General features: G+C 70.4%; 51 protein-coding genes, 1 tRNA gene, 1 pseudogene and 1 riboswitch (1 of these 54 running past the window's edge). Of the genes and pseudogenes, 33 read left to right on the top strand and 20 right to left on the bottom strand.

The features are described from left to right. Positions 1-211 precede the first annotated feature (211 nt). The 4 genes from galT to OG623_RS20645 all read left to right on the top strand — a co-directional run bounded on the left by galT (position 212) and on the right by OG623_RS20645 (position 4538). Positions 212-1255, top strand: a complete 1044-nt coding sequence (gene galT / locus OG623_RS20630; RefSeq protein ID WP_406148297.1) for a galactose-1-phosphate uridylyltransferase — start codon at positions 212-214, stop codon at positions 1253-1255. Next, positions 1252-2232: a UDP-glucose 4-epimerase GalE gene (gene galE / locus OG623_RS20635; protein ID WP_406148299.1), complete on the top strand. Its 981-nt coding sequence runs from the start codon at positions 1252-1254 to the stop codon at positions 2230-2232. Before galT ends, galE begins: the two co-directional genes overlap by 4 nt. After that, positions 2229-3404: a galactokinase gene (gene galK / locus OG623_RS20640; RefSeq protein WP_406148301.1), complete on the top strand. Its 1176-nt coding sequence runs from the start codon at positions 2229-2231 to the stop codon at positions 3402-3404. The genes galE and galK overlap by 4 nt, the downstream gene beginning before the upstream one ends. Before the next feature lie 327 nt (positions 3405-3731). After that, the gene (locus OG623_RS20645; RefSeq protein ID WP_406148303.1) at positions 3732-4538 is read left to right on the top strand and encodes a LuxR C-terminal-related transcriptional regulator; all 807 of its coding nucleotides are present in this window, start codon (positions 3732-3734) and stop codon (positions 4536-4538) included. Here OG623_RS20645 and OG623_RS20650 read toward each other — a convergent pair. Continuing rightward, the gene (locus tag OG623_RS20650) at positions 4497-4994 is read right to left on the bottom strand and encodes a MarR family winged helix-turn-helix transcriptional regulator (RefSeq protein WP_406148304.1); all 498 of its coding nucleotides are present in this window, start codon (positions 4992-4994) and stop codon (positions 4497-4499) included. The genes OG623_RS20645 and OG623_RS20650 overlap by 42 nt on opposite strands. Positions 4995-5082: 88 nt before the next feature. Here OG623_RS20650 and OG623_RS20655 point away from each other — a divergent pair, with 88 nt between their 5' ends. Together OG623_RS20655 and OG623_RS20660 are read left to right on the top strand one after the other, a co-directional pair. Beyond that, positions 5083-5889: a trans-aconitate 2-methyltransferase gene (locus tag OG623_RS20655; RefSeq protein WP_406148305.1), complete on the top strand. Its 807-nt coding sequence runs from the start codon at positions 5083-5085 to the stop codon at positions 5887-5889. Further along, positions 5886-6251 (top strand): VOC family protein, encoded by a 366-nt coding sequence (locus tag OG623_RS20660; RefSeq protein ID WP_406148307.1) that lies wholly within the window; start codon positions 5886-5888, stop codon positions 6249-6251. The genes OG623_RS20655 and OG623_RS20660 overlap by 4 nt, the downstream gene beginning before the upstream one ends. A 3-nt stretch (positions 6252-6254) precedes the next feature. Here OG623_RS20660 and OG623_RS20665 read toward each other — a convergent pair whose 3' ends face one another. The 3 genes from OG623_RS20665 to OG623_RS20675 form a co-directional block, all read right to left on the bottom strand. After that, positions 6255-6857, bottom strand: a complete 603-nt coding sequence (locus tag OG623_RS20665; RefSeq protein WP_406148309.1) for a Uma2 family endonuclease — start codon at positions 6855-6857, stop codon at positions 6255-6257. Positions 6858-6947: 90 nt separating this feature from the next. Then, complete coding sequence (locus OG623_RS20670) at positions 6948-7637, bottom strand: TetR family transcriptional regulator (protein ID WP_406148310.1); 690 nt, start codon at positions 7635-7637, stop codon at positions 6948-6950. Then, on the bottom strand, positions 7634-8620 hold the full coding sequence (locus OG623_RS20675) for an acyl-CoA desaturase (RefSeq protein ID WP_406148312.1): 987 nt from the start codon (positions 8618-8620) through the stop codon (positions 7634-7636). Before OG623_RS20675 ends, OG623_RS20670 begins: the two co-directional genes overlap by 4 nt. 340 nt (positions 8621-8960) lie before the next feature. Between OG623_RS20675 and ppc the strand changes: the two genes are divergently transcribed. Beyond that, positions 8961-11690, top strand: a complete 2730-nt coding sequence (gene ppc / locus OG623_RS20680; protein WP_406148313.1) for a phosphoenolpyruvate carboxylase — start codon at positions 8961-8963, stop codon at positions 11688-11690. Between the two features lie 38 nt (positions 11691-11728). Here the strand turns inward: ppc and OG623_RS20685 are convergent, their stop codons facing one another. From OG623_RS20685 to OG623_RS20715, 7 genes are all read right to left on the bottom strand, one after another. Next, positions 11729-12199 (bottom strand): hypothetical protein, encoded by a 471-nt coding sequence (locus OG623_RS20685; protein WP_406148315.1) that lies wholly within the window; start codon positions 12197-12199, stop codon positions 11729-11731. 75 nt (positions 12200-12274) lie between these two features. Continuing rightward, positions 12275-12868, bottom strand: a complete 594-nt coding sequence (pth, locus tag OG623_RS20690) for an aminoacyl-tRNA hydrolase (protein ID WP_362889786.1) — start codon at positions 12866-12868, stop codon at positions 12275-12277. A gap of 156 nt (positions 12869-13024) precedes the next feature. Next, positions 13025-13603, bottom strand: a complete 579-nt coding sequence (locus tag OG623_RS20695; RefSeq protein ID WP_406148317.1) for a 50S ribosomal protein L25/general stress protein Ctc — start codon at positions 13601-13603, stop codon at positions 13025-13027. A 222-nt stretch (positions 13604-13825) separates the two neighbouring features. Further along, complete coding sequence (locus OG623_RS20700; protein WP_266805904.1) at positions 13826-14803, bottom strand: ribose-phosphate diphosphokinase; 978 nt, start codon at positions 14801-14803, stop codon at positions 13826-13828. A 120-nt stretch (positions 14804-14923) separates the two neighbouring features. Continuing rightward, on the bottom strand, positions 14924-16372 hold the full coding sequence (gene glmU / locus OG623_RS20705; RefSeq protein WP_406148318.1) for a bifunctional UDP-N-acetylglucosamine diphosphorylase/glucosamine-1-phosphate N-acetyltransferase GlmU: 1449 nt from the start codon (positions 16370-16372) through the stop codon (positions 14924-14926). 107 nt (positions 16373-16479) lie between these two features. Continuing rightward, a tRNA-Gln gene (locus tag OG623_RS20710) sits at positions 16480-16551 on the bottom strand. Positions 16552-16566: 15 nt separating this feature from the next. Continuing rightward, on the bottom strand, positions 16567-17430 hold the full coding sequence (locus OG623_RS20715; RefSeq protein WP_406148320.1) for a hypothetical protein: 864 nt from the start codon (positions 17428-17430) through the stop codon (positions 16567-16569). A 154-nt stretch (positions 17431-17584) separates the two neighbouring features. Between OG623_RS20715 and OG623_RS20720 the strand changes: the two genes are divergently transcribed. Continuing rightward, entirely contained in the window at positions 17585-18901 is a 1317-nt protein-coding gene (locus OG623_RS20720) for a sensor histidine kinase (RefSeq protein WP_406148321.1), read from the top strand. 47 nt (positions 18902-18948) lie between these two features. On the opposite strand, the gene OG623_RS20725 is transcribed toward OG623_RS20720, so the two are convergent. Next, positions 18949-19467 (bottom strand): SUKH-3 domain-containing protein, encoded by a 519-nt coding sequence (locus OG623_RS20725; RefSeq protein ID WP_406148323.1) that lies wholly within the window; start codon positions 19465-19467, stop codon positions 18949-18951. Between the two features lie 10 nt (positions 19468-19477). Then, positions 19478-19999, bottom strand: a complete 522-nt coding sequence (locus tag OG623_RS20730) for a YwqJ-related putative deaminase (RefSeq protein ID WP_406148325.1) — start codon at positions 19997-19999, stop codon at positions 19478-19480. A 240-nt stretch (positions 20000-20239) separates the two neighbouring features. Here OG623_RS20730 and OG623_RS20735 point away from each other — a divergent pair, with 240 nt between their 5' ends. From OG623_RS20735 to OG623_RS20745, 3 genes are all read left to right on the top strand, one after another. Beyond that, complete coding sequence (locus tag OG623_RS20735) at positions 20240-21217, top strand: SMI1/KNR4 family protein (protein ID WP_406151933.1); 978 nt, start codon at positions 20240-20242, stop codon at positions 21215-21217. A 5-nt stretch (positions 21218-21222) separates the two neighbouring features. Beyond that, complete coding sequence (locus OG623_RS20740; protein ID WP_406148327.1) at positions 21223-23796, top strand: SUKH-4 family immunity protein; 2574 nt, start codon at positions 21223-21225, stop codon at positions 23794-23796. A 204-nt stretch (positions 23797-24000) separates the two neighbouring features. Next, positions 24001-24900 (top strand): cellulose-binding protein, encoded by a 900-nt coding sequence (locus tag OG623_RS20745; protein ID WP_406148328.1) that lies wholly within the window; start codon positions 24001-24003, stop codon positions 24898-24900. Between the two features lie 114 nt (positions 24901-25014). Here OG623_RS20745 and OG623_RS20750 read toward each other — a convergent pair whose 3' ends face one another. Next, complete coding sequence (locus OG623_RS20750) at positions 25015-25470, bottom strand: MarR family winged helix-turn-helix transcriptional regulator (RefSeq protein WP_406151934.1); 456 nt, start codon at positions 25468-25470, stop codon at positions 25015-25017. A gap of 169 nt (positions 25471-25639) precedes the next feature. On the opposite strand from OG623_RS20750, the gene OG623_RS20755 reads away from it, so the two are divergent. Continuing rightward, positions 25640-27097 carry an MFS transporter gene (locus tag OG623_RS20755; protein ID WP_406148330.1) on the top strand — a complete coding sequence of 486 codons (1458 nt, stop codon included), beginning with the start codon at positions 25640-25642 and terminating at the stop codon, positions 27095-27097. A gap of 94 nt (positions 27098-27191) precedes the next feature. Here OG623_RS20755 and OG623_RS20760 read toward each other — a convergent pair whose 3' ends face one another. Next, positions 27192-28958, bottom strand: a complete 1767-nt coding sequence (locus OG623_RS20760; RefSeq protein WP_406148331.1) for an MFS transporter — start codon at positions 28956-28958, stop codon at positions 27192-27194. A 338-nt stretch (positions 28959-29296) separates the two neighbouring features. Between OG623_RS20760 and OG623_RS20765 the strand changes: the two genes are divergently transcribed. Both OG623_RS20765 and OG623_RS20770 read left to right on the top strand, forming a co-directional pair. Continuing rightward, entirely contained in the window at positions 29297-30085 is a 789-nt protein-coding gene (locus tag OG623_RS20765; protein ID WP_406148333.1) for an ABC transporter ATP-binding protein, read from the top strand. Next, a complete protein-coding gene (locus tag OG623_RS20770) occupies positions 30082-32661 on the top strand; it encodes an ABC transporter permease (RefSeq protein ID WP_406148334.1) in 2580 nt (859 codons plus the stop codon). The genes OG623_RS20765 and OG623_RS20770 overlap by 4 nt, the downstream gene beginning before the upstream one ends. 95 nt (positions 32662-32756) lie before the next feature. Here the strand turns inward: OG623_RS20770 and OG623_RS20775 are convergent, their stop codons facing one another. Together OG623_RS20775 and OG623_RS20780 are read right to left on the bottom strand one after the other, a co-directional pair. After that, positions 32757-33131 (bottom strand): type II toxin-antitoxin system VapC family toxin, encoded by a 375-nt coding sequence (locus OG623_RS20775; protein ID WP_406148336.1) that lies wholly within the window; start codon positions 33129-33131, stop codon positions 32757-32759. Next, a complete protein-coding gene (locus OG623_RS20780; RefSeq protein ID WP_406148338.1) occupies positions 33128-33373 on the bottom strand; it encodes a type II toxin-antitoxin system Phd/YefM family antitoxin in 246 nt (81 codons plus the stop codon). Before OG623_RS20780 ends, OG623_RS20775 begins: the two co-directional genes overlap by 4 nt. 198 nt (positions 33374-33571) lie before the next feature. On the opposite strand from OG623_RS20780, the gene mfd reads away from it, so the two are divergent. Next, positions 33572-37102: a transcription-repair coupling factor gene (mfd, locus tag OG623_RS20785; RefSeq protein WP_406148340.1), complete on the top strand. Its 3531-nt coding sequence runs from the start codon at positions 33572-33574 to the stop codon at positions 37100-37102. 56 nt (positions 37103-37158) lie between these two features. Here mfd and OG623_RS20790 read toward each other — a convergent pair whose 3' ends face one another. Continuing rightward, positions 37159-37551: an ATP-binding protein gene (locus OG623_RS20790; RefSeq protein WP_406148342.1), complete on the bottom strand. Its 393-nt coding sequence runs from the start codon at positions 37549-37551 to the stop codon at positions 37159-37161. A 146-nt stretch (positions 37552-37697) separates the two neighbouring features. Here OG623_RS20790 and OG623_RS20795 point away from each other — a divergent pair, with 146 nt between their 5' ends. Together OG623_RS20795 and OG623_RS20800 are read left to right on the top strand one after the other, a co-directional pair. Continuing rightward, the gene (locus OG623_RS20795) at positions 37698-38246 is read left to right on the top strand and encodes a UTRA domain-containing protein (RefSeq protein ID WP_406148343.1); all 549 of its coding nucleotides are present in this window, start codon (positions 37698-37700) and stop codon (positions 38244-38246) included. Further along, entirely contained in the window at positions 38243-39028 is a 786-nt protein-coding gene (locus tag OG623_RS20800; protein WP_406148345.1) for a GntR family transcriptional regulator, read from the top strand. The genes OG623_RS20795 and OG623_RS20800 overlap by 4 nt, the downstream gene beginning before the upstream one ends. A 38-nt stretch (positions 39029-39066) precedes the next feature. Here the strand turns inward: OG623_RS20800 and OG623_RS20805 are convergent, their stop codons facing one another. Then, a complete protein-coding gene (locus OG623_RS20805) occupies positions 39067-39657 on the bottom strand; it encodes a TetR/AcrR family transcriptional regulator (protein WP_406148347.1) in 591 nt (196 codons plus the stop codon). A gap of 125 nt (positions 39658-39782) precedes the next feature. Here OG623_RS20805 and OG623_RS20810 point away from each other — a divergent pair, with 125 nt between their 5' ends. The 16 genes and pseudogenes from OG623_RS20810 (at position 39783) to OG623_RS20885 (ending at position 56850) form a co-directional block, all read left to right on the top strand. Then, a complete protein-coding gene (locus OG623_RS20810) occupies positions 39783-40649 on the top strand; it encodes an SCO6745 family protein (RefSeq protein WP_406151936.1) in 867 nt (288 codons plus the stop codon). Positions 40650-40822: 173 nt separating this feature from the next. Further along, positions 40823-41578, top strand: coding sequence for an HNH endonuclease family protein (locus tag OG623_RS20815; RefSeq protein WP_406148349.1), 756 nt, complete (start codon positions 40823-40825; stop codon positions 41576-41578). A 55-nt stretch (positions 41579-41633) separates the two neighbouring features. Beyond that, positions 41634-41844 (top strand): annotated as a pseudogene (locus OG623_RS20820) (type II restriction endonuclease subunit M); the annotation flags it as partial. A gap of 98 nt (positions 41845-41942) precedes the next feature. Beyond that, positions 41943-42632: a hypothetical protein gene (locus OG623_RS20825; protein WP_406148350.1), complete on the top strand. Its 690-nt coding sequence runs from the start codon at positions 41943-41945 to the stop codon at positions 42630-42632. Beyond that, a complete protein-coding gene (locus tag OG623_RS20830; RefSeq protein WP_406148352.1) occupies positions 42629-44290 on the top strand; it encodes a protein kinase domain-containing protein in 1662 nt (553 codons plus the stop codon). The genes OG623_RS20825 and OG623_RS20830 overlap by 4 nt, the downstream gene beginning before the upstream one ends. 174 nt (positions 44291-44464) lie before the next feature. Beyond that, complete coding sequence (locus OG623_RS20835; RefSeq protein ID WP_406148354.1) at positions 44465-45121, top strand: SurA N-terminal domain-containing protein; 657 nt, start codon at positions 44465-44467, stop codon at positions 45119-45121. Positions 45122-45150: 29 nt separating this feature from the next. Then, positions 45151-46146, top strand: coding sequence for a nucleoside triphosphate pyrophosphohydrolase (locus OG623_RS20840; RefSeq protein ID WP_406148355.1), 996 nt, complete (start codon positions 45151-45153; stop codon positions 46144-46146). Beyond that, positions 46143-47456, top strand: a complete 1314-nt coding sequence (locus tag OG623_RS20845; protein ID WP_406148356.1) for a cytochrome P450 — start codon at positions 46143-46145, stop codon at positions 47454-47456. The genes OG623_RS20840 and OG623_RS20845 overlap by 4 nt, the downstream gene beginning before the upstream one ends. Before the next feature lie 105 nt (positions 47457-47561). After that, entirely contained in the window at positions 47562-48527 is a 966-nt protein-coding gene (locus OG623_RS20850) for a transglycosylase family protein (protein WP_406148357.1), read from the top strand. 290 nt (positions 48528-48817) lie between these two features. Then, positions 48818-48987: riboswitch (cyclic di-AMP (ydaO/yuaA leader) on the top strand. Continuing rightward, positions 48988-49683 (top strand): transglycosylase family protein, encoded by a 696-nt coding sequence (locus OG623_RS20855; protein ID WP_406148358.1) that lies wholly within the window; start codon positions 48988-48990, stop codon positions 49681-49683. It begins immediately after the preceding riboswitch. 272 nt (positions 49684-49955) lie between these two features. Then, positions 49956-51242, top strand: coding sequence for a phosphopyruvate hydratase (gene eno, locus OG623_RS20860; RefSeq protein ID WP_406148360.1), 1287 nt, complete (start codon positions 49956-49958; stop codon positions 51240-51242). Between the two features lie 94 nt (positions 51243-51336). After that, positions 51337-51807, top strand: a complete 471-nt coding sequence (locus OG623_RS20865; RefSeq protein WP_406148361.1) for a septum formation initiator family protein — start codon at positions 51337-51339, stop codon at positions 51805-51807. Positions 51808-51877: 70 nt separating this feature from the next. After that, entirely contained in the window at positions 51878-52420 is a 543-nt protein-coding gene (locus tag OG623_RS20870) for a DUF501 domain-containing protein (RefSeq protein ID WP_406151937.1), read from the top strand. Between the two features lie 38 nt (positions 52421-52458). After that, complete coding sequence (locus tag OG623_RS20875) at positions 52459-53400, top strand: exopolyphosphatase (protein WP_406148362.1); 942 nt, start codon at positions 52459-52461, stop codon at positions 53398-53400. A 449-nt stretch (positions 53401-53849) separates the two neighbouring features. After that, on the top strand, positions 53850-55253 hold the full coding sequence (locus OG623_RS20880; protein WP_406148363.1) for an NAD(P)/FAD-dependent oxidoreductase: 1404 nt from the start codon (positions 53850-53852) through the stop codon (positions 55251-55253). Positions 55254-55545: 292 nt separating this feature from the next. After that, positions 55546-56850 (top strand): class I SAM-dependent methyltransferase, encoded by a 1305-nt coding sequence (locus OG623_RS20885; RefSeq protein ID WP_406148364.1) that lies wholly within the window; start codon positions 55546-55548, stop codon positions 56848-56850. Between the two features lie 93 nt (positions 56851-56943). On the opposite strand, the gene OG623_RS20890 is transcribed toward OG623_RS20885, so the two are convergent. Beyond that, positions 56944-57671: the 3' portion of an ABC transporter permease gene (locus OG623_RS20890; RefSeq protein ID WP_406148365.1), read on the bottom strand. Its footprint extends 1804 nt past the window's final position; the window shows 728 of its 2532 coding nt (coding positions 1805-2532); its start codon lies off the right edge, out of view; it ends in the stop codon at positions 56944-56946.

Here is a 57671-nt window from a genome sequence, read left to right on the forward strand (position 1 = left end):
ACTGAACTCGACGGAACCTACGCCTTTGTGTTCAGAAAATGAACAGGTGGGATGGCGTTCTTTGTTTGATCGTGATCGCACGGGGTGGAATGTCCTACTTTGAGGCCCCGCTTCCACAGTTCACGCACAGGAGTCGTCGGCATTGACTGTCGTGTTTACTTGTGATTTGTTATGTGCGGTTATGTTTGAGGGCGTCACATGGAGGAGCCTGGTGAAGAAGACGGTTACGACCCTCGCCGACGGCCGTGAGCTGATCTATTACGACTCCGCGGACGACACCGTCCGCGATGCCGTCGACCCGCGGCCGCTGGATGCCGTCTCGACATCCTCGGAGATCCGTCGCGACGCCCTGCTCGGCGACTCGGTCGCCATCGCCTCCCACCGCCAGGGGCGTACGTACCACCCGCCGGCCGACGAGTGCCCGCTCTGCCCCTCGCGGGACGGCCGCCTGAGCGAGATCCCCGACACCGACTACGACGTCGCCGTCTTCGAGAACCGCTTCCCCTCCCTCGCCGGTGACTCCGGCCGGTGCGAGGTCGTCTGCTTCACCTCCGACCACGACGTGTCCTTCGCCGGCCTCACCGAGGACCAGGCCGCCCTGGTCCTGGAGGCCTGGACCGACCGCACCGCCGACCTCGCGGAGCTCCCCCAGGTCACCCAGGTGTTCTGCTTCGAGAACCGGGGTGCAGAGATCGGCGTCACCCTCGGCCACCCGCACGGCCAGATCTACGGCTACCCGTTCGTCACCCCGCGCACCGAGCTGATGATGCGCTCGGCGGAGAACCACCGGGCGGAGACCGGCCGCAACCTCTTCGACGACGTCGTCGCCCGCGAGCTGGCCGACGGCGACCGTGTGGTCCTGGAGAGCGAGCACTGGGTCGCCTTCGTGCCGTACGCCGCGCACTGGCCCTACGAGGTCCATCTGTACCCGCGCAACCGCGTCCCCGACCTGCGGGAACTCGACGAGGGCGCACGCACGGAATTCCCACAGGTCTATCTGGAACTCTTGAGGCGATTCGACCGGATCTTCGGCCCCGGCGAGCCGCCGACCCCGTACATCTCGGCCTGGCACCAGGCACCCTTCAGGGTTCCTGGGCGTGAGGACTTCGGGCTGCACCTGGAGCTCTTCACCATCAGGCGGACCACCGGAAAGCTGAAGTTCCTCGCGGGCTCCGAGTCCGGCATGAACGTGTTCATCAACGACGTGCCGCCGGAGGCCGCGGCCCAGCGACTGCGAGAGGTAGCGAGCGAATGAGCAACACCGGCAAGAAGTACCTGGTGACGGGCGGCGCGGGATACGTCGGCAGCGTCGTCGCCGCACACCTGCTGGAGGCCGGTCACGCCGTCACCGTCCTCGACGACCTGTCGACCGGCTTCCGCGAAGGTGTCCCCGACGGCGCCGACTTCATCGAGGGCCGTGTCCAGGACGCCGCCAGGTGGCTGGACGCCTCCTACGACGCGGTGCTGCACTTCGCCGCGTGCTCCCAGGTCGGCGAGTCCGTCGTCGACCCCGAGAAGTACTGGGTCAACAACGTCGGCGGCACCACCGCCCTCCTCGCCGCCATGCGTGACGCCGGGGTCCGCACCCTCGTCTTCTCCTCCACGGCGGCCACCTACGGCGAGCCGGTCTCCAGCCCCATCACGGAGTCGGATCCCACCGCACCCACCAACCCGTACGGCGCGTCCAAGCTCGCCGTGGACCACATGATCACCGGCGAGGCCGCCGCACACGGCCTGGCAGCGGTCTCCCTGCGCTACTTCAACGTCGCCGGGGCCTACGGCAGCCACGGCGAACGCCACGACCCCGAGACGCACCTCATCCCGCTGGTCCTCCAGGTCGCCCTTGGACAGCGCGAGACGATCTCCGTCTACGGTGACGACTACCCGACCCCCGACGGCACCTGCGTGCGCGACTACATCCATGTCGCCGACCTCGCCGACGCCCACCTGCTGGCCCTGGACGCGGCCACCGCGGGTGAACACCTCATCTGCAACCTCGGCAACGGCAACGGCTTCTCCGTACGCGAAGTGATCGAGACCGTCCGCCAGGTCACAGGACACCCCGTCCCGGAGACCGCCGCACCCAGGCGCGCCGGCGACCCGGCCGTCCTCGTCGCCTCCGCCGCCACCGCCAGGGAGCGGCTCGGCTGGAAGCCTTCGCGCGCCGACCTGGCCGCCATCGTCGCCGACGCCTGGGCATTCGCCCGCCGAGAGGAGCCCACCGCACCATGACCGACAACGCCGAGCTGACCGCCTCCTTCACCGAGCTCTACGGGACCGCGCCCGAGGGGGTCTGGACCGCACCCGGACGGGTGAACCTGATCGGTGAGTACACCGACTTCAACGACGGCTTCGTCATGCCGCTCGCGCTCCCGCACCACGCCCGCGCCGCCGTGGCCCGCCGCACCGACGGGCAGCTGCGCCTGCACTCCACCGACGTACCCGGCGGCGTCGTGTCCCTGCGCGTCGACGAGCTGGTCCCGCACTCGGGCCACGGCTGGGCCGCCTACCCCGCGGGCGTCGTCTGGGCGCTGCGCGAGGCGGGCCACGCCGTGACCGGCGCGGACATCCAGCTCACCTCCACCGTCCCCGTGGGTGCCGGCCTCTCCTCGTCGGCCGCCCTGGAGGTCGTCACCGGGCTCGCCCTGAACGACCTCTTCGGTCTCGGACTGGGCGCCGCGGAGATCGCCGTGCTCGGCCAGCGCGCCGAGAACGCGTTCGTCGGGGTGCCCTGCGGCGTCATGGACCAGATGGCGTCGGCCTGCTGCACCGAGGGCCACGCGCTGTACCTCGACACCCGCGACCTCACCCAGCGCCAGGTCCCCTTCGACCTGGCCGCCCACGGGCTGCGGCTGCTGGTCGTCGACACCCGCGTCAAGCACGCCCTGGGCGACGGCGCGTACGCGGAGCGCAGGGCCGGCTGCGAGGCGGGCGCCAGGGCGCTGGGCATCGGCACCCTCCGCGACCTGCCGTACGAGGGCCTCGACGCCGCGCTGGAGACCCTGGCTGCGGCCGGCGAGGACGAGTCGGTCGTCCGCTACGTCCGCCATGTGGTGAGCGACAACCACCGGGTGGAGCAGGTCATCGCGCTGCTCGACGCCGGCGATGTGCGCGCGGCGGGCCCGGTGCTCAACGAGGGCCACATCTCGCTCCGCGACGACCTGCGGGTCTCCTGCCCGGAGCTGGACCTCGTGGTCTCCGCGGCGAACGCGGCGGGCGCGCTCGGGGCCAGGATGACCGGGGGCGGCTTCGGCGGCTCGGCGGTCGTGCTGGTGGAGGAGTCGATGGCGGACACCGTCGCCAAGGCCGTGTCGGAGGCCTTCACCGCCGCCGGCCACGCGGCCCCGGGCGTCTTCCCCGCCGTCGCGTCGGCGGGAGCCCGCCGGGTCGCTCCAGCCGCTTGAGCGCCGAATACGACGTTCCTGTGACCTTCTTTGTCCACTTCGGTCACAGGACGCAACAGGAACAACACCCTGAACACCTGGGGTGGTCAGTTCTGCGAATCGGCTTCAGGCGCCCACCGCTCGCCGTAGTCTGAGCGCAGCACCGGTGGGGGCCGGTGTCGTTTCAGGGGACGAGACAGTCGGATACGGCGCCCGGAGCGGGTGGCGGCCGGCACACGGCGGCGGCCGTGCGCCGACGGTCACCGGAGTGCTCCGGGCGTCGTATCCGCCGTGGTCCGTCCTCGTCGGGGCCGGCCATGAAGGGGACGCCCCAGGAGCTCACACAGCATGGGGGTGTCTGTGGCTCGTATCCGGGTTCTGGTGGTCGACGACCATCGCATCTTTGCGGAGTCTCTCGCCGCGGCCCTCGCGGCCGAACCGGACGTCGACGTGTCCGCGGCGGGCAGCGGTCCTGCCGCGCTGCGCTGTCTGGAGCGGGCCGCCGCCGAGGGGCGCCGCTACGACGTGATGCTGGTCGACGCCGAGCTGGGCGTCGACACCACGAGCGGCACCCGTGGCATTCCCGCACCGCGCGGCGTACCGGACGGCGCACCCGGCGGGGGAGCGGGCGGCGTCCAGGTGGACGGCATATCGCTGGTGGCCGGGGTGCGCGCGGGGCAGCCCAGGATCCGTACGGTGGTGCTCGCCGAGAAGGACGACCCGCGCAGGGCGGCGACGGCGCTGCAGGCCGGTGCATCGGGCTGGGTCGCCAAGGACTGCTCGCTGCAACGCCTGCTCGCGGTCATACGGGGCGTGCTGCGCGACGAGACGCATCTGCCGGCCGCGCTGCTGACCGGAGTCCTGCGGGAGCTGACCGCGGCCCGCAAGCACCGCACCGAGAGCGAGCAGCTCGTCGAGTCGCTGACGCCGCGCGAGCGCGAGGTGCTGCGCTGCATGGTGGCGGGCCTGGGCCGCAAGGCGGTCGCGGAGCGGCTCTTCCTGTCCCCGCACACGGTGCGTACGCACATGCAGAACGTGCTGGGGAAGCTCGGCGTCCACTCGACCCTGGCGGCCGTGGCGCTCGCCCGGCGGGCCGGGGTGGGCCCGGTCGCGCTAACCGGGGATGTTGTCGAACGGGGCGGTCAACTGGCGTAGCAGCCCGGCGAGTTCGGAGCGCTGCTGCGGGGAGAGCTCGCCCAGGATGGCCCGCTCCTGGTAGAGCAGCCCGGCCAGCGACTGGTCGGCCTTGTCGCGGCCCCGCTCGGTCAGCCGGACGAGGACGCCGCGGCGGTCGCTCGGGTCGGGCAGCCGCTCCACGAGATTCTTCTTGGTCAGCCGGTCGATGCGGTTCGTCATCGTGCCCGAGGTGACCAGGGTCTGGGTGAGGAGCTGGCCGGGGGAGAGCTGGTACGGGGCGCCGGCGCGGCGCAGCGACGTCAGGACGTCGAACTCCCAGGGCTCCAACTGGTGCTCCGCGAAGGCGATTCTGCGGGCCCGGTCCAGATGCCGGGCCAGGCGGGAGACGCGGCTCAGGACCTCGAGTGGTTCCACGTCGAGGTCGGGGCGCTCACGGCGCCATGCAGCGACCAGTCGGTCGACCTCGTCCTCCATGTCGATCAGTGTAGAGGGTCCCTCGACATGAAGTCTCTTGAATTCAAGTGTCTTGACATCAAGATATCCTGTTGGCGATCCTGATCCCATGACATCACCGACCTGGGACCCGCAGCAGTACCTCCGCCACGCGGACCACCGGACCCGCCCCTTCCACGACCTCCTGGCCCGGATCGGACCCCTCCCGCACGCCGCCGCTCCCCGGATCGCCGACCTCGGCTGCGGAGCCGGCAACGTCACCGCGCTTCTCGCCGACCGCTGGCCCGGCGCCCGTGTCACCGGCTACGACAGCTCACCCCACATGCTGGAGCGCGCCCGCACTCACACGGGACCCCTCCTCGACTTCGCCGAGGCCGACGCAGCCACCTGGGCCCCCACCGAGACGTACGACCTCATCGTCTCCAACGCCCTGCTCCAATGGGTCCCCGGCCACACCGCCCGCTTCCCCCACTGGCTGGACGCACTCACCCCCGGCGGCATCCTCGCCTTCCAGATCCCCGGCAACTTCGACGCCCCCAGCCACACCCTGATGCGTGAACTCGCCGAGTCCCCCCGCTGGCACGACCGCCTCGGCGGCATCCTGCGCCACGCCGACGCCGTACACACCCCCACCGACTACCTGGAACGCCTCACCGCACCCGGCCGCACCGTGGACGTCTGGGAGACCACCTATCTGCACCTGCTCCAGGGCGAGGACCCCGTCCTCGACTGGGTCAAGGGCACCGGCCTGCGCCCCGTACTCGACGCCCTCGCCGACACCCCGGAAGCCCACGACGCCTTCCTCACCGAATACCGCGCCCTGCTGCGCACCGCCTACCCGACGGGCCCGCACGGCACGGTCTTCCCGTTCCGCCGGATCTTCGCCGTCGTCCGCACCCCCGAGGAGCAGCTTTGATCACCGCCGTCGACCATGTCCAGCTGGCCGCTCCGCCCGGATCCGAGGACGCCCTGCGGGCCTTCTACGTGGACGTACTCGGCCTCACCGAGATCGCCAAACCCGAGGCGCTCGCGGCCCGGGGCGGCTGCTGGTTCGGGACCGGCACGGTCCAGCTGCACCTGGGCATCGAAGAGGACTTCCGCGCGGCGCGGAAGGCCCACCCGGGCCTGCGCGTCACGGACATCGACGCCTACGCGGCCCGGCTGGCCGCACACGGCGCCCCCGTGGAGTGGGACGACAACCTCCCGGGCCACCGCCGCTTCCACTCCCAGGACCCGGTGGGCAACCGGCTCGAATTCCTGGAGCCGGTCACCGGGTGAGCGTCAGAGCGCGTCGAGCGCCTCCGTCGAGATGTCGATGTCGATGGGGAAGGGAACACCCGTCTTGAGCCGATCGTGGTGGATTCCGGTCAGCGCGTACGCCTTCGTCACCGGATCCAGCTCGTAGACCCGCACCACCGGGTGCTGATCCGTGCCGGTCATCTCGACCAGCCAGAAGTGCTCGATCCCGGCGGTCGCGTACTTGTGCGGCTTGGTCTCGCGATCGCGGGCCTCCGAGTCGGGGGAGACCACCTCGATGGCGAGGCGGACGTCGGCGGCCTGGAAACGGGTCTGCTCCAGATCGACGGCGGCTGCTGCGCGAACGATGGACACGTCGGGTTCCGGACCGTTTCGACGGTCCAGCACCACGGTCATCTCGCGCTCGACCTTCAGGTCCGCCGGAACGCTGCTGCGCAGGCCGTTCACCAGCAAGTCAATGGCCTTGGAATGAAAACGTCGCTGCGGACTCACGAAGATCAGGCTCCCGTCGAGCAATTCCGTGTGCGGCGGGAGATCGGGCAGCGTGAACAGGTCGTCCACGGTGTATCCGTCCTGCGGGGGCACCGGCCAGCGGCTGTTGTGCCCGGTGATCGGCTCGGCGGTCATGGTTCCTCCCATGGACGGGATCTGTGCCCTGCCGACCACATTACGGCCGGGGATGCGCAGGCGTCATCACAACGGGTGACGTGCCGGGCGTCAGCTCTTCCGGTGGCCTATCAGCCGCGGCTTCGACTCCAGGTTCTCCAGCCCGTGCCAGGCCAGATTCACCAGATGCGCGGCCACCTCCGCCTTCTTCGGCTTCCGGACGTCCAGCCACCACTGACCGGTCAGCGCCACCATCCCGACCAGGGCCTGCGCGTACAGCGGGGCCAGCTTCGCGTCGAAGCCCCGGGCCTTGAACTCCAGGCCCAGGATGTCCTCGACCTGTGTCGCGATGTCACTGATCAGCGACGCGAACGTGCCCGTGGACTGCGCGACCGGTGAGTCACGGACCAGGATCCGGAAACCGTCCGTGTACGTCTCGATGTAGTCGAGCAGCGCGAACGCCGCCTGCTCCAGCAGCTCACGCGGATGCCCCGCCGTGAGCGCGCCCGTCACCAGGTCGAGCAACTGGCGCATCTCACGGTCGACCACCACGGCGTACAGGCCCTCCTTGCCGCCGAAGTGCTCGTACACCACCGGCTTGGAGACCCCGGCGCGCGCCGCGATCTCCTCCACCGACGTGCCCTCGAAGCCCTTGTCCGCGAACAGGGTGCGGCCGATGTCCAGGAGCTGCTCGCGGCGCTCCTTCCCCGTCATCCGGACCCGCCGGGCCCTTCGCGTGGGGGTGGTGGATCTGCTCTTCTCTCCGCTGGTACTTCCGTCGGTGGCCACGTCGTCAATCATGCCGGGTCGGCGCCCACGGGCTTGCGCCGGGAGGCGATACGTGATGCGTCGGGCCACCGCACGTCGTGTGCCCAGCCCAGCTTCTCGAACCAGCGGATCAGCCGGGCACTGGAGTCGATCTGCCCCTTCATCACCCCGTGGCGTGCGCTCGTCGGGTCCGCGTGGTGCAGGTTGTGCCAGGACTCACCGCAGGAGAGCACCGCGAGCCACCACACGTTCCCCGACCGGTCGCGGGACTTGAAGGGCCGCTTCCCGACCGCGTGACAGATCGAGTTGATCGACCACGTCACGTGGTGCAGCAGCGCGACCCGGACCAGCGAACCCCAGAAGAAGGCGGTGAACGCACCCCACCACGACATCGTGACCAGGCCGCCGACCAGCGGCGGGATCGCCAGCGAGAGAATCGTGAAGCTGAGGAAGTGACGCGAGACCGCGCGGATCGCCGGGTCCCTGACCAGGTCGGGGGCGTACTTCTGCTGCGGGGTCTGCTCCTCGTTGAACATCCACCCGATATGGGCCCACCACAGGCCCTTCACCAGTGCCGGCAGATTCTCGCCGAACCGCCACGGCGAATGCGGGTCGCCCTCGGCGTCGGAGAACCGGTGGTGCTTGCGGTGGTCGGCCACCCAGCGCACCAGCGGGCCCTCCACCGCCATCGAGCCCGCCACGGCCAGCGCGAGCCGCAGCGGGCGCTTCGCCTTGAACGAACCGTGCGTGAAGTAGCGGTGGAAACCGATCGTCACACCGTGGCAGCCCCAGTAGTACATGGCGACCAGCAGACCCAGGTCGAGCCAGCTGACACCACGGCCCCAGGCCAGCGGCACCGCCGCGACCAGGGCCGCGAACGGCACCACGATGAACAGCAGCAGCGCGATCTGCTCGACCGAACGCTTCTTGTCGCCACCGAGCGTGGCGGAGGAGTCTGCGGGGTCGCCTGCCGCGGTCGGCAGGCCGTCGTCGATCACATCAGGGCTGATGGGCATTGGGGAGTCCCCCGTGAGGTGAGGAAATATGACGGTATGAGCGGGCTACGCTTCCGTAACCTACGGCAACGTAAGTATGGCAGCGAACAGGCTCACGGCACGAGAGCGCCGCCACCACAACCGGTGTCGCCCGAGATTCCGCGCGCCCCTCCCGCACCGGAACCCGCGCCCGATCCCGCCGGCCCCGCAGGGCAGCGAGCACCCCGGAGCCACGGACACCTATCCTGGGTGCGTCGGACAGCGCGGTCCGCACTCTGCACATCCGGGGTGACCCGTCAGCACCGCGAGCACCCCGGCCCCCCTGACAGACGTGCTCAACCACTGCAAGGAGCCGCACACTGTGAGCAGTGCCGACCAGACCCCCGCCGCAAACACCGAACTGCGGGCCGACATCCGCCGCCTCGGCGACCTGCTGGGCGAGACCCTCGTACGACAGGAGGGCCAGGACCTCCTCGATCTCGTCGAGCGCGTCCGCGCCCTGACCCGGACCGACGGCGAGGCAGCAGCCGAGCTCCTCGGCGACACCGACCTGGAGACCGCCGCACAGCTCGTGCGCGCCTTCTCCACCTACTTCCACCTCGCCAACGTCACCGAGCAGGTCCACCGCGCCCACGAGATGCGCGACCGCCGGTCCGCCGAGGGCGGGCTCCTCGCCCGCACCGCCGACCGCCTCAAGGACGCCGACCCCGAACACCTGCGCGAGACGGTCAAGAACCTCAACGTCCGGCCCGTCTTCACCGCGCACCCCACCGAGGCCGCACGGCGCTCCGTGCTGAACAAGCTCCGCCGCATCGCCGAGCTCCTCGAGACGCCCGTCATCGAGGCCGACCGCCGGCGCCAGGACGTCCGGCTGGCCGAGAACATCGACCTCATCTGGCAGACCGACGAGCTCCGCGTCGTCCGCCCGGAGCCCGCCGACGAGGCCCGCAACGCCATCTACTACCTCGACGAACTCCACGCCGACGCGGTGGGCGACGTCCTGGAGGACCTGGCCGCCGAGCTGGAACGCGTCGGCGTCGAACTGCCCGCCGGCACCCGCCCGCTCACCTTCGGCACCTGGATCGGCGGCGACCGCGACGGCAACCCCAATGTGACGCCCACCGTCACCTGGGACGTGCTGATCCTCCAGCACGAGCACGGCATCACCGACGCCCTCGAACTCGTCGACCAGCTGCGCGGACTGCTCTCCAACTCCATCCGCTACACCGGAGCCACCGACGAGCTCCTCACCTCCCTCCAGACCGACCTGGAGCGGCTCCCGGAGATCAGCCCCCGCTACAAGCGGCTCAACGCCGAGGAGCCCTACCGGCTCAAGGCCACCTGTATCCGCCAGAAGCTGGTCAACACCCGCGAGCGGCTCGCCACCGGCACCCCCCACCGCCCCGGCTGCGACTACCTCGGCACCGCCGAGCTCCTCGCCGACCTCGTACTCATCCAGACCTCCCTGCGCGAGCACCGCGGCGGACTCTTCGCCGACGGCCGCATGGACCGCACCATCCGTACGCTCGCCGCGTTCGGCCTCCAGCTCGCCACCATGGACGTACGCGAGCACGCCGACGCCCACCACCACGCCCTGGGCCAGCTCTTCGACCGCCTCGGCGAGGAGTCCTGGCGCTACACCGACATGCCGCGCGACTACCGGCAGAAGCTCCTCGCCAAGGAACTCCGCTCCCGCCGCCCCCTCGCACCCACCCCGGCCCCGCTGGACGCCGCCGGCGAGAAGACCCTCGGCGTCTTCCACACCATCAGCCAGGCCTTCGAGCGCTTCGGCCCCGAGGTCATCGAGTCCTACATCATCTCGATGTGCCAGGGCGCCGACGACGTCTTCGCCGCCGCCGTCCTCGCCCGCGAGGCCGGCCTCATCGACCTGCACGGCGGCTGGGCCAAGATCGGCATCGTGCCGCTCCTGGAGACGACCGACGAGCTCAAGGCCGCCGACGTCATCCTCGACGCGATGCTCGCCGACCCCTCCTACCGCCGCCTCGTCTCACTGCGCGGCGACGTCCAGGAGGTCATGCTCGGCTACTCCGACTCCTCCAAGTTCGGCGGCATCACCACCTCCCAGTGGGAGATCCACCGCGCCCAGCGCCGGCTCCGCGACGTGGCCCACCGCTACGGCGTACGCCTGCGCCTCTTCCACGGCCGCGGCGGCACCGTAGGCCGCGGTGGCGGCCCCTCGCACGACGCGATCCTCGCGCAGCCCTGGGGCACCCTGGAGGGCGAGATCAAGGTGACCGAGCAGGGCGAGGTCATCTCCGACAAGTACCTCATCCCCGCCCTCGCGCGCGAAAACCTGGAACTGACCGTCGCGGCCACCCTCCAGGCCTCCGCGCTGCACACCGCGCCCCGCCAGTCCGACGAGGCCCTCGCCCGCTGGGACGCGGCCATGGACACCGTCTCCGACGCCGCCCACGACGCCTACCGCAAGCTGGTCGAGGACCCCGACCTGCCCTCGTACTTCCTCGCCTCCACCCCGGTGGACCAGCTCGCCGACCTGCACCTGGGCTCGCGGCCCTCCCGCCGCCCCGGCTCAGGCGTCTCGCTCGACGGCCTGCGGGCCATCCCGTGGGTCTTCGGCTGGACCCAGTCGCGGCAGATCGTCCCCGGCTGGTTCGGCGTCGGCTCCGGCCTCAAGGCACTGCGCGAGGCCGGCGGGGACACCGTCCTGGAAGAGATGCACGAGCAGTGGCACTTCTTCCAGAACTTCCTCTCCAACGTCGAGATGACACTGGCCAAGACCGACCTGCGTATCGCCCAGCACTACGTCGACACCCTCGTCCCCGACGAGCTCAAGCACGTCTTCGACGTCATCCGGGCCGAGCACGAACTCACCGTCCAGGAAGTCCTCAAGGTCACCGGCGGCAAGGAACTTCTCGGCACCAGCCCGGTGCTCCAGCAGACCTTCGCCATCCGCGACGCCTACCTGGACCCCATCTCCTACCTCCAGGTGTCCCTGCTCGCCCGTCAGCGCCAGGCCGTCGAACGCGGCGAGGAAGCCGACCCGCTGCTCGCCAGGGCCCTGCTGCTCACCGTCAACGGTGTCGCCGCGGGCCTGCGCAACACCGGCTGAGACCCATGTGACCGGGTGCGGTCCTGTTCACGTCCTGTTCACAGGGCGATGAACGTCGCCACCAGCAGGACCGCACCCGCGATCCCCGCACCCCACGCCGTACGCGTCAGCCGCATGCCGCCGCCGATCAACAGCGCGGCCAGCACCAACGCACCGCCCAACGGCACCCAGGCATGCAGAAAGCCCGGCAGCCCCGTACGCACGACATCGCCGGTCCCGGGCTTCACCACCACGGGGAAACGATCCCCCTTGTGCACCGCGACGGACCGCTCGACGGCCACGGCGGACCGCTTCTGCGCATCCGCGTCCGGCGAGAACGACCCCGTGCAGGAATCCTCACCGCACGCCGTCACCTTCATCGTCCCGTGCTCACGGCCCTTGGCCAGAACGATGTGCTGCGCGTTGTCCCACGACGCCCAGGCACCCGCCACCAGCAGCAGCGACACGACACAGCCCACGCCGAACATGCGCCCATGGGCCACCAGCCGGTGGGAGGAACTCCGCTTCATGGGGGCCGATCCTTGGGCAGAGCCCTGCCAACGGTCAACCTATGGCCGAAAAACACCCAAGAAGCAGCAGGAATGTCAGGAGTTGTACGCGGACTGAGCCCGCTCCAGCCCCTCGGCCAGCAACGACTCCACCGCGTCGGCCGACCGGTCCACCAGATACGCGAGCTCCTTGCGCTCGGCCGACGAGAAGTCCTTCAGCACGAAGTCCGCGACCTGCATCCGCCCCGGCGGCCTGCCGATACCGAACCGCACCCGGTGATAGTCGGGCCCCATCGCCTTCGTCATCGACTTCAGCCCGTTGTGCCCGTTGTCGCCGCCACCCGACTTGAGCCGCAACATCCCGAAATCGATGTCCAACTCATCATGGATCGCCACGATGTGATCGGTCGGCACCTTGTAGAAATCACGCAACGCCGTCACCGGGCCGCCCGACAGGTTCATGTACGACATCGGCTTCGCCAGCACCACACGACGGCTCGCCGGCCCGGGCGGCCCGATCCGCCCCTCCAGCACCTGAGCCTGCGCCTTCTGCGCCCGCTTGAACTTCCCGCCGATCCGCTCGGCCAGCAGATCGGCCACCATGAACCCGACGTTGTGCCGGTTGGCCGCGTAGTCGGGGCCCGGATTACCGAGGCCGACGATCAGCCAGGGGTCGGTGACGTCGGACATCAGAGCTCGGTCTCCTCGTGTACGGGCCGCTGACGGCGGAGAGCCGGTGACGGCAGGAAAACGGTGACGGCAGAGAAACGGTGACGGCAGAGAAACGGGGCGGTGGAACCCCGGAAGGGAACCACCACCCCGTCAGTCAAGCAGGTGCGGCGAGACTCAGGCCTCGACGGCCGCCTCCTCGGCGGGGGCCTCCTCGACCTGCGCTGCGACGACCTGGAGCACAACGGCCTCAGCGTCATCGGCGAGCACGGAGCCGGCCGGCAGCGGGATGTCCTTGGCGAGGATCGAGGCACCGGCGTCCAGGCCCGCGATCGAGACCGTCACGGACTCCGGGATGTGCGTGGCCTCGGCCTCGACGCGCAGCGTGTTCATCACGTACTCGAGAAGGTTGCCGCCCGGGGCCAGGTCGCCCTCGACCTGCACCGCGATCTCGACCTCGACCTTCTCGCCGCGCTTCACGGTCAGCAGGTCGACGTGCTCGATGTTGCCCTTGATGGCGTTGCGCTGCACGGCCTTCGGGATGACCAGCGCGTCCTTGCCGTCGATCTCGAGACCGATCAGCACGTTGGCGGTACGCAGGGCGAGAAGCAGCGCGTGGCCCGGAAGGTTGACGTGAACCGGCTCAGCACCGTGGCCGTAGACGACTCCGGGAACCAGGTTGGCGCGACGGGTGCGACGGGCAGCGCCCTTGCCGAACTCCGTACGGACCGTTGCGTCGAGCTTGATCTCAGCCATGCTGCACTCCTCGTAGATGAAACGTAAGGTGACGAAAACCGATGGTCACCCGGCCCACGACAGGCCTGCTACGAAGAGCGCGTCGATAACGGAGCGCCGGGACCCATGACCAGGCATGAGAACGGCCTCCCTCGCCGAGCAACTTGTCCAGTCTACCCGGCGGAGAGGCCGCTCCCAAAGTCGATCACCAGGGACCACCCGCGGGCGATCACCCCAGGGTGACTACTCCTGCTCCTCGAAGAGGCTCGTCACCGAACCGTCCTCGAACACCTCACGCACCGCACGCGCGATCGTCGGCGCGATCGACAGCACCGTGATCTTGTCGAGCTCCAGCTCGCCCGGCGTCGGCAGCGTGTCCGTGAAGACGAACTCGCTCACCTTCGAATTCTTCAGACGGTCCGCGGCGGGGCCCGACAGCACACCGTGCGTCGCGGTCACTATGACGTCCTCGGCACCGTGCGCGAACAGGGCGTCAGCGGCCGCACAGATCGTGCCACCCGTGTCGATCATGTCGTCGACCAGGACACACACCCGGCCCTCGACATTGCCCACGACCTCGTGGACGCTGACCTGGTTCGGCACGTCCTTGTCACGCCGCTTGTGCACGATCGCGAGGGGAGCGTCGAGCCGGTCGCACCAGCGGTCGGCGACGCGCACCCGGCCGGCGTCCGGAGAGACGATCGTCAGCTTCGAACGGTCGACCTTCGCGCCCACGTAGTCCGCCAGGATCGGCAGCGCGAACAGGTGGTCGACCGGGCCGTCGAAGAAGCCCTGGATCTGGTCCGTGTGCAGATCCACGGTGAGGATGCGGTCCGCACCCGCCGTCTTCATCAGGTCGGCGATCAGACGCGCCGAGATGGGCTCACGGCCACGGTGCTTCTTGTCCTGACGGGCATAACCGTAGAACGGCACGATCACCGTGATCGACCGGGCCGACGCGCGCTTCAGCGCGTCCAGCATGATCAGCTGCTCCATGATCCACTTGTTGATCGGGGCCGTGTGGCTCTGGATCAGGAAGCAGTCGGCGCCACGAGCGGACTCCTGGAAACGCACGTAGATCTCACCGTTGGCGAAATCGAAGGCCTTCGTCGGCACGAGACCGACACCCAGTTGATGCGCGACCTCCTCGGCCAGCTCGGGGTGGGCGCGGCCGGAGAAGAGCATCAGTTTCTTCTCGCCGGTCGTCTTGATCCCGGTCACAGCACAGTCTCCTCAGACGTGTATCTGGCACCGCGCGCATGTGGTCCCGATGTGCGACGAGCCAGCCGAAATGGGTGAGCATCTATCACGGTACGCCGCCTTTGGCGCACCTGTTTCCGGTCAGCTTTCGCCGTCGGGCTCCTGTGAGGCGGCCTGAGCGGCCTGAGCCGCCGCGCTCCCCGGCCGCTTCCGGGCGACCCAGCCCTCGATATTCCGCTGCTGGCCCCGGGCCACGGCCAGCGAACCCGACGGCACGTCCTTGGTGATGACCGAACCGGCGGCTGTGTAAACGCCGTCCCCGACCGTGACAGGCGCCACAAACATATTGTCCGACCCGGTCCGGCAGTGGGACCCGATCGTGGTGTGGTGCTTGGCCACCCCGTCGTAGTTCACGAACACGCTGGCCGCACCGATGTTCGTGTGATCACCGATCGTCGCGTCCCCGACGTAACTGAGGTGCGGGACCTTGGTGCCCTCACCGATCGTCGCGTTCTTCATCTCGACGTACGTACCCGCCTTGGCCTTGGCACCCAGCCGCGTGCCGGGACGCAGATACGCGAACGGGCCCACCGACGCTCCCGGCCCCACCTCGGCGCCGTCGGAGACCGTGCTGTCCACCCGCGCGCCCGCGTGGACGACGGTGTCCTTCAGACGGGAGTTCGGGCCCACCTCGGCGTCCTCGGCGAGATGCGTGGCCCCCAGCAGCTGGGTCCCCGGGTGCACGACGGCGTCACGCTCGAACGTCACCGTCACATCGATCAGCGTCGACGCCGGATCCACGACCGTCACACCGGCCAGCATCGCCCGCTCCAGGAGCCGCTCGTTGAGCAGACGCCTGGCCTCGGCCAGCTGGAGCCGGTTGTTGATCCCCAGGATCTCCCGGTGATCGCCCGCCACCGAGGCCCCCACCCGGTGGCCGTCCTCCCGCAGGATCGACAGCACATCGGTGAGGTACTCCTCGCCCTGGCTGTTGTCCGTACGCACCTTGCCGAGCGCCTCGCCGAGCAGCCGGCCGTCGAACGCGAAGACCCCGGAGTTGATCTCCCGGATCGCGCGCTGCGCGTCGGTGGCGTCCTTGTGCTCGACGATCTCGGTGACCGCACCGGTGGCCGCGTCGCGGACGATCCGGCCGTAGCCGGTGGAGTCGGGGACCTCGGCGGTCAGGACGGTCACGGCGTTCGCGTCGGCGGAGTGCGTGGCGGCGAGCGCGGACAGGGTCTCGCCGGAGAGCAGCGGGGTGTCCCCGCACACGACGATCACGGTCCCGTCGACGGCCCCGCCGAGCTCCTCCAGGCCCATCCGCACCGCGTGACCGGTGCCGTTCTGCTCAGCCTGGTAGGCGGTGCGTACGGGGGTGTCCCCGGCGGAGAGATGAGCCGTGAGCTGCTCGCCGGCGTGGCCGACGACCACGACGAGGTGCTGGGGGTCGAGCTCGCGGGAGGCGGCGACGACATGTCCGACGAGCGAGCGCCCGGCGATCTCGTGCAGGACCTTGGGCGTCTTCGACTTCATGCGGGTGCCCTCACCCGCTGCGAGGACGACGACGGCGGCCGGGGTGATGGCGCTCACGGATGTGCCCTTCGGCTTCGGGTGGTGGACATCCGCAGGATACCGGGGGCTTTTGTGCACGAAACGAGCGCGGGCCCCGACCGTGTGGTCGGGGCCCGATGCGTGGGCTCCGCCGGCTGGATTCGAACCAGCGTCTCAAGGCTCCAAAGGCCTGCGGGATGCCGCTACCCCACGGCGGATCACTGCGTCAGACCCTACCTGAGGCGGAGTTGGGCCTGATCCACGATTCCGTGCCACCAGCCCTCAACTCGACGATACAACTCGGCACCCTGCGCGACGCGGATCACTAGGCACCCGCGATAGGCCTCGTCGGTGTTCTTCCGTGATGTCTTGGGGTTGTGCTTCTTCAGCGTTGTCTTGCGGAGCGCGGAGACGTCGACGCCCACGACATCCGCCCAGTAGTGTTCGGCGGCCCCGACGTCTGCTGTCTCGTGGATCATGACCCGGAAGTAGATGCGGTCGGGTGTGACTCCCACCGCAGCCAGCCATGCCAGATAGGTTTCGATCATGCCCGGGTCACTATTGACGAACGTCAGGCTCTCCCGACGGTCGTACGGTTTGTCCTTCGTCCCCTCGGACCAGTAGAGGCCCACGCCGATGAGGAGAAGCTCCCGGTCTGTGAGGTCGCCGATCTCCGCCTTCGCAATGGCCTTCGTCTGCTGCCGCTTGTCGTCGCGCACTGCCAGTTCGTGATCCCAGCGCCTGCGCCCGGCGAGCCGGGCCTGCTCGACGGCGCTCCGGCTGGGAACGGGTTTCGGCAGGTCCCGTACCCACAGCGAGATCGAGCCCTTCGAGCACCCCAGCTCTACCTGGATCTGGTCGTAGGTCATGCCCTGGAGCCGCAGCTTTCGGGCTTTCTCCCTCAGGTCGTCCTTCGCGTTGGGGCGCTTCGTCCACTCCGGGGCCGGCTCGCCCTCCAGGAGCCGGTTCAGGATGTCGTTGTTGTCGACGTGCAGCCGGTCGCGGATCTGGCGTCGGCTCAAGCCCTCTCGTCGTAACGCGATCACCTTCTCGCGCAGTCCTTCGAAGTCCGCGTACTTGCCATTGGCATGTGTCATGCGATCAGCGTCGTCCGGAATGCGGACGTCCGGGTCGAAAGGGTGCTCGGTTCACCGGATCGTGCGATTACCTGCGTTTATGGCGTGACCAGTCACTTTCTGTGCTGATGGAGTCTCCCGAAAAACAGATGCGTCCGCCCGTACGCTGGATGCCATGACCGCAACGGGGGAAGACCGGGAAGCGGCGGGCCCGACCACCCGCGGCTACTGGTGGTGGGAGCGGCGGCGCAGTGTCGCCCTGGACGTGGGGCTGGCGCTGGTTTCGGCGCTGGAGTGTGTGCTGGAGGGGGTGGAGTTCGCCGGGGACACCGGGTTGCCGGTGCCCCTCGGGGTGCTCTTCGGGCTGTTCGCGGGGTCGGTGCTGGTGTTGCGCCGGCGGTGGCCGATCGCCGTGGTGCTGGTGTCGATAGCGACGACGCCGGCCGAGATGGGTTTCCTGATGGCGATCGTCGGGCTGTACACGCTGGCGGCGTCGGAGGTACCGCGCAGGATCACGGTGGTGCTGACGGGGATGATGCTCGTCGGCACGTTCATCGTGTCGTACGTACGGCTGCGGCAGAGCGTGAGTGCTCACGCGGATTTCGGGCCGGGCGTCTGGTACGTCCCGGTGGTGTCCGTGTTCATGTCGCTGGGGCTCACGGCGCCCTCGGTGCTCTTCGGTCTGTACATCGGGGCCAGGCGCAGGCTGATGGAGAGCTTGCGTGAGCGCGCGGATTCGCTGGAGCGGGAGTTGTCGCTGCTCGCGGACCGGGCGGAGGAGCGGGCCGAGTGGGCGCGTACGGAGGAGCGGACCCGGATCGCGCGGGAGATGCATGACGTGGTGGCGCACCGGGTGAGTCTGATGGTGGTGCACGCGGCGGCGTTGCAGGCGGTGGCCCCGAAGGATCCGGCGAAGGCGGTGCGTAACGCGGCGCTGGTGGGTGACATGGGCCGGCAGGCGTTGACGGAGCTGCGGGAGATGCTCGGGGTGCTGCGGAGCGGGGACGCTCTGGTGGCTCCGGAGGCCGGGCGGGTGCCGTTGGCTTCGGTGGGGCCGGTGGCCTCGGCTGTCGTGCCCGATGCGGTGGAGGACGGGCCCCGGTTGCATGAGGTGGAGGCGCTGGTCGCGCAGTCCCGTGAGGCGGGGATGACGGTGGAGCTGTCGGTGGACGGGGAGCCGCGTCCGTATGCGCCGGAGGTGGAGCAGACGGCGTACCGGGTGGTGCAGGAGGCGTTGACGAACGTGCACAAGCATGCGGCGGGTGCGAAGACGTGGGTGCGCCTGGCTCATCGGGGGGCGGAGGTGGCGATGCAGGTGGAGAACGGTCCGACGGACGGTGCGACGGCGGACGCGGGACTGCCGAGCGGTGGTAACGGCCTGGTGGGGATGCGGGAGCGGGTGCTGGCGCTGGGTGGTGTGTTCGTGTCGGGGGCGACCGACGCGGGGGGTTTCCGGGTGTCGGCGGTTCTGCCGGACGGTGGCGCGGCGTGAGGGGGCCGGGGAGGGCTGCGGGGCGCGGCGCCGGTGCCGGGGTTCGCTCAGCCTGAGGTGAGGCGTGCGGGTTGTACGCCGGTCATGAGGGTTTCGAGGGCGCGGTCGATGTCGGAGCCGAGGTACCAGTCGCCGGTGTGGTCGATGGAGTAGACGCGTCCCTCGCTGTCGATGGCGAGGATGGCCTGTCCTTCGCCTTCTTCTCCGAGGGGTGCGACCTCGGTCTCCAGTGCGCGTCCGAGGTCGCCGAGCGTGCGTGCCAGGTGGAGTCCGCTGAGTGGGTCGATGTGCACGGTGGTGGTGGCGATCTGGCGGCCGGGTGCGGACGCGGTGATGTGGAGTCCGCCGAATTCCGCCCAGGCTTCGACCGCGGCGGGGAAGACGGCGTGCTGGTGTCCGGCGGGGGAGGCGTGGGAGCGCAGGGCGTCGGCCCATTCCTCGGCCTGGCGGATGTTCCAGCGGCCCGGTTGCCATCCGGCGTCGTGGAGGGCGGCGTCGACGGCGACGGGGAAGCGGGTGGTGGAGGCGCGGTTCTGCTGTCCGGGTACGTCGGTGTGGTGCTGCATGGTGGTGGGCTCAGCCCTTCTCGGCGGTGGTCGCGGCACCCGTGGTGAGGTCGACGGGGCGTACGCCGAAGTGGGCGAGCATGACGGTGCAGGAGCGGCAGGGGGGTGCGTAGCTGCCGTGGAGCGGGTCGCCGTCCTCGCGGATGTGCCGTGCGGTGAGGCGCGCGTGTTTGAGGGCGCGGCGGGCCTCGCCGTTGGTGAGGGGCTTTCGCTGGGCGCGTTTGGAGCGGCTGTCGTCGGCTGCGGTCAGCTGGCGTGACAGGAGTATGGCTTCGGGGCAGCGTCCGGTGAAGCGCTCGCGCTGACTGCTTGTGAGGGTGTCGAGGAAGTCCTGTACGAGTGGGTGCAGGGTGGGTGGCTGGTCGCCTTTGCCCGCGGTGCAGGTGAGTGTCTCTCCGCGTACGGACAGGGCTGCGGCCACGGCGGGCAGGATGCCGTCGCGGCGGTGGTGGAGCTGGGGCGCGCGGTTCGGTTCGGCGGTGCTCCAGCTGAGTCGCGGGTCTCCGGATGTGACTGTTTGTGCTGTGTGCATGGTGCTGGTGTCCCTCCCTGCAATCCCCCGAGTTGCGGGGGACAGCCTGCCAAATATGCAGGGTGGTGGGGAAGCTGGGTGGGTGAAACGTGTCTTCGTGTCGCGGGTGGGTGGTGTGGTTGTCGCGTGTCCGTCACTCGGTGGTGACGGACGGTGAGCGGTCTGCCCTGGGGGCGGGTGGCCTTGTTGCGTCACCGCATAGGCTGTGCGGAACACCGGAAGCAGCAGGGGGCAACCGCCATGACGACAGGTCGGCTCGGGCAGCAAGCCGCGCCACCGAATGCGGCCTACGCCGGGCAGGTCGTGCATTTCCCGGATCCTGTCCGGGCGTCCCGCCACCCGAGGGGTGTGCGTGTGGACGGTAACGGCCATCCGGTGTTTTCGCCGTACGCGCGTGCGGCCGCGGAGATCGCGGATCCTCCTGAGGGGTTCGGTGTCGATGAGCTGCGGTTGACGGACTATGTGTCGGCGAACGCGGCGTTGGCGGCGAGCGGTCATGAGCTGTGGGACACGATTCCCGCGGTGGCGACCCCGCACGGCTGGACGTGGCATCACGTGGCGGGTGGCCGGCGGATGGAGCTGGTGCCGGTCGAGGTGAAGGCGTTGTTGCGTCATCACGGTGGTCTGGCGACGGCCGGGGTGGATCAGGACCGTCGGGGCACGCGGCCGTTGCAGGAGACGCGGCCGGCTCACTTCCGGCTGCCCAAGGGTTCTGTCGCGGTGGGTGAGCAGCAGGTCCTGGGTGTCGAGGAGGATCTGGGGTATCGCCTTCCCGGTGCGTACCGGTCGTTCCTGAAGGCCGCGGGTGGTTCGGCGCCGGTCGGTGCGGCGCTGGACGCGGAGCTGGGGTTGCTGGTGGACCAGCCGTTCTTCACGGTGCGTGAGGAGGCGGCTGTGAATGATCTGGTCTATGTGAACAAGTGTCTGCGTGATCACTTCACGAAGGATTTCCTGGGCGTGGGTTTCGTCCAGGGCGGGATCCTCGCGGTGAAGGTGCGTGGTGACGGCGTGGGGTCTGTGTGGTTCTGCGCGTACGACGATGCGCGGGATCAGGACGGCTGGGGTGTGCAGGAGCGGGTGGACCGGCTTCTGCTGCCGTGCGGCGAGGACTTCGATGCTTTCCTCCAGCGTCTTGCGGGCAATCCGCCGGAGCTGGAGACGGTGGCGAACCTGATGGTGGACGGTGGCTTCGCGCGGGCCGTCCCGGTGGAGGGGTGAGCGCGGTGGTGACGTTCGCGCAGGCGCAGGAGCGGGCGGATGAGTGGGTCAACGGTGACGTGCCCGCGTATCAGCACCGTGAGGTCCGGGTCCGTGAGTTCGAGCTGGGTTTCGTGGTGTGGGCGGAGGACCGCGCGGAGGGTCCTGTTTCGGACGGGGGCCGTCAGCGGCTGGTGATCGCCCGGGACAGTGGCGAGGCGACCTTGTGGCCGGGGCTGCCGGTGGGCGAGGTGATCCGGCGGTACGAGGAGGACTACGGGGCGTCCGCGGAGGCGGAGGCCGCTCCGGAGCCGCCGCAGCGTATCGATCTGAATCAGACGTCGTTCCTGTTGTCGCCGCCCGAGTGGCTTCAGGAGGCGGCGGACAAGCTGGGGATCCCGGACCGTCGTGCGGGGGCGGAGGAGCCGCCTTCGGGCGCCGCCGATTCGGGGTCGGCGTGGCCGGCCGCGGGTGGGCAGCAGGATCATGAGCCGACGGCGAACGACGGGGTGCCGGCCGGGGGGACTCCCTGGGCGGGTACGGACACGAACGCGGGGGCTGACGAGGGCGGGGTACCGCTGCCCGCGACGGTGTTCGCGCCGCCGCTTTCCGGTTCGGACGATGACGGGACTCCGCCGCCGGTGGTTCCGGCGGAGGCGCCCACGGCGTTGATGTCGGGCGGCAGCCGGCTGCCGTCGACCGCGATCGTTCCGGGGCTCGACCCGCAGGCGCCGCCTCCGGGGCCTCCCGCTCCTGCTGGTCCTTCCGCTCATGCCGCCCCGGCTCCTCCGTCCGGTCCTTCCGCTCCCGCGCCTCCTTCCCCTCCGGCTCCTGCGGGGCCGGGTGCGGGGGCCGGGGACATCGCGGACGCGGCGACGAGCAAGGCCGTGGTGCCGCCGCGGGGTGCGCGTGGGTCGGGGTCGACGACTCCGCCGCCGCCCGGGGCGCCCGGTACGCCGGGGGTGCGGCCGGGGGCGACTCCGCCGCCTTCGGCGCCGGGTGCGCCGGGTGCGCCTGCGGGCGGTTATGTGCCGACGCAGATGGTGTCGCAGTTGGGGCCTCCGGGTGCGCCGGACTCCGGTCCGACGCCGCCCCCGCCGCCTCCTCCGGGCTCCACACCGCCTCCCGGTCCGCCCGGGCAGCCGGGCCGGCCGGGTCCGCCCGGTCCTCCCGGGCCGCCTCCTGGCGCGACGCCGCCTCCGGCCGGCGGGGTGCACCATGCCGAGACGATGTTCGCCGACGCGAGCATCGGTGGCCCGAACGCACTGCGGCCGCCGGGCTCTTCCGGTCCGCCTGCTCCTCCCGGTCCGCCCGGACAGCCGGGCCGGCCCGGTCCTCCCGGCCCGCCCGGCGCCCCGGGTGCCGTGGGCGCGTCGCCTCCGCCGCCTCCTGCGGGTTCGACGCCGCCCGCCTTTCCCGGTCCTCCCGGGCCGCCTCCTGGCGCGACGCCGCCTCCGGCCGGCGGGGTGCACCATGCCGAGACGATGCTGGCGAGTCCGGGTTCGACGCCGCCTCCCGGTCGGCCCGGTCCTCCTGGTCCGCCCGGTCCTCCGGGGGCGCCGGGTCAGGGTCCGCACACGCCGCCGCCTCCCGGGGCGTACGGCTATCCGCAGCAGCCGACGGGTCAGCCGACGGTCGGGCCGGGGTATCAGGCCGTGCTGCGTTTCCGTGCGGCCGATGGCAGTGAGCAGCAGTTGATCCGGCGTTCGGCGCCGGGCACTCCGCATCCGGAGTGGCAGATGCTGCATGAGCTGCGGGGGATGAATGTCCCGCCGCAGCAGGTCATCGAGCTGCATACGGAGCTGGAGTCGTGTGAGCTTCCGGGTGGTTACTGTGCGCGGATGATCCGGGAGACCTGGCCGCAGGTCCGGATCACGAGCGTCGCGCCGTACGGCACGGATCACGCGAGCCGGCAGCAGGGCATGCAGCATCTGCTGACGCATCAGGGTGAGTTGCACCAGGTGGCCGACGGTCCGGCGCGGCCGGCTCCGGTGCGGGCTCCGTTGCCGCAGGTGCCGCCGGCGATGGCGGTGCCGCCCGAGGCGTTGGCCGAGGAGATGCTCGGGGCGTTCGGTCCGCAGGGTGTGCTGCGTTTCGACCAGCGGGCGGTGTCTCGTCAGGGTGTGCCCGAGGTGGTGGCGCGGACGCTGATGTGGGCGGGACTGCCCGCCGATTTCGGGCCGTTCTTCTGGGCGCAGCCGGGTCATCCTGTGGTGCCGACGCTGGCGGAGCTGGCGGCGCAGCGTCAGGTGCAGCCGGCGTCGGACGCGGGTTCGTATCTGGTGATGGGTTCGGACTTCGGCCGGGCGATCTGTGTGCAGTACGGCACGGCGAACATCGTGGCCGTTCCGGTGGAGGCGGGTCCTGATGGCCGGCCGGTTCCGCCGCAGTTCGTGAACACCGGGCTGCCGGAGTTCGTGCGGTCGATGGCGTTGCTGGGCCGGATGTGGCGTCTGCGGTTCGGGTTGAACCCGGAGCAGGCGGGCCGTTGGACGGTCGATTTCCAGGCGCAGTTGGTGGCGATCGACCCGGCGGCGCTGGCCTCGCCCGAGGGCTGGTGGTCGGTTCTGCTGGAGCAGATGTGGGATGGGCTGCTGTAACGCGTTCTGACCGAATCTGATCTGTTGTGTACGAGAGGCGCTCGCCCTGTGATGGGGTAGGCGCCTTTTGTATGGGGTTTTGTGATCCAGGTCGCTTCGGTCCTGAATGCGGCTGATCGATTCCGACTTCCGGGCCAATTGCCGCATCCTTGACGTATCGCTTCATGGTCATGGAGTCGAAGAGCGGGAAAGAGGGCTTCAGGGATGAGTGGTGGACCGGTGTCCGCGCACGGTTTCGTCGGCGTACGCGGGCGTGGTTACCGTCCTGAGCAGGTGGACCGCAAGGTGGCCTCGCTGTCCGCCGAGCGGGACGAGGCCCTGGAGCGGATCTCCCGGCTGACGGAGCGGGCCGAGGCCCTGGCGGCCGAGTCGGCGCGCTTGGGCGAGGTGGTGGCCTCGCTCCCGCCGCAGACGTATCAGTCGCTGGGGGAGCGGGCGCGGCAGATTCTGGCTCTGGCCGAGGCCGAGGCCGAGGCCGCGCGGGGTGCCGCGATCGAGGAGGCGCAGACGCTGCGGGACGCCGCCGTCGCGGCGGCCCAGGAGTCCCGTGAGTCGGCGCGTGCGTCGGCGGAGGCCGTGCGGGCCGCTGCGGACGCCGGGGCGGATGAGGTGCTGGCCGCGGCGAGGGATGCCGCCGGGGCGCTGGTGGGGGAGGCGCGCCAGGAGGCCGGTGAGGTACGTGGGGCCGCGGAGGCGGAGATGGCCGGGACACGTCGCCGTACGGCGGGTGTGCTGTCCCACCAGGAGCAGGAGCACGCCGAGCGGGGCAGGGTCGCGGACGATGAGATCGCTGCCGCGGAGGCTGCCGTGGCGGAGCGTGAGGCGGAGCTGGCGGCCCGTGGGGCGGAGCTGCTCGACCGGGCGCGGCGGGAGCTCGCGGAGGCGGAGGAGGCGGCCGCGCTCGGCCAGCGGGACGCGGAGGCGCGGGCGGCGGGGCTGCTGTCGGGGGCCGAGGTGACCCGGGAGCGGGTGGTGCGGGAGACGGAGCGGATCCTGCGGGAGCACGAGGAGGGCCGCGAGGAGGTGCAGGCGCACATGGCACACGTACGCAACTCGCTGGCGGCGCTCACGGGGCGCGCGGTGCCGGGTGCCGCGCGGGACTGAGGCCGGTCGGCGTGCGTGGTGCCGGGGTCCGCGCGGTACTGAGACCGCCCGGTGTGCGCCGGGCCGGGTTTCGCGCGGCACGGGGGCCGGTGGGGTGAGGGGTGTGACGTCGGGTCAGGGGCGTGGCCAGGGGCGTTTGGAGAGCTGTTCGATCCCGCTGTTGAAGCGCTTGAGGTAGCCGGCGAAGGCGCTGATGTCGTCGTCGGGCCAGTCGTGCATGACCCGGTCCAGGGCGTGCACGATGCGGTCGCGTTCCTCGTCGAGGAGCCTGGCGCCCTTGTCGGTGATGCGGAATTTGCGGGCCATGCCGCCCTCGGGGTCGGCGATGCGCTCGGCGAGCCCGGCGCGGGTCGTCGCTGCGGTCTGGCGGTTGAGGGTGGAGGCGTCGAGACCGAAGGCGTCGCTCAGTTCGCCGTTGGACATCGGACCCTGGACGCGGATGCGGCTCAGCAGGACGTAGGCGCTGCGGTCCATGAGGGCGTTCTTGTGACGTCCGCCACGGTGGTGCGCGAGGTCGTGGCGCCCGAGCAGCATCTGTTCGTACTCCACGTCTTCCGTGGGCCTGCCCATGCCTGCGGCCTCCTGCTGCTGCCTCGGGTCGATCGTGCGTCTACCGGCGTTCCATGCTCTCATGAGATGTGTACTGGACACATAACGTGTACGACACATTCAGCATGTACGATGCACATCGCCGTTCGGCGGAAAGTCGTACAACAACACCGTCAGGAGTCCCACCCCTATGGATGCCCCCCAGCCGACAGTCAGAACAGGCGGTGTGATCGCCACGCTGGCCCTCGCGGGCACCGTGGCGGCGATCATGCAGACCCTGGTCACCCCGCTCATCGCGGAGCTGCCGAAGCTCCTCGACACCACGTCGTCCAACGCCGCCTGGGTGATCACGGCCACCCTGCTGGTCTCCGCGGTGTGTGTGCCGGTCTCCGGACGGCTGGGCGACCTGCTGGGAAAGCGCCGGATGCTGCTCGCCTGCACGGTGCCGCTGCTCGTCGGGTCTGTGGTGTGTGCACTCGCGTCCACCGTCGTTCCCATGATCATCGGGCGTGGTCTTCAGGGGATGGGCATGGGTGTGGTGCCGCTCGGCATCGCTCTGCTGCGTGACGTGGTGCCGAAGGAGAAGATGAGCTCCTCCATCGCCCTGGTCAGCGCCTCCCTCGGCATCGGCGGCGCCCTCGGCCTGCCGATCGCTTCGGCGGTCGCCCAGTACGCGAACTGGCGGGTGCTGTTCTGGGGCTCCGCCGCGCTGGCCCTCCTCATCTTCACCCTGATCTGGTTCCTGATCCCGGACGTCCCGGCCGCGGCCAAGGGGCAGCGCTTCGACGTGCCCGGCGCCATCGGCCTGGCCATCGGCCTGGTCTGCCTGCTCCTCGCCGTCTCCAAGGGTGCCGAGTGGGGCTGGACCTCCACGACGACGGTCGGCCTGTTCGTCGGGGCCGTCGTGGTGCTCGTCGTCTGGGGCTTCTGGGAACTGCGGACCAGGGACCCCCTGGTCGACCTGCGCACCACGGCACGCCCCCGCGTGCTCATCACCAACGTCGCGTCGCTCTTCGTCGGCTTCGGCATGTACGCCGGCATGCTGATCGCGCCGCAGCTCCTGCAGTTCCCCGAGGCCACCGGCTACGGTCTGGGCCAGTCGATGCTCGCGGCGGGCCTGTGGATGGCCCCCGGCGGCCTGATGATGATGCTCGTCTCCCCGCTCGGCGGGAAGCTCATCGATGCCCGCGGTCCCAAGTTCGCGCTGATCTCCGGTGTGCTGGTCATCGCCGCGGCCTACGGGATCGGGATCCTCCTGATGAGCTCCGCCTGGGGGCTGATGCTGTTCCTCATGGTCAGCAGCAGCGGTGTCGGTCTTGCCTACGGGGCCATCCCCGCCCTGATCATGAGTGCGGTCCCGGCGTCCGAGACGGCCGCGGCCAACGGGTTCAACACCCTCATGCGTTCGCTCGGCACCTCGATCGGCGCCGCTGTGATCGGCGCGCTCCTCGCCCAGATGACCACGGAGACGGCCGGCTTCACCCTCACCTCCGAGGCCGGGTTCCGCACCGGCCTGATGTTCGGCTGTGGTGTCGCCATCGTCGCCGCGGTGATCGCCTCGTTCATCCCGGCCATCCGCCGCACCGGCGCCGCCCCCGGCGAGACGGCCGTGGCACCCGCACCTGAGCCGGCCGCGGCCAAGGGCTGACCCGGCACCCGTACGCCGCACGAGCCCGGCCCCTGGTCCCCTCGCGGAGGCCAGGGGCCGGGCTCGTGCGCGTGGGGCGCGGGCCGGTCGGCCCTCAGGCCTTCCGGGCCCCGGAGGCATTCCCGTTCCCGTTCCCGTTCCCGTGCTCGTCGAGAACCGGGAAGCGGTGCGGGGCCAGGACGACGAGCACCAGCAGGGCGAGAGCGGCGGCCCCCGCGGCGCCGGCGAACACATGGTCGGTGGCGCTGTCGACGGCCCGCCGCAGATAGTCCGTCGCCGCGGCGGAGAGCGCCGCGGGTGCGTCGAGGGCGTGCGATACGGCGTCCAGGTCGCCTGGCAGTCCGGGGACGGGGGCGTCGGCCAGCCGGGAGGCGAGTACGCCGTTGGCGACCGCCCCGAAGAGCGCGGCGCCCAGGCTCTGGCCGACCTGCCGGCAGAAGAGCACGGACGCGGTCGTCGTGCCCCGCTCGGTCCAGCCGACCGTGGACTGGACCCCGACGATCAGCGGGAGCTGGAAGAGGCCGAGCGCCGCGCCGAGCAGCAGCATGATCAGGGCGGGCTGCCAGGCGGCGCCCGGGTAGGGCAGCAGCTGGAAGCAGAGCAGGGCCAGCAGGGCGCCCGACATGCCGATGATCGCCGTACTGCGGAAGCCGACGCGGTTGTAGACCCGGTCGGAGAGCGCGGCGGCGACGGGCCAGCTCAGGGTCATCACGGACAGGACGAACCCGGCGGCGATCGGGCCGAGTCCGAGGACGGACTGGGCGTAGGTCGGCAGGAAGACGGTCGGCGCGACCATGAGCAGCCCCATCGCGCCGAGGGCGAGATTGACCGATGCGATGGTGCGGCGCCGCCAGACCCAGCCGGGTATGACGGGCTCGGCGGCGCGGCGTTCGATGACGACGGTCAGGGCGGCCAGCGCCGCGCTCGCCCCCAGCAGCCCGAGTGAGGGGGCGGAGAACCAGGGCCAGGCGACGCCGCCCTGGACGAGTGCGGTCAGCAGGAGCGCGCCGGTCGCGAAGACCGCGAGGGCCCCGGCCCAGTCGATGCGGGGGCGGGTGGCGGGACGCGGCCGGGCGGATTCGTGGAGGTGACGGACCACCAGGAAGAGGGCGACGGCGCCGATCGGCAGATTGATCAGGAAGATCCAGCGCCAGTCGGCGTACGCGGCGAGCAGCCCGCCGAGCGCCGGTCCTGCCACCGACGAGGTGGCCCAGACCGTGGACAGCTTCGCCTGGATCTTGGGGCGTTCCTTCAGCGGGTACAGGTCGGCCGCGATCGTCTGCACGGTGCCCTGGAGGGCGCCGCCGCCTAGGCCCTGGACGACGCGGAAGGCGATGAGGGCGGCCATGTTCCAGGCGCCGGCGCAGAGCAGGGAACCGGCCAGGAAGAGGATGATGCCCGCGATCAGGACGGGCTTGCGGCCGAAGGTGTCGGAGAGTTTGCCGTACACCGGCAGGGTGACGGTCACGGCCAGCAGATAGCCGGAGAAGAGCCAGGAGAAGACGGAGAACCCGCCGAGGTCACCGACGATCTGCGGGACGGCGGTCGCGACGATGGTGCCGTCGATGGCGGCCAGACCCATGCCGAGCATGAGGGCCGCTGCGACCGGGCGCCGGCTGCGGGCGGTGTCCGGTGCCGGCTGCGGGGCCGCCTCCCGTGGTCCTGTCTCCGGTCCTGCCCCCGGTGGTGGTGCGGCCGGTGCCGTGCCGGGCGCTGTGTCCGGGGCTGCGGTCTGCCCGCGTGCCGCATCGGGGGCGGCGTTCGCGCGTATCGCTTCCGTGCGTATCGCTTCCGGGCCGTCCGTCTCCCCGCCGCCGTCCGTGCCGCCCAAGCCACCCACAGGGGTCCCTTCCCTATGCATCTACTTCGAGGGGCCCACTGTCTCACCGCCCGGGGCCGCACGGGAGCCGCAGGCCACGGAGTGAGACCCCTACTCGGGCTGGTCCTCGGGGCACGGCCCCCTAGGGGGAGCCATGGAGGTGCGCCCAGGGGTCGTTCCTCCCGCCGGAGGACGAGAGGCGGGGGTCGCGTTCCTTAGCGTGTTCCTACACCGCAGCTGCGGCCGGCCACAGGGGGACGGGTGGGGGCAACCCCCCATCGAAGACGGTGCCGGACACCAGTGTGCCGGAGTGCCTCTTCACCCGAGACTCGGAACGTACACAGAGACGTCCGCGCATCGACCGACATAGGAGAAAAACCGTGACAACGGCTGTAACCATTCCCAGGCACGGGGACACTGGAGGGCGTACGGCCGTTGCTGCGCGAGCGCGGCAGGTCGTCAAGGCCTACGGGGCGGGCGAGACCCGGGTCGTGGCCCTCGACCATGTCGATGTGGACATCGTCCGCGGGCAGTTCACGGCGATCATGGGCCCGTCCGGGTCCGGCAAGTCGACGCTGATGCACTGCCTGGCGGGTCTGGACACGGTGACCTCGGGTCAGATCCACCTTGCCGACACCGAGATCACCGGCCTCAAGGACAAGAAGCTCACGCAGCTGCGCCGGGACCGGATCGGCTTCATCTTCCAGGCGTTCAACCTGCTCCCGACGCTCAACGCGATAGAGAACATCACGCTGCCGATGGACATCGCGGGCCGTAAGCCCGACGCGGCCTGGCTGCGGCAGGTCGTGGAGACCGTCGGTCTCGCCGAGCGGCTCAAGCACCGGCCCACACAGCTCTCCGGCGGTCAGCAGCAGCGCGTCGCGGTGGCCAGGGCGCTCGCCGCCCGCCCCGAGATCATCTTCGGTGACGAGCCCACCGGGAACCTGGACTCGCGGGCCGGTGCGGAGGTGCTGTCCTTCCTGCGCAGGTCCGTCGACGAGCTCGGCCAGACCATCGTCATGGTCACCCACGACCCGGTGGCCGCCTCCTACGCGGACCGGGTCCTCTACCTCGCGGACGGCTCCATCGTCGACGAGATGAAGAACCCGACCGCCGAGCAGGTCCTGGACCGGATGAAGGACTTCGACGCACGCGGGCGGACGTCATGACCGTGTGGAAGACCTCGATGCGCAACTTCCTCGCGCACAAGGGGAGGATGGCGCTCTCCGCCGTCGCCGTCCTGCTGTCGGTGGCGTTCGTGTGCGGCACGCTCGTCTTCACCGACACGATGAACACCACCTTCGACAAGCTCTTCGCGGCGACGTCCGCCGATGTCACGGTCAGCCCGAAGAAGGCCACGTCCGACGACATCCCGGAGAACGGCAAGCCCGAGGCGCTCCCCGCGTCCGTCGTGACCGAGGTGGCCGGCGTGGACGGGGTGAAGGCGGCCGAGGGCGGGGTCAGCAGCATGGCCGTCACCCTCGTCGACAGCCACAACAAGAACCTCGGATCCGAGACCGGTGCCCCGACCATCGCGGGCAACTGGACGAAGAACGAGCTGCGGTCCATGGAGATCACCTCGGGTCATGCCCCGCGCGGTCCGACCGAGGCCATGATCGACGCCGACACCGCGAAGAAGCACCACCTGAAGCTCGGCGACGAGGTGCGCACCATCGCCGTCACCGGTGACGTCAGGACGAAGGTCACCGGGATCGCCTCGTTCACCGTGACCAACCCGGGTGCGGCCATCGTCTTCCTCGACACCGCCACCGCCCAGCGGAAGCTGCTCGGCGGCTCCGATCTCTTCACGAATGTCGCGGTGACCGCTCAACCCGGTGTCGCCGACGCGGAGCTGAAGAAGAACGTCGCCGCCGCCCTGGGTGATCCGGCGACGTACAAGGTGCAGACGCAGAAGGAGGCCGCGGACGCCGACAAGGACTCCATGGGTTCCTTCCTGGACGTCATGAAGTACGCGATGCTCGGCTTCGCCGGGATCGCCCTGCTCGTCGGCATCTTCCTGATCGTCAACACCTTCTCGATGCTGGTCGCCCAGCGCACCCGCGAGATCGGCCTGATGCGGGCCATCGGATCCAGCCGTAAGCAGGTCAACCGGTCCGTCCTCGTCGAGGCGGTGCTCCTGGGCATCGTCGGATCGGTCCTGGGTGTCGTGGCCGGTATCGGTCTCGCCGTCGGGCTGATGAAGCTCATGGGCGCCGTCGGCATGGAGCTGTCCACCGGCGACCTCACGATCGCCTGGACGACACCGGCCGTCGGTCTCGTGCTGGGCATCGTCGTGACCGTCCTCGCCGCGTACATCCCGGCCCGCCGGGCCGGCAAGGTCTCCCCGATGGCCGCGCTCCGGGACGCCGGGACCCCGGCGGACGCCAGGTCCGGCTGGGTCCGTGCGGTGATCGGCCTGGTCCTCACGGGCGCGGGCGCCGCGGGTCTGTGGGCGACGACCCGGGTGGACGAGGCGAGCGAGGGCTCGATGTACCTCGGCCTCGGCGTGCTCCTCACCCTCGTCGGCTTCATCGTGATCGGCCCGCTGCTCGCCGGTGCGGTCGTACGGGTCTTCGGCCTGGTCGTCCTGCGGCTGTTCGGCCCGGTCGGGCGGCTGGCGGAGCGCAACGCGCTGCGCAACCCCCGGCGTACGGGAGCGACCGGCGCCGCCCTGATGATCGGCCTCGCCCTGGTGGCGTGCCTGTCGGTCGTCGGTTCGTCCATGGTCGCGTCGGCCACCGACGAGCTGGACAAGTCGGTCGGCGCGGACTTCATCGTCCAGTCGAACACCGGCCAGCCGATCGTGCCGCAGGCCGCGAAGGCGCTGGAGACCGCTCCCGGCCTCGACCACCTCACGGGCTACAAGGACATCAGCGCGAAGCTCACCGCACCCGACGGTTCGACGGAGGACGGCGGGGTCGTCGCCGCCGACCCGACGTACCAGCAGGACCTGCGGCGTACGACGGTCTCCGGTGACCTGGCCAAGGCCTACGGCAAGGACGCCATGTCGGTCGGCGACGTGTACGCCACCGAGCACGGGATCGGGATCGGGGACGAGATCACCGTCGCGTTCAAGGCGGGCGGGACGGCGAAGCTGAAGGTCGCCGCGATCACCTCCGACGACGTGGCCGTCGACAAGGGCATGAACTACGTCTCCACCGCGACGGCCGAGTCCTATGTACCGGCCGACAGGATGCCGAACAACGTGGCCATGTTCGCCAAGGCACAGGACGGCAAGGAGAAGGAGGCGTACGCGGCCGTCAAGGGTGCGCTCGCCGACTACCCGCAGTACAAGGTGCAGAACCAGGCCGACTTCAAGCAGGACCTCAAGGACCAGATCGGCCAGCTGCTGAACATCGTCTACGGTCTGCTCGCCCTGGCGATCATCGTCGCGGTGCTCGGTGTGGTGAACACCCTGGCCCTCTCGGTGGTCGAGCGGACCCGCGAGATCGGCCTGATGCGGGCGATCGGCCTCTCCCGCCGCCAGCTGCGGCGCATGATCCGTCTTGAGTCCGTCGTCATCGCCCTGTTCGGCGCGCTGCTCGGACTCGGTCTGGGCATGGGCTGGGGCACATCGGCCCAGAAGCTGCTGGCCCTGGAGGGGCTCGGGGTCCTGGAGATCCCGTGGCCGACGATCCTCACGGTGTTCGTCGCCTCGGCCTTCGTCGGCCTGTTCGCGGCGCTGGTCCCGGCCTTCCGGGCGGGCAGGATGAACGTCCTGAACGCGATTGCCACGGACGGGTGACGGAGCCGTCGTAGGATGACTGACCAGACCCGGTCCCGGGGCGTTCCTCCAAACGCTCCGGGGCCGGTTCGCGTCGTCGGCCCTCGCCGCCGTCGTCAGGCGTGCATGACCGGCACGTCGTACTGGGGGATCCACTTGTCCCGGGTGACGATGGTCAGCCCTTCGGTCTGGGCCTGGGCGACGAGGATGCGGTCGAAGGGGTCACGGTGGAGCGGGGGGAGACGGCCGGCTTTGACGCCGTGCTCGGCAGTGATCGGGAAGGGCCTGAACTGCATGTCTCTGGCACGCTCGGCGAGGTCCGGGGCGCCTTGCAGCTTCCCGATGCTGTGCTTGATCGCGATCTCCCACGGCGTGGCGGCGCTGACGTAGACCTCGGACTCGGTACGCAGGAGATCCCTGGTGTCCTCGGCAAGTTCCGGTGAGGCGTTGAGCCACCACAGGACGACGTGTGTGTCGAGGAGGAGTTTCATCCACGCATCCCGAAGGCCTCGGCGATGTCGTCGGGCAGCTCGTCGAAGTCCTCCGGGATGTGGATCTGTCCCCGGAGTGCGCCGTAGTCGGTCCGGTTGACCTTGGGCCGGAGGGGTACGACCTTCGCGACCGGTTCGCCCGCGCGGCTGATCACGACCTCCTCACCGGTCTCGACCTGTTGCAGTATGCGCGAGAAGTGGGTCTTGGCCTCGTGCACGTTGTACTGCCGGGCTGCTTCCATGACTGCCTCACAGGGGCAAAGGGTGGACTAACTCAGGACTAAGGCTAGCTCGGCTGCCGCCGTACGGACAACGGCGTTCCCTCGCGCGAGTGACACACCGGCGTCGTACGCTGGAGCCCCCGGCCCGTCCCACGTGTCGGGCCCTTCGCGTTGCTCACGCGTCACAGTCGCTCACTCGCCACACCGGACGGAACCTTCATGAGCCTGCACGGTCTGCTGGATGTCGTCGTCACCGACCCGGCGCTCGAAGAAGCGGTGAAGGCCGCCACCGACGGACACCGGGCCCATGTCGACCTGGTCGGCCCGCCGGCCGCGCGGCCCTTCGCCGTGGCCGCGCTGGCCCGTGAGGCGCGGCGTACGGTGCTCGCCGTCACCGCGACCGGCCGGGAGGCGGAGGACCTGGCGGCCGCGCTGCGGACCCTGCTGCCCCCCGACACCGTCGCGGAGTTCCCTTCCTGGGAGACCCTGCCCCACGAGCGGCTCTCGCCGCGCTCGGACACTGTGGGCCGCCGCCTCGCCGTGCTCAGGCGCCTCGCGCATCCCCGGCAGGACGACCCGGAGACCGGGCCGGTCAGCGTGGTGGTCGCGCCGGTGCGCTCCGTGCTCCAGCCGCAGGTCAAAGGGCTCGGCGATCTGGAGCCCGTCTCGCTGAGCAGCGGGCAGAGCACAGATCTGGGCGAGGTCGTGGACGCGCTCGCGGCAGCGGCGTACGCCCGTGTGGAGCTGGTCGAGAAGCGCGGGGAGTTCGCCGTGCGCGGCGGCATCCTGGACGTCTTCCCGCCGACCGAGGAGCACCCCCTGCGGGTGGAGTTCTGGGGCGACGACGTCGAGGAGATCCGCTACTTCAAGATCGCCGACCAGCGGTCCCTGGAGGTCGCCGAGCACGGACTGTGGGCGCCTCCCTGCCGTGAGCTGCTGCTCACCGATGACGTACGCGGCCGGGCAGCGGCCCTCGCCGAGGCCCACCCCGAGCTGGGTGAGCTGCTGGGGAAGATCGCGGAGGGGATCGCCGTCGAGGGCATGGAGTCCCTCGCCCCGGTGCTCGTCGACGAGATGGAGCTGCTGCTCGACGTCCTGCCGAAGGGGTCGATGGCGCTGGTCTGCGACCCGGAGCGGGTGCGGACCAGGGCGGCCGACCTCGTGGCGACGAGCCAGGAGTTCCTCCAGGCGTCCTGGGCGGCGACGGCGGGCGGTGGCGAGGCCCCGATCGATGTCGGCGCGGCCTCCCTGTGGGGTATCGCCGATGTCCGGGACCGGGCCCGTGAGCTGGGCATGATGTGGTGGTCCACCTCCCCGTTCGCCGCCGGCGAGGAACTGGACGGGGACTCCCTGAAGCTCGGGATGCACGCCCCCGAGACGTACCGCGGCGACACCGCACGGGCGCTCGCCGACACCAAGGGGTGGCTGGCCGACGGCTGGCGCACGGTGTACGTCACCGAGGGGCAGGGCCCCGCCTCCCGTACGGTCGAGGTGCTCGGCGGCGAGGGCATCCCGGCCCGCCTCGACCAGGACCTGGCCGAGATCACGCCGGCGCTCGTCCATGTCTCGTGCGGGGCCATCGACAACGGCTTCGTGGACCCGGGGCTGAAGCTGGTCGTCCTGACCGAGACGGACCTGACCGGCCAGCGCACCGCCAGCAAGGACCTGGGGCGGATGCCGGCCCGCCGCCGCAAGTCCATCGACCCGCTGACCCTCCAGGCGAACGACTACATCGTCCACGAGCAGCACGGCGTCGGCCGCTACATCGAGATGGTGCAGCGCACGGTGCAGGGGGCGACCCGTGAGTACCTCCTCGTCGAGTACGCACCCGCCAAGCGCGGCCAGCCGGGCGACCGTCTCTACATCCCGACCGACCAGCTGGAGCAGGTCACCAAGTACGTCGGCGGGGAGGCCCCGACCCTGCACCGGCTGGGCGGCGCCGACTGGACGAAGACGAAGCAGCGGGCCAAGAAGGCGGTCAAGGAGATCGCCGCCGACCTGATCAAGCTGTACTCGGCGCGGATGGCGGCTCCCGGCCACGCCTTCGCCCCCGACACCCCGTGGCAGCGTGAGCTGGAGGACGCCTTCCCGTACGCGGAGACGCCCGACCAGCTGTCCACGATCGCCGAGGTCAAGGAGGACATGGAGAAGTCCGTCCCGATGGACCGGCTGATCTGCGGTGACGTGGGGTACGGCAAGACGGAGATCGCGGTGCGCGCGGCCTTCAAGGCGGTCCAGGACGGCAAGCAGGTCGCGGTCCTGGTGCCCACGACGCTCCTGGTCCAGCAGCACTTCGGCACGTTCACCGAGCGGTACGCGCAGTTCCCGGTCAACGTGAGGGCGCTGAGCCGCTTCCAGTCGGACACCGAGTCCAAGGCGACGCTGGAGGGGCTGAAGGACGGGTCCGTGGACCTGGTCATCGGCACGCACCGGCTGTTCTCGTCGGAGACGAAGTTCAAGGACCTGGGCCTGGTCATCGTCGACGAGGAGCAGCGCTTCGGTGTCGAGCACAAGGAGCAGCTGAAGAAGCTGCGGGCCAACGTCGACGTGCTCACGATGTCGGCGACGCCCATCCCCCGTACGCTCGAAATGGCGGTCACCGGCATCCGGGAGATGTCGACGATCACGACGCCTCCGGAGGAGCGGCACCCGGTCCTCACCTTCGTCGGGCCGTACGAGGAGAAGCAGATCGGCGCGGCCGTGCGTCGTGAACTCCTGCGTGAGGGCCAGGTGTTCTACATCCACAACCGGGTCGAGTCCATCGACAGGGCCGCTGCGCGGCTGCGGGAGGTCGTGCCCGAGGCGCGGATCGCCACGGCGCACGGTCAGATGGGGGAGAGCGAGCTGGAGAAGGTCGTCGTCGACTTCTGGGAGAAGCGGTTCGACGTGCTGGTCTCGACGACGATCGTCGAGTCCGGTATCGACATCTCCAACGCCAACACGCTGATCGTGGAGCGCGGCGACAACTTCGGTCTCTCCCAGCTGCACCAGCTGCGCGGCCGTGTCGGCCGTGGCAGGGACCGGGGTTACTCGTACTTCCTGTATCCGCCGGAGAAGCCCCTGACCGAGACCGCGCACGAGCGTCTGGCGACGATCGCCCAGCACACCGAGATGGGTGCGGGCATGTACGTGGCCATGAAGGACCTGGAGATCCGTGGCGCCGGGAACATGCTCGGCGGTGAGCAGTCCGGTCATATCGCGGGTGTCGGCTTCGACCTGTACATCCGGATGGTCGGCGAGGCGGTTGCGGACTACCGGGCGGCGGTGGACGGCACGGTCGAGGAGGAGCCGCCGCTGGAGGTCAAGATCGAGCTCCCGGTCGACGCGCACGTCCCGCACGACTACGCCCCGGGCGAGCGGCTGCGCCTCCAGGCGTACCGCTCGATCGCCTCCGCGAACTCGGAGGAGGACATCAGGGCGGTGCGCGAGGAGCTCACCGACCGCTACGGCAAGCTGCCGGAGCCGGTGGAGAACCTCCTGCTGGTGGCGGGCCTGCGGATGCTGGCGCGGGCCTGCGGGGTCGGCGAGATCGTGCTGCAGGGGCCGAACATCCGCTTCGCGCCGGTGGAGCTGCGGGAGTCGCAGGAGCTGCGGCTGAAGCGGCTGCACCCGAAGACGGTCATCAAGCAGGCCGCACACCAGATCCTGGTACCACGCCCGACGGCTGGCCGGATCGGCGGAAAGCCGGTGGTGGGCCGCGAACTCCTGTCGTGGACGGGGGAGTTCCTCACGACGATCCTGGGGTCGTAGCCGTCGGACCCGTCGCCTGTGTCCGGCCCGCCGGATCGGTCGGCGGGCCGACGGCCTCAGGGGGTGGCCGGCCTCTTGAACGCGACCCAGACGGTCTTGCCGATGGTGTGGTGGTCGATGCCCAGCTCTGCGGCCAGTTGCCCGGCGATGAACAGGCCTCGCCCCGAATTGCTCTGCTCATCGGCCTCGTGGACGCTCGGCCGACCACCGCCGCTGTCGCGGACCGCCAGACGCACCAAGTCGTCCGTCGCACTCAAGTGGACCGAAAACTCCCGTCCGGGCGGGACTCCGTGGAGCAGTGCGTTGGTCGCGAGCTCGGAGACACACAGCCTTATGTCCTCGATCAGCGACGTCAGCTGCCATCCCGTCAGAACCTCGTGGACGAAATCGCGTGAGGCGCGGACGGACGTCTTCCGTCGTGGGAAGCGCCGTTGCTGCGACAGAGACACGGTGTTTCACCGCCTTGCTCGTGGGCTGTGACGGCGAGACCGTATCGCTATTCGCGAAAAGCGGCAAGGTAGCCTTGGGGAGTCGAGCGACTTCGCCTACCGTGTGCTCGACGCGGCCGGTCGCGTCGCGGCTTCGAGGAGGAACCATGGCCGAGGGAGATCCGGTCACCACGTCGGCCCGCTATCTGGCGCCGTCCGAGGCCGGAACCGGCGATGCCTGGGCGGCCGAGGCGGCGGTCGAGGGACGCCGCGGGACCCAGGAGATCGTGCGCGCGGGCGAGGCGGTCGCCTCCGACAGGGTGGCCCGGCTGCTCGACGTGACGGAGGGGGCGCGGGTCGTCGAGCGGCGAAGGGTCATGCGCCTTGACGGCGTGCCCTGCGAATTGACCGATACCTACTACCCGTTGGCGATCGCGGGGGGCACGGCGCTGGCCGGGACCGCCAAGATCCGTGGAGGTGCCGTACGGCACTTGGCCGCGCTCGGTCATGTCGGCGTCAGGGCGGTGGAGGATGTGGCCGCCCGCATGCCCACGGAGGATGAACGAGCGGCTCTGGCGCTCGACGCGGACACGCCGGTCCTGGAGTTGGTGCGCCTCACGCTCGACGCGGGCGACCGGCCGATTCAGGCGGACGTGATGGTGATGCCGCCGGACGGGCAGCGGCTGCGGTACGAGATCCGGATCGGTCGCGGATGACCGTGTCCGGAGGTGAGGGCGAAGTCGCGGACGGTCGTTCGCTTCATGAGCGCATCGCGGCCGATCTGCGGGACGAGATCATGTCGGGTGATCTGGCACCCGGGGCCAGCCTCCCGTCCACCGTGCAGTTGAAGGAGAGGTTCACCGCGTCGAACGCCACGGTCCAGAAGGCCTTGCGGCTCCTGAAGGAGGAGCGGTTGGTGGTCGGCCGGGCCGGAGCTTCGGTGACCGTGCGCGACCATCGGCAGCGGACCATGCGCCCCGCCTCGTACATGGAGCCGGCGGCCCCGGGGCGGCCGTACCGCTGGCTGACCGAGGCGGCCGGCTCAGCTGCCCGTGCGCACAGCACGCTGGTCGAGGTGGCCGAGGCGGTACCCCCGGCGGACGTGACCGAGGCGCTGGGCATGCGGCCGGGGGACACGGCGGTTCTCCGGCGTCAGGTCCTGTCGATCGACGGTGAGCCCGCCGAGCTCGTCGCGTCGTACTACCCCTTGGAGGTCGCCGGAGGGACCGAGATCACCGAGCGCCGCAGGATTCCCGGTGGCACACCCACCCTTCTCGCGTCGCTCGGCTACCCGCCCCGGCTCAGCGTCGACCGGGTCTCCGCGCGTGTCGCCACGCAGGATCAGTACCGACTGCTCGGACTCCCCGGCGACCTGCCGGTACTGCGCACCCTGCGCGTCGTGTTCAGCGACCATGACAGGCCGATCGAGGCCACCGTGATGGTCAAGGCCGGTCATCTCTACGAGGTGCAGTACGAGTTCGCCCCCGGGGCCGGCTGACGGACCGGACCCGGACCCGACCCGACGGGCCGTGCTCCTCAGTCTCGGTCCCCTGTGCCCTCGTCCCGTGGGGTGAGGATCAGCCCCGTCAGGGAGCGGAACGCGGACTCGGGGGTGCGGTCGGTGAGGGCGTCGGAGAGGTTGCCGCTCAGCAGCAGCGTGGCGAAGCCGTGGGCCAGGGACCAGGCGGCGATGCCGGTGAGGCGGGCGTCCGTGCCGCGTGGCGCGTCGGGCAGGCCGTCGACGCCCGCGCGTAGTGCCTCGGTGGCGCGGGCCTTCGCGGCGAGCAGGGCGGGGTCGTCGGCGCGGTGCAGCTCCGGGCGGAACATCACCTGGAAGTGCGCGGGGTGCGTGACGGCGAACCGTACGTACGCCACGCCTCGTTCCTGGAGGTCCGGGGCGGCCGTCAGGGCCTCGGCGAAGAGCGCGTAACCCTCGGCGGCCACGGCGGTGAGCAGGCCGGTCCGGTCCTTGAAGTGGTGGGCCGGTGCGGCATGCGAGACACCGGCCCGGCGGGCCAGGCCGCGTAGGGACAGGGCGTCCGGGCCGTCGGCCGCGATGACGTCGAGCGCGGCGGTCAGGACCGCCCGCCGCAGGTCGCCGTGGTGGTAGGTGCCCTCGTTGCTCATGGGAGCCAACGGTACGCGGTATTTAGTCATTGACAAGTTCCGAGGGGTGGCCGCATGCTGGGACAGGAATCTAGTCGATGACAAGTTTCGACACACTCCAGGACGATGACGGGGAGACCGGGGACATGGCCGACGAGCTGGGGCACGTACGTCAGATGTGGCACCTGTTGGAGCCGCTGCACGCCGTCTTCTACTACGCGCCGGAGGTGTTCGACGAGGCCGCGGCCCTCGGGTACGCCACGGACGAGCGGTGGCCCAGCTACTTCGTGTGGCGGGCGGCGCCGCTCGGGGCGGCGGGCGCCGAGCGGGTGGGGGCCGTGTTCCACAGCTTCAGCCCGGAGACGGTCGGCCGGTACGTCCCGGCTGGCTGGGACGTGGCCGGGCCGCGGGCCGTGCTGGACGCCCGGGAGCGGGCCGTGGACCGGGCGTACCGGGCGCTGTTCGGTGACCGGGTCGACGGCCCGGAGCTCGCGGAGGCCGCCGCGCTCGCTCGGCGGGCCGCGGAGGCCGCCGATGTCGCGGGGCGGCCCCTCGCCGCGGCCAACGCCGCCCTGCCCTGGCCCGACGCCCCGCACCTGGTGCTGTGGCACGCTGCCACGATCCTGCGGGAGCACCGGGGCGACGGCCATATCGCGGCGCTGGTCGCGGCGGGGCTCGACCCGGTGGAGTCGCTGGTGTCGTTCGCGGCGGTCGGTGCGGCCAGGCCCGAGGTGTTCGAGAGCCGGGGGTGGAGCACGGCCGAGTGGGACGCCGCCCGTGAACGCCTCGCCACGCGCGGGCTGCTGGAGCCGGACGGGACGGCCACGGACGCCGGGCGGGCGCTGCGCGCCGAGGTGGAGCGGCGTACGGACGAAAGCGCCGCGGGCCCCTGGGCGGCCCTCGGTACCGAGGGCCGGGAGCGGCTCGCGGAGCTGCTGGGTCCGCTGTGGGTGGAGGCGATCAGCTCGGGCCTGCTGCCGTCCGAGACGACCCTGGGGATCGGCAAGGTGTAGGGGGCCGGAGCTGGGGCGTGCGGCCGGGCGGTCGGTCGGTCGTGTGCGGTCGATCGGTCGGTCGTGTGCCGTCGCGCAACCCGCCCGCCCGCCCCCGACCGCCCGCCCGTGCCGACGCGCGCCGGTAACGCCCCCTTCACCGCCGGATTTCGGGCCGCATACGCTGAACCGTTGTGACGCCTCCTCATGCTGTACGCAGCCACGCCCCCCTGAACCCCCGGCACCGCCTTCTCCCCCTCCTCGCGCTGGCCATGACGGGCACGCTCGCCCTGACCGGATGCGACGAGCTGGGGGACCCGACGGACTCCTCACGGACCCCCGACACCACGGCGCCCGCCGGCTCGGCGCTCCAGGCCGCCGAGGGGCTGGCCGTGAAGGGCCGGGCTCCCAAGACCGGGTACGAGAGGAGTGCGTTCGGGTCCGCCTGGCTGGACACCGACCGCAACGGCTGCGGAACCCGCGACGACATACTGGCCGCCCAGCTCGACGCCGTCTCCAGGGACGCCGACGGCTGCAAGGTCCTCAAGGGCGTGCTGGACCCCGACCCGTACACCGGGACCCGTATCGCGTTCCGGCGCGGGGCGAGCAAGGTGGACATAGACCACCTCGTCGCACTGTCCGACGCGTGGCAGAAGGGCGCCCAGAAGTGGAGCGACGGCAAGCGGCGGGCCTTCGCGAACGACCCGCTCAATCTGGTGGCGGCCGACTCGTCCACCAACCGCCGCAAGGGGGACGGGGACACCGCGACCTGGCTGCCGCCCAACAAGGACTACCGCTGTACCTACGTGGCAGGGCAGATCGCGGTCAAGAAGAAGTACGAGCTGTGGGTGACGCGGGCCGAGCGTGAGGCGATGACGAAGGTCCTGGCCGACTGCCCCGACCAGGAGCTGCCCACGGGCGGCAACCCCACGGAGGCGCCCACCCGTTGAGATCGGCGCGGGTCGTCGGAGCTTTCCTCAGGACCTCGACGGTGAGGTCCTCGGGGCAGGCGGCCATGCTTCGTCCGTGGCACGGCTGGACGCCCGCCGGCTCCGGCTGCCGCGTCTGCCGCCGGCCGAACAGCGCACGTATGGTGAGCAGTTCAGCGCCCTCGTCGCATTCGAGGAAGGTGCTCCGCGTGGTGGGGCGGCTCGGTGGACAACTGGTGCAGGGGATGTACGACGGACTCACGGACGGTACGGTCGATCCGAAGTGACGTGAAGCACAACGGTTGTGCACACCCCGGGCGGGGTTGTCCGCACTGGTGTATACGCTCACTCCACACGTCCGATCCACGCCCTCCGGGAGCAGCGCATGCACGGCTACGGCAATCCGCCGGAGCGTCGCCCGTCCTCGTCCACACTGGTCACGCTGCGCGTGGTCTTCGCCTCGCTCACCGTACTGAGCTGCGGGTTCTTCGCCTGGGCAGCCATGCTGCGGCTGGCGATCGTCACGCGTAGAAAGCGAGACTGGTTGTTCTTCGGGCTCGTGCTGATGCTGAACATCGGGTACATGGGATTCTCGCAGGTCGCGGGCGAGATGCTGGACACCCTTGAGAAGGGCGAGCCGGCGGCGGGTGCCGAGGGGGCTGCGATCGCGCTCTGGATGACCGTGGTCGTCGTCGGCTCGGTCGCCTACTACCTGTACGCGGACATACGGCACTACGCCTCGGGCCGAGGCCGCCCGTCGACGGGTCCGCTCGCGGAAGGGCCGCAAGCAGGAGCGCAGAAGAGCCCGCAGGTCAACCCGTACGCGAGCCCGTACGGCGCCGGGCAGCCGGGGGCAGTGCCCGGGTTCGGGCCGGCCCCGGACCCTCGGACCCCGGGATACGGCTATCCGCCGGCCCCGCAGCCGAGCTCCGCGCCGACGCCGCCCACGTCCGCCCAGCCCGGGCCCTCCGGGCCCGCCGAGGCGCCGAGGGCCGCCCCTCAGCGTCTCGACCAGGTGCGCGCAGAGCTCGACGAGCTGAGCGACTACCTCCGCAAGGAGGGGGGCGGTAAGTGAACGGGCGTGTCATCGCCGGGCGTTACCAGCTGGCGACCATCCTCGGCCAGGGCGGCATGGGACAGGTCTGGACGGCCTACGACCAGCGACTCGACCGCAGGGTCGCGGTGAAGCTGCTGCGCCCGGACCGGGTCGCGGGTCCCTCCGGCAGCGACGCCACCGAAGAGCTGCGCCGCAGGTTCGTCCGCGAGTGCCGTGTCACCGCGCAGGTCGACCACCCCGGTCTGGTCGCCGTCCACGACGCGGGGAGCGACGGCGACGACCTCTACCTCGTCATGCAGTACGTCGAAGGCGCCAACCTCGCCGACCATCTCGCCGAGCAGAACCCCTATCCATGGCCCTGGGCCGTTTCGGTCGCCGTCCAGCTGTGCGCGGTACTCTCCGCCGTGCACGCCGTGCCGATCGTCCACCGCGATCTGAAGCCCCGCAACGCGATGGTGAAGCCCGACGGCACCCTGACGGTGCTCGACCTGGGGATCGCCTCCGTCATGGACACCGACACCACCCGGCTGACGCACACGGGCACACCGATCGGCTCACCGGCCTATATGGCGCCCGAGCAGGCGATGGGCGGCGCCGTCGGCCCGTACACCGACCTGTACGCCCTCGGTGTGGTCCTGCATGAACTCCTGTGCGGCGACGTGCCGTTCTCCGGGGCCACCGCCCTGGGCGTCCTGCACCGCCATCTCTACGAACCGCCGCCCCCGCTCAGGCAGCTCAGGTCCGAGGTCCCCGAGGAGCTCGAAGCGCTCGTCCTGCGGCTGCTCTCCAAGGACCCGCAGGACCGCCCCCGCTCCGCCCAGGAGGTCTACGAATCCCTGCGGCCCCTGCTCCCCGCAGGCGGCACACCGGGCGGGCCGCTCGACCCGACCCGCCCCTTCCTGCGCCCCCAGGCACCCTGGCCGGACAGGCCGGCCCCGCCTGCGCCGACACCGGTCCCCGCCCAGTGGGAACCCACTCAGCGGGACATCCAGTGGGAACCGACCCCGGTGGAACCCGTCCAGCGGGAACCCGCCGCGCAGGCGGCCAACCCGAAGGAACCCGCCACCCATCCGCCCGGTCAGCCGACGGAGCCGCCCGCCGACCGGCCCGATGTCGCGCAGGCCGTCGACGACGTGAAGCGGCTGCTCGGCGAGGGCCGCATCACCCAGGCCGTCGACATCCTCGGCGGGATCCTCCCGGCCGCCGCCGTCGAGCACGGCGAACACTCCCCGGTGGTCCGCATCCTGCGCAAGCAGTACGCGGCCACGCTGATGGACGACGGGCAGTACCGCCGGGCCCTCCCCGAGCTCCGCCGCCTCGCCGACGACCGCGCGGCGGAGGCGGGCCCCGGCGACTCCCGGACGGTGGAGTTCCGTTACGACGCCGCGCAGTGCCTCGAACAGCTCGGTGAGACGGCCGCCGCACTCGCCGAGTACCGCGCCGTCCTCCCCTACTACGAAAACGGCTACGCGGCGGCCTCCGGCCCCGGCAGAGCCTTCGACATCCGCCACCGGATCGGGCACCTCCTGCTCGGGGTGGGCGATCACGCGGCGGGCCGCGCCCAGTTGCAGGCCCTGCTGTACGACACGGAGCGTGTCTACGGCCCGCACCACCCGCTCCCCACGGAGCTCCGCCGACGGCTCGCCCACCACCAGGACATGCGCCGCTCGGCGTGAGGGGGAGTTACAGACGCCCGATCAGGGGGGATTCGGGAGGGATTTCGTCCGCGACCCCGCACCGGCCGGTCCGGAAATCGTTGGTCGAAGCGGTGGCCCGAATCACGTCCACTGCCTAACATCGATCACCGCAAGGCTTTGTGCACTGATGCACAATCTCCCCGGGAGGCTCCTTTGCACCGCCGACGTCGCACCGCGCTCGCCCTCTCCGCCGCCGCACTCCTCGCGGCTCCGCTCCTGACCGCCTGCGGCAGCGAGGCCCATCCGGGCGCCGCGGCCGTGGTCGGCGGCGACCGGATCGACGTGGCCACGGTCCAGGCGGAGGCGGCCGACGTCCGCAGCGCGCAGCAGGACTCCGAACACTCCGAGCAGCTGGTGAACAAGTCGGGCCAGCTGGCCCGGGTCAAGCTGTCCGGCCTGATCTTCGGACGGGTCCTGGACCGCGCGGCGAAGGACGCCGGGGTGAGCGTCAGCCGTAAGGAGATCCAGGAGCTCCGCAGCCAGGCCGCCGCTCAGTCCGGCGGGGACGAGGCGGTGCAGGCGGGCATGCTGGAGCAGCGCTGGGTGGCGCCCGGCCAGATCGAGGCGAGCCTGCGCCAGGAGGCCCAGCTCCAGAAGCTGGCCCGGAAGCTCGGCGCCGACCTGCAGAGCCCCGCCGGGGTGCAGGCCGTCGGCGAGAACCTCACCGAGGCGTCGAAGGCGCTGCACATCGACGTCAACCCGCGCTACGGCAGCTGGGACGACCGGAAGGTCCAGCTCAGCACCTACAAGGCCCCGTGGATCACCCAGGTCACCCCCGTCCAGGGACAGGACCCGGAGGCGGACGCCTGACCCGGCCCGCCCGGCGGTAGGTTCGGGTGGTGAACACTCAAGACCCCGGCCGTATCGTCCTGCTCACCGCCAGCCACCGGGTCGCCCCCGGTCTGCTGTCCTGGCCCGCCTGGCAGACGCTGCACGCCGCCGACCGGGTGCTGTGCGCCGAGCCCGGTCATCCCCAGCTGCCCTACCTCCGGGAGGCCGGGGTGGCCGTGGAGCACACCGCGCCGTCGGCCGACGAGTTGGTGGACGACTGCGCGGGCGGCAGGACCGTGGTGCTGCTGGTGGGCGGCGAGGGCGATCAGCGGCTCACCGACGGCCTGGCCAGGCTCGGCGGCTCGGGCCGGGTGCAGATGCCGGACCTGGAGCTGCTGCCCGGCTCGTACGACCTGCCGGGTGCCAGGCTCCTGGACCTGGTGCAGGTCATGGACCGGATCAGGCTCGAATGCCCCTGGACGTCCCGGCGGACCCACGAGGGCCTCGCGAAGTACGCCATCGAGGAGGCGTACGAGCTGGTCGAGGCCATCGAGGACGGCGACCGTGAGGAACTGCGCGAGGAACTCGGCGACGTACTGCTCCAGGTCGTCTTCCATGCCCGTATCGCGCAGGAGGACCAGGACGAGCCGTTCGGCATCGACGACGTCGCGGCCACGATCGTCGAGAAGCTGATCCATCGTCATCCGCATGTGTTCGGCGACGAGACCGCCGAGACCCCGGAGGACGTCCACGCGCACTGGCTCCGTACGAAGGCGATCGAGAAGCAGCGCGCGTCGGTCACCGACGGGGTGCCGATCGGCCAGCCCGGTCTCGCGCTCGCCGCCAAGCTCGGCAGCAGGGTGCGTACGGCCGACCTCGACGCCCCGCTCCCGGAAGGCGAGGGCGTCGGCCACCAGCTGCTCGCCATCGCCGTACAGGCCGAGCGGGACGGCACCGACCCCGAGGCCGCTCTGCGGGAGGCCGCCCGCGCCTACCGGGACGCGATCCGGACGGCCGAGGGCCTCGACGGTCCCGGGACCGCTTCCGACGGCGTCGAGGAGTGAACGGCTGCCCCGGGAAGACCCCCGCACCCGACCCCGGAACCCCACCCCCGCCCGCCCCCGAGCTCTTCACCTGGGAGTTCGCCACCGACCCGTACCCCGCCTACGCCTGGCTCCGCGAGCACAGCCCCGTGCACCGCACCCAGTTGCCGAGCGGTGTGGAGGCCTGGCTGGTGACCCGTTACGCCGATGCCAGGCAGGCACTCGCCGACACCCGGCTCTCCAAGAACCCGGCTCACCACGCGGGCTCCGCGAACGCCAAGGGCAAGACGGGCATTCCGGGCGAGCGCAAGGCGGAGCTGATGACGCATCTGCTGAACATCGACCCGCCCGACCACACCCGGCTGCGCCGGCTCGTGTCCAAGGCGTTCACCCCGCGCCGGGTCGCGGAGTTCGCGCCGCGCGTGCAGGAGCTGACGGACCGCCTCATCGACTCGTTCATCGAGGAGGGGAAGGCGGACCTCATCCATGACTTCGCGTTCCCCCTGCCCATCTACGCGATCTGTGACCTGCTGGGCGTGGACCGCGAGGACCAGGACGACTTCCGCGACTGGGCCGGCATGATGATCCGGCACGGCGGCGGGCCGCGTGGCGGGGTGGCCAGGTCGGTCAAGAAGATGCGCGGCTATCTCGCCGAACTCATCCACCGTAAAAGGGAGAATCCCGGCGACGACCTGATCTCCGGACTGATCCGGACGAGCGACCACGGGGAGCACCTCAGCGAGAACGAGGCGGCGGCGATGGCCTTCATCCTCCTTTTCGCCGGCTTCGAGACGACGGTGAACCTCATCGGCAACGGCACGTACGCGCTGCTGCGCAACCCCTCGCCGCGTGAGCGCCTGGAGCGTTCGCTGGCCGCGGGGGAGACCGGGCTGCTCGCCACCGGCATCGAGGAGCTGCTGCGCTACGACGGTCCGGTGGAGCTCGCGACCTGGCGTTACGCCACCGAACCCGTGACGCTGGGAGGGCAGGACATCGCGGCCGGGGACCCCGTCCTCGTGGTGCTGGCCGCCGCCGACCGGGACCCGGAGCGATTCCAGGATGCGGACACCCTGGACCTTGCGCGGAGTGACAATCAGCACCTCGGATACGGGCACGGCATCCACTACTGCCTGGGGGCGCCGCTGGCCCGGCTGGAGGGGCAGGCAGCCCTGGCGACGCTGCTCGGACGCCTCCCCGACCTGCGGCTCGCTGCGGAACCTGCCGATTTGCGCTGGCGCGGCGGGCTCATCATGCGTGGACTGCGCACACTTCCCGTCGAGTTCGCTCCCGGGGATCGGATCGAGAAAGGTGACAATCGGTCAACTCTGTGACTTCGGCGTGATCTCCGCTGCATCGACTTGTGACACACGTTCGAGTACGGCTAGGTTCACGGTTCGACTCACCCGTCACATGTCAGTCACACGGAAGGCAATCCCATGGGCTCCGCGACCGGCAGACACCGCCGCCCTCGCCAGGCACCCGCCATCGTCGTCGCCGCAGGCGTCACAGGGTCGGCGATTGCCATCCCGCTCCTCAGCGCCGGTGGCGCTCAGGCCGCTGACGCGTCGACCTGGGACCGGGTCGCCGAATGCGAGAGCGGCGGCGTGTGGAGTGCCGACCTCGGCAACGGCCGCTACGGCGGTCTGCAGTTCACGCAGGACACCTGGTCGGACTACGGCGGTGGGGAGTACGCGCGCCGCGCCGACCTCGCCAGCCGCTCGCAGCAGATCGCGGTCGCCGAGAAGGTGCTGGAGGACAAGGGCCCGCAGGCGTGGGCCAGCTGCGCGGTGATCTCCGGGCTCGCCCTGGACGGGGCGCTGCCGGGCGTGGACCCGGGCGACGAGGCCTCCGCCGACCCCTCGGACACGGCGACCCCGTCCGAAACCCCCTCGTCCGAGGCGACGGACCCGGCGGAATCCGCGGATCCGTCGGACGAGAAGGGCGGTTCCGGCGACTCGGACAGCTCCGACGCGAAGGACGAGGCGGGCAAGGACGCTTCCGGCGACGCGACGGACGAGGACAGCGGCTCGGACAAGGGTGACGGAGCGGGCGCCTCGGCGTCCGCGACCCCGTCCCCCGGGGCCACCGGCTCCTCCGGCGCCTCGAAGGGCGACGGGGCGAAGGCCGGCAAGCACCGCGGCACCCCGGCGCCCGAGGCGGGCGCGGAGCGGGGCGACGGGCGGGAGTCCGGCCGGCACGCCTCGCGCGGCGAGTCCGACGCGCGTCAGGACGCCGAGGGGACGTACACCGTCCGCGAGGGCGACAACCTGTGGGCCATCGCCGAGGCGCAGGACCTCTCCGGCGGCTGGACGGCGCTCTACGAGGCCAACAAGGACGAGCTGGGCTCGGACCCGGACCTGATCCTTCCGGGACAGAGCCTGGACCTCCTCGGCCTCAACTGATCAAAAGCGGGAAAACACCCCGAAACCAGGGGTAGTTCAGAGACCTATGTCCACTTATGCGTAAGTGAGACATGGGTCTCTTTGCTTCAACCGGTGCGCCCGGTCCGTCCGGTCCGTCCATTTCGGCTCCGACCTGCGAAAATGATCCGCCTGGCCGGACCGGTACGGGCTGATTGGTCGTTATGTCCATCTTTGAATGTGAGGGTTGCGTGTGTTTACGGTCGGAGCCGCTCGCACCGCGGGCACCTTCGACCGTCACGCCGAATCCTGCCGTCGGCCGAAGGGAACCGACGCGTAAAGCGCCGTAGGCAGGAGCGGGGGACCCAGGTAAGCGCCGGACTCGGCCGTCGGAGGACGGGCGGAGTGCGGCTAGGGGTGAAGTCGTCCGCGAGTAGGGCGACCGGGCACACTCACAGCCCGAACCCGACAGCTCACCTCGTAGGCGTCGGTGAGGAGAACCATGCTGCTTTCCAGCAAGGGCAAGCACCGCCGCCCGTCCAAGGCCGTCCGTGTCGCCACCCTGGCCGGTGTCGCCGGTGCCGCTGTCGCCGTCCCGCTGATGGGCGCGACCGGCGCCTCCGCCGCTTCCGTCGACACCTGGGACGCCGTCGCCCAGTGCGAGTCGGGTGGCGACTGGTCCATCAACACCGGCAACGGTTACTACGGCGGTCTGCAGTTCTCGCAGTCCAGCTGGGCCGCCGCCGGCGGTACGCAGTACGCCGCCCGCGCCGACCTGGCCACCAAGGACCAGCAGATAGCCGCGGCCGAGAAGCTCCTCGACATCCAGGGCCCGGGTGCCTGGTCCTGCGCCGGAGCCGGCGGGCTGACGAACGACGGTGTGGACCCGGGCGTCGACACCGGCTCCTCCGCGAAGAACGGCGACACGGACCCGCAGGCCACCCAGGAGCGCACGACCGAGCAGCCCACCACGCGCAGCGAGAAGCGCACCGCGCCCGAGAAGACCGTCACCACGCCGACCGGCGACAAGGTCGAGAAGGGTGACGGCGAGTACAAGGTGAAGGCCGGCGACACCCTGAGCAAGATCGCCGAAGCGAAGAAGGTCGACGGCGGCTGGGAGAAGCTCTTCAAGCTGAACGACGACATCGTCGACGACGCCGACCTGATCTTCCCGGGGCAGCAGCTCCACCTGAAGTAGGCGAGCGGCTCCATCTGAAGGAGCCGGAAACAGCCCGGGGTGCTCCTCCTGCCCCGGAGACCCGGCCCGGCGTGCTGACCCCCCGCACGCCGGGCCGACGGTCGCTCGCCGTAGAATTTTTTGAGCTTTGCCCGAAATGTGGATCCTTGGGTCCTTTTTCGTCCCAGGAGACGGGCGCACGGCCGACGGAGCGCCATGAGCCGGTTAGGCTCGTGGCGCAAGGCCACAGTGACCCTGCACAACCAGTGTCAGATCCCAGAAGGAGATGCCTCGTGCCGTCCATCGACGTCGTCGTAGCCAGGGAAATCCTCGACTCCCGGGGTAACCCCACGGTCGAGGTCGAGGTTGGCCTCGACGACGGCAGCACGGGACGTGCTGCTGTTCCGTCCGGCGCCTCCACCGGTGCGTTCGAGGCCATTGAGCTTCGCGACGGTGACCCCAACCGCTACCAGGGCAAGGGCGTCGAGAAGGCCGTCCTCGCCGTGATCGAGCAGATCGGCCCGGAGCTCGTCGGCTATGACGCCACCGAGCAGCGTCTCATCGACCAGGCGATGTTCGACCTGGACGCGACCGAGAACAAGGGCTCCCTCGGCGCCAACGCCATCCTCGGTGTCTCGCTGGCCGTGGCGCACGCCGCGTCCGAGGCGTCCGACCTCCCGCTGTTCCGCTACCTCGGCGGCCCGAACGCGCACCTGCTGCCCGTTCCGATGATGAACATCCTGAACGGCGGCTCGCACGCCGACTCCAACGTGGACATCCAGGAGTTCATGATCGCGCCGATCGGCGCCGAGTCCTTCTCCGAGGCCCTGCGCTGGGGCGCGGAGGTCTACCACACGCTGAAGAAGGTCCTGAAGACCAAGGGCCTGTCCACCGGTCTCGGTGACGAGGGCGGCTTCGCCCCGAACCTCGAGTCGAACCGCGCCGCCCTCGACCTCATCCTCGAGGCCGTCAAGGAGGCCGGTTACGTCCCGGGCCGCGACATCGCGCTCGCGCTCGACGTCGCCGCGTCGGAGTTCTACAAGGACGGCGTCTACGAGTTCGAGGGCAAGTCCCGCTCGGCCGCCGAGATGACCGAGTACTACGAGGAGCTCGTCTCCGCGTACCCGCTGGTCTCCATCGAGGACCCGCTGTACGAGGACGACTGGGCCGGCTGGAAGGTCATCACCGACCGGCTGGGCTCCCAGGTGCAGATCGTCGGTGACGACCTGTTCGTCACCAACCCCGAGCGCCTGTCGCGCGGCATCGAGGAGGGCTCGGCCAACGCCCTGCTCGTGAAGGTCAACCAGATCGGTTCGCTGACCGAGACCCTGGACGCCGTCGAGCTGGCCCAGCGCAACGGCTTCAAGTGCATGATGTCCCACCGCTCCGGTGAGACCGAGGACGTCACCATCGCCGACCTCGCCGTCGCCGTGAACTGCGGCCAGATCAAGACCGGCGCCCCGGCCCGCTCGGACCGCGTCGCCAAGTACAACCAGCTGCTGCGTATCGAGGAGATCCTCGACGACGCAGCGGTGTACGCCGGTCGTTCGGCGTTCCCGCGGTTCCGCTACGAGGGCTGACGGCCCGAGTCCGGAGCACCAGCCTCCGTCCGTCCCCGCATCCGGTCCCGTACCGTGTGCGGGGACGGACGTGCGTAACGGGGAGGCGTGAGACATGGCCGGGAAGGACCGCGACCGGTTCTCCACCGCGACCAGGCTGCGACTGCTCGGTGAGCAGACGGCGGCCCGTGTCTACCGGTCCCAGAGCCGCCGTCAGGCCCGGCGCTCCAGGCTCACCGGGCGTGCGGCGTTCCTGGCGCTGATCGTCTGCTCCCTGGTGGTCGCCCTCGCGTACCCCATGCGGCAGTACATCTCCCAGCGCGACCAGATCGCGGACCAGGAGAGGCTCTCCCGGCAGGCGCACGAGCGGACCGAGGAGCTGCGCGACGAGAAGGCGCGGCTCAAGGACGACGCGTACATCCGGCGTCTCGCTCGCCAGCATCTGCACTACGTGCTGCCCGGCGAGACCGGATATACGGTGGTCGACCCGGACGCCGCAGAGGCGCGTAAGGGTGAGCCGGGGGCCACGGACCGGCCCTGGCACTCGAACCTCTGGGACGGCGTGGACAGCGCGGACCGTGAATGACCCCGTGCCCGCGCCGGGTCCCGACCCCGTACCGATTCATACAGTCCGACCGATGACATTCAAGGCAGGCATGGACACGCCCCCTCCGCAGACCGAATCCACCGAGCCGACCGCCGAGGACATCGCCGCGTTCGAGCTCCAGCTCGGCCGGCCGCCGCGCGGTCTGCGCGCCATCGCGCACCGCTGCCCCTGCGGTAACCCGGACGTGGTCGAGACGCAGCCCCGTCTGGAGGACGGCACGCCGTTCCCGACGACGTACTACCTGACGTGCCCGCGTGCCGCGTCCGCGATCGGCACGCTGGAGGCCAACGGCGTCATGAAGGAGATGACCGAGCGCCTCACGACGGACCCGGAGCTGGCCGCCGCCTACCGTGCCGCGCACGAGGACTACATCGCGCGCCGTGACGCCATCGAGGTCCTGGCGGGCTTCCCGAGCGCCGGCGGCATGCCGGACCGTGTGAAGTGCCTGCACGTCCTGGTCGGCCACTCGCTGGCGGCGGGGCCCGGGGTCAACCCGCTGGGCGACGAGGCCATCGCGATGCTGCCGCAGTGGTGGGCGAAGGGCCCCTGCGTCAATCCGTGCGGCTCCGGCGCCGAGCCCGACGCGTCCTGACCCGCCCGCGCGGTACACGTACAACTCACAGGAGTCCCATGACCCGCGTTGCCGCCATCGACTGCGGTACCAACTCCATCCGTCTGCTCGTCGCCGACGTGGACCCCGCGACCGGGGAGTTCGACGAGCTCGACCGGCGGATGCGGATCGTCCGGCTCGGCCAGGGCGTCGACCGGACGGGCCGGCTGGCCCCCGAGGCGATCGAGCGCACCCTGGAGGCCTGCCGTGAGTACGCGGCACGGATCGAGGAGCTCGGTGCCGAGCGGATCCGCTTCGTGGCCACGTCCGCCTCCCGCGACGCGGAGAACAGCGACACGTTCGTCCGCGGCGTCCTGGACGTCCTGGGCGTCGAACCCGAGGTCGTCACGGGCGACCAGGAGGCGCAGCTCTCCTTCGACGGCGCGACGAAGGAACTGGTGGGCGCGGACCACCTGGAGAAGCCGTATCTCGTCGTGGACATCGGCGGGGGCTCAACGGAGTTCGTCGTCGGTGACGACCGGGTCCTCGCGGCCCGCTCCGTGGACATCGGCTGTGTACGCATGACCGAGCGTCACCTCGTCGTGGACGGGGCCGTGGTGGACCCGCCCACGCCCGACCGGATCGCCGCGATCCGTGCGGACATCGGTGCCGCCCTGGATCTGGCCGAGGAGAGTGTGCCGATCTCGTCGGCGGCGACGCTCGTCGGCCTGGCGGGGACGGTCACCACGATCGCCGCGATGGCACTGGGGCTGGCGGAGTACGACTCGGAGGCGATCCATCACTCCCGGGTCTCCGTGGAGCAGGTCAGGGAGATCACCGCACGGCTTCTCGCGTCGACCCACGAGGAGCGCGCGGCGATCCCCGCGATGCACCCCGGCCGGGTCGATGTGATCCCCTCCGGGGCGCTCGTCCTGCTCACGCTGATGGAGCGGACCGGGGCCCGTGAGGTCGTCGTCAGCGAACACGACATTCTCGACGGCATCGCCTGGTCGACGGGCTGATCACCGCGCGGGTGCGGGCGCGGTGAGGCGGCGCTCAAACGCATTCCGGCCTGCACTTCTGAGCTGATGGGAGCCCCCTTCGGACCCGTCCGGAGGGGGCTTTCGCGCGGCGCTCCGACGAAGTTCGTGAACTTCTTCACAAGGAATTCGGCCCCTCCGGACGAAGTTCTTCGCTCCGAGGGCCGCGCGGGGCCCCCGGAGGTGCGTACGGGGGTGCTGCGGGAGAGTTTCGGGGGTGTGGCGGGGGTGTGTCCTGGGCGGGTGGTTCATCTTGCCCGGGGGCTCAAGGGCCAGCTCACAGGCGGTGGGCAACGTTCGCCGGGGCGTCGTGGTTCCCCGTTCACTCCATGACCTGGGTCACGAGGGCGGCAGAGTGTAGCAGAGGGTGGCGCATACCTTGTGAAGGGGCTCACGAGCATGCCCCCCGAGGGGGGTGGATACTCGATGGCATGAGCACCACGGAGCGTCCCAGGATCCTCGTTGTAGGCGGTGGGTACGTAGGCCTGTACGCAGCTCGTCGCATTCTGAAGAAGATGCGGTATGGAGAGGCGACCGTCACGGTCGTCGACCCGCGCTCGTACATGACGTACCAGCCCTTCCTCCCCGAAGCTGCTGCCGGCAGCATCTCGCCTCGGCATGTCGTCGTCCCGCTGCGACGCGTGCTGCCCAAGGCAGAGGTTCTCACCGGCCGTGTCACGACCATCGATCAGGACCGCAAGGTCGCCACGGTCGCGCCGCTCGTCGGCGAGGCCTACGAGCTGCCCTTCGACTACCTGGTCATCGCGATGGGCGCGGTCTCCCGTACCTTCCCGATCCCCGGCCTCGCCGAGCAGGGCATCGGCATGAAGGGCATCGAGGAGTCCATCGGTCTGCGCAACCACGTACTGGAGCAGCTGGACAAGGCCGACTCGACGACCGATGAGGACGTCCGCCGCAAGGCGTTGACGTTCGTCTTCGTGGGTGGCGGCTTCGCCGGTGCGGAGACCATCGGCGAGGTCGAGGACATGGCGCGCGACGCGGCCAAGTACTACACGAGCGTGAAGCGCGAGGACATGCGCTTCGTCCTGGTGGACGCCGCCGACAAGATCCTTCCCGAGGTCGGCCCGAAGCTGGGCGCGTACGGCAAGGAGCACCTGGAGAGCCGCGGTGTCGAGGTCTACCTCTCGACCTCGATGGACTCCTGCGTCGACGGCCACGTGGTCCTGAAGAACGGCCTGGAGGTCGACTCCAGCACGATCGTGTGGACGGCCGGCGTGAAGCCGAACCCGGCGCTGGCCCGCTTCGGCCTGCCGCTCGGCCCGCGTGGTCACGTGGACACCTCCGAGAAGCTCCAGGTGCAGGGCACCGACTACATCTGGGCCGCGGGCGACAACGCCCAGGTGCCGGACATGGTCGGCCGCCGCGCGGGTAACCCGAACGCCTGGTGCCCGCCGAACGCCCAGCACGCGCTGCGTCAGGCGAAGGTGCTCGGCGACAACGTCATCTCCGGCATGCGGGGCTTCCCGCAGAAGGAGTACAGCCACGCCAACAAGGGTGCGGTCGCCGGTCTCGGCCTGCACAAGGGCGTCGCGATGATCGTCATCGGCAAGATGAAGATCAAGGTCAAGGGCCGCCTCGCCTGGTACATGCACCGTGGCTACCACGGCATGGCCATGCCGACCTGGAACCGCAAGATCCGGATCTTCGCGGACTGGACGCTGGCGATGTTCCTGAAGCGCGAGGTCGTCTCGCTCGGCGCCATGGAGACTCCCCGCGAGGAGTTCTACGAGGCCGCCAAGCCGAGCCCGGCTCCGGTCGCGGCCAAGGCCGACGACGACAAGAGCAAGTCCGGCGAGAAGGCCAAGGCCTCCTGAGGCCTCTCGTCCCGACCGTGCCAGGGTCCGCTTGCCCGGGCATCCGCACATGACCGTAGGGGTCGTCCGCCATCCGTGGTGCGGACGGCCCCTCCGGCGTTCCTGGACCCCTTGAAGTAGATGGTGGGTGCAGGTATTTTGCCGTTCCGTTGCCCGGCAACGGGATGGCGTGGATGCCGGACGGCGTTGACGCTGGTGTACCTCGCCGTGGCCCCGAGGTGTCGCGGCCCGGTTCGGATGCGTATATGCGAATTTAGGCACGTTCGGAAACACCACCACGGAGGTGTGCACCATGGCCGACGCCGCATCGCGGCTGACCGCTCTTGCCGAAGAGTTGCTGGGCGAACCCCTACCGGTCCGTATCCGGGCCTGGGACGGCAGCGAATCCGGGCCGCCGGGTGCCCCCGCCCTCGTCCTGCGCCACCGCCGCGCCCTGCGCCGGCTCCTGTGGAAGCCGGGCGAGCTGGGCCTGGCCCGTGCCTGGGTGGCCGGCGAGATCGATGTCGAGGGCGACCTGTACACGGCCCTGGACGCCCTGGCCTCGCTGCTCTGGGAACGCGGTGCCGACGCGAAGGACTCCGTCCACCCCGTCCGCGACCCGAAGGTCCGGGAGTTCGCGCGCGGGCTCGTCCAGCTGGCCGGCCCCTGGCCGCCGCCCTCACCGCCCGCCGAGGAGGTACGCCGCCGCAGCGGGCCGTTGCACACCAAGCGCCGTGACAAGGAAGCGATCAGCCACCACTACGACGTGGGCAACGACTTCTACGCGATGGTCCTCGGCCCGTCCATGGTGTACTCCTGCGCCTACTGGCAGGAGGGCTCCACGCTGGAGGACGCCCAGCGGGACAAGCTCGACCTCGTCTGCCGCAAGCTCGCGCTCCAGGAGGGCGACCGCCTCCTCGACGTCGGCTGCGGCTGGGGCTCCATGGCGCTCCACGCCGCCCGTGAGTACGGCGCCCGGGTCACCGGGGTGACCCTCTCCACCGAGCAGGCCGCCTTCGCCCGCAAGCGCATCGCCGAGGAGGGCCTCACCGACCGGATCGAGATCCGGGTCCAGGACTACCGGGACGTCAGGGACGGGCCGTACGACGCCATTTCCTCGATCGGCATGGCCGAGCACGTGGGCTCGGTCCGCTTCCGTGAGTACGCCGACGACCTCTACGCACTCCTGCGGCCCGGCGGCCGGCTGCTCAACCACCAGATCGCCCGCCGTCCGGAGAAGGACGAGTCGAACTACCGCATCGACGAGTTCATCGACGCCTACGTCTTCCCCGACGGCGAGCTCGCCCCGGTCGGCCGTACGGTCGGCACGCTGGAGGAGGCCGGCTTCGAGGCCCGGGACGTCGAGGCGATCCGCGAGCACTACGCACTGACCCTGCGTCAGTGGGTGGCCAATCTGGAGAAGCACTGGAAGGAGGCCGTACGGGCCACCTCGCCCGGACGAGCCAGGGTGTGGCGGCTCTACATGGCCGCTTCCGCGCTCTCCTTCGAGCACAACAAGATCGGCGTCAACCAGATCCTCGCGGTGCGCCCGCGCGACGGCGGCGCCTCCGCCATGCCGCTGCGGGCCCGTGACTGGACGGCGTCGGCGAAAGGCTGACCGGGGAAGGCGTGAACGGCTGACCCGGGAAACGCGTCAGGGCCGGTACCCGTGCGGGGTACCGGCCCTGACGTCGTACGTACGACTACGCGGTCACTCCGTCTTGATCGCGGTCAGCATGTTCAGCTTCGCGCCGCTACGCGCCGGCCACAGCGAGGCCAGCACACCGACGAGCCCAGCCAGCGCCAGGAAGATCGCGAGCCGGCCCCACGGGATGACCAGGACGTAGCCGGGGATGTCGCCGGACAGGGTCTTCCCGATCGCCCAGCCCAGGAACGTGCCCAGGGCCACCCCGACCACCGCTCCGAAGAGCGAGATGACGACGGCCTCCAGCCGGATCATGCGCTTGACCCTGCGCCGGTCCAGGCCGATGGCCCGTACCATGCCGATCTCCTGCTGGCGTTCGAACACCGACATGGCCAGCGTGTTGACGACCCCGAGCACCGCGATCACCAGGGCCATCGCCAGCAGCGCGTACATGATGTTCAGCGCCGTGTTCACGAACCCGCCGAACGTGTCCCGGATGCCCTGGCGGTCCAGAACGCTCATCGCGGGGTTGTCGCCGAGCGCGTCGACCACGGCCTGCTCGTTGGCCTCGGACTGGCCGCCGTCCATGGTCAGCCAGATCTCACGGATGTCGGCGAGACTCTCGTGGGGGTCGACGACGTCCTCGGCCACCAGGACGGGGGAGAGGAACTCGTTGCCCTCGTAGAGCGCGCCGACCTTCAGGTTCTCCTTCTTGTCGTCCTCGAAGGTGAGGGGCACGCTGTCGCCGGTCTTCCAGCCGCGCGACTTCGCGGTCTCGCGGTCGACGGCGATCT

Origin of the sequence: Streptomyces sp. NBC_01012 (assembly GCF_045162755.1) — a bacterium.
Taxonomy (GTDB): Bacteria; Actinomycetota; Actinomycetes; order Streptomycetales; family Streptomycetaceae; genus Streptomyces.

Coding starts and splice junctions, on each gene's coding strand:
- galE (WP_406148299.1), top strand. CDS start 1,252: ATGAGCAACACCGGCAAGAAGTACCTGGTGACGGGCGGCGCGGGATAC.
- galK (WP_406148301.1), top strand. CDS start 2,229: ATGACCGACAACGCCGAGCTGACCGCCTCCTTCACCGAGCTCTACGGG.
- OG623_RS20645 (WP_406148303.1), top strand. CDS start 3,732: ATGGGGGTGTCTGTGGCTCGTATCCGGGTTCTGGTGGTCGACGACCAT.
- OG623_RS20650 (WP_406148304.1), bottom strand. CDS start 4,994: ATGGAGGACGAGGTCGACCGACTGGTCGCTGCATGGCGCCGTGAGCGC.
- OG623_RS20655 (WP_406148305.1), top strand. CDS start 5,083: ATGACATCACCGACCTGGGACCCGCAGCAGTACCTCCGCCACGCGGAC.
- OG623_RS20665 (WP_406148309.1), bottom strand. CDS start 6,857: ATGACCGCCGAGCCGATCACCGGGCACAACAGCCGCTGGCCGGTGCCC.
- OG623_RS20670 (WP_406148310.1), bottom strand. CDS start 7,637: ATGATTGACGACGTGGCCACCGACGGAAGTACCAGCGGAGAGAAGAGC.
- OG623_RS20675 (WP_406148312.1), bottom strand. CDS start 8,620: ATGCCCATCAGCCCTGATGTGATCGACGACGGCCTGCCGACCGCGGCA.
- OG623_RS20685 (WP_406148315.1), bottom strand. CDS start 12,199: ATGAAGCGGAGTTCCTCCCACCGGCTGGTGGCCCATGGGCGCATGTTC.
- pth (WP_362889786.1), bottom strand. CDS start 12,868: ATGTCCGACGTCACCGACCCCTGGCTGATCGTCGGCCTCGGTAATCCG.
- OG623_RS20695 (WP_406148317.1), bottom strand. CDS start 13,603: ATGGCTGAGATCAAGCTCGACGCAACGGTCCGTACGGAGTTCGGCAAG.
- OG623_RS20715 (WP_406148320.1), bottom strand. CDS start 17,430: ATGACACATGCCAATGGCAAGTACGCGGACTTCGAAGGACTGCGCGAG.
- OG623_RS20720 (WP_406148321.1), top strand. CDS start 17,585: ATGACCGCAACGGGGGAAGACCGGGAAGCGGCGGGCCCGACCACCCGC.
- OG623_RS20725 (WP_406148323.1), bottom strand. CDS start 19,467: ATGCAGCACCACACCGACGTACCCGGACAGCAGAACCGCGCCTCCACC.
- OG623_RS20730 (WP_406148325.1), bottom strand. CDS start 19,999: ATGCACACAGCACAAACAGTCACATCCGGAGACCCGCGACTCAGCTGG.
- OG623_RS20735 (WP_406151933.1), top strand. CDS start 20,240: ATGACGACAGGTCGGCTCGGGCAGCAAGCCGCGCCACCGAATGCGGCC.
- OG623_RS20745 (WP_406148328.1), top strand. CDS start 24,001: ATGAGTGGTGGACCGGTGTCCGCGCACGGTTTCGTCGGCGTACGCGGG.
- OG623_RS20750 (WP_406151934.1), bottom strand. CDS start 25,470: ATGGGCAGGCCCACGGAAGACGTGGAGTACGAACAGATGCTGCTCGGG.
- OG623_RS20755 (WP_406148330.1), top strand. CDS start 25,640: ATGGATGCCCCCCAGCCGACAGTCAGAACAGGCGGTGTGATCGCCACG.
- OG623_RS20760 (WP_406148331.1), bottom strand. CDS start 28,958: ATGCATAGGGAAGGGACCCCTGTGGGTGGCTTGGGCGGCACGGACGGC.
- OG623_RS20770 (WP_406148334.1), top strand. CDS start 30,082: ATGACCGTGTGGAAGACCTCGATGCGCAACTTCCTCGCGCACAAGGGG.
- OG623_RS20775 (WP_406148336.1), bottom strand. CDS start 33,131: ATGAAACTCCTCCTCGACACACACGTCGTCCTGTGGTGGCTCAACGCC.
- OG623_RS20780 (WP_406148338.1), bottom strand. CDS start 33,373: ATGGAAGCAGCCCGGCAGTACAACGTGCACGAGGCCAAGACCCACTTC.
- mfd (WP_406148340.1), top strand. CDS start 33,572: ATGAGCCTGCACGGTCTGCTGGATGTCGTCGTCACCGACCCGGCGCTC.
- OG623_RS20795 (WP_406148343.1), top strand. CDS start 37,698: ATGGCCGAGGGAGATCCGGTCACCACGTCGGCCCGCTATCTGGCGCCG.
- OG623_RS20800 (WP_406148345.1), top strand. CDS start 38,243: ATGACCGTGTCCGGAGGTGAGGGCGAAGTCGCGGACGGTCGTTCGCTT.
- OG623_RS20805 (WP_406148347.1), bottom strand. CDS start 39,657: ATGAGCAACGAGGGCACCTACCACCACGGCGACCTGCGGCGGGCGGTC.
- OG623_RS20810 (WP_406151936.1), top strand. CDS start 39,783: ATGGCCGACGAGCTGGGGCACGTACGTCAGATGTGGCACCTGTTGGAG.
- OG623_RS20825 (WP_406148350.1), top strand. CDS start 41,943: ATGCACGGCTACGGCAATCCGCCGGAGCGTCGCCCGTCCTCGTCCACA.
- OG623_RS20850 (WP_406148357.1), top strand. CDS start 47,562: ATGGGCTCCGCGACCGGCAGACACCGCCGCCCTCGCCAGGCACCCGCC.
- OG623_RS20855 (WP_406148358.1), top strand. CDS start 48,988: ATGCTGCTTTCCAGCAAGGGCAAGCACCGCCGCCCGTCCAAGGCCGTC.
- OG623_RS20865 (WP_406148361.1), top strand. CDS start 51,337: ATGGCCGGGAAGGACCGCGACCGGTTCTCCACCGCGACCAGGCTGCGA.
- OG623_RS20870 (WP_406151937.1), top strand. CDS start 51,878: ATGGACACGCCCCCTCCGCAGACCGAATCCACCGAGCCGACCGCCGAG.
- OG623_RS20875 (WP_406148362.1), top strand. CDS start 52,459: ATGACCCGCGTTGCCGCCATCGACTGCGGTACCAACTCCATCCGTCTG.
- OG623_RS20880 (WP_406148363.1), top strand. CDS start 53,850: ATGAGCACCACGGAGCGTCCCAGGATCCTCGTTGTAGGCGGTGGGTAC.
- OG623_RS20885 (WP_406148364.1), top strand. CDS start 55,546: ATGGCCGACGCCGCATCGCGGCTGACCGCTCTTGCCGAAGAGTTGCTG.